The following is a 54,663-nucleotide window of genomic DNA, read 5'->3' on the forward strand; positions in this document are numbered from 1 at the left end:
AGCACAGTGCCCGACAAATTAGGATAAAGCCATGAAGTGTTTCATACTTTCAGATTCTCCTCGCACAGAAAGTCTGGAAGTTATGCAAAAATCACTCACGCAAGCCTTATCCCAATTTGTAGTAAACCACATTTCTCTCTGGCGAACAATGCGGGAAACGCTGGTTTAGCTGGTTACGTTGATTATTGAAACAGGAATAGTTAATTTGAATAATCATTATTCAAAATCATGCAATGATGTACAGCCCATATCCCCAAATTAATACCGAACTTTCCCCAATTCTTCCGCCACGACATTCATAGAATACCCCTGCCCATAAAACGCCTGCGAAGTACGGGAATTTGAACGATCCGCCCACCCGCCTAACAGCATTGCGATTTCATGACGGACATCCGCCGCTCGTAATGCATCACGGAAGTTATGACGGAAACTATGGAAGGAAGTCCGATCTGCATCAGCACCAATGGATTTCAAGAACCGGGCAAACCATTTTGAGAATTGATCGGATCGGTATCCGGTAGTCCCAACGGGTATATCCGGGAATAGTTTTGATCGTGGTTTCTTCTCGAATGTCTTCAAATACCGCATGAAACCGAGTTCCATCAATTGAGGATGGATGGGTACCACACGTTCAGACGACTTTGTTTTAAGAACCTTGTCGTCAATTCCACGATCTGTTTCACGGGTAATGTTGAAACACCAGACTTTATCCTTCATCACAATGTCTTCCACATTCAACTGGCAAATTTCATTGAGGCGAAGACCATTATAAAGTCCGATATGAGGAACCCAGAATTCGACACCGGATTTATCCGATAACGCCGTAAAGATTTTTACCAACTGATGTTCTGAAAAAGGTAACCGTTTATCTTGTGCATGAACGGGGTCAGCGACTTTCAATCCGATAGCGGGATTATGGTCCAACAATTCTTCTTCGACTGCCCAATTCAGTATGGCAGATAGCTTGTTGACGTATTTGTTGATGGTCAGTGGTGCCATCGGTGTCATTTTTTTCTCACGGGCAATCGCAGATATTTCCACCAACGTTTTCTTCGGAAAACGTTTCTTCGCATTGGCAGGAAGGTGTCGAACGACATCCATGAACCGACGACAATCTTCCCGATCAATATCAGCGATAGGTCTATCGGCACCAAACAATTCCATCAGCACGTTGTAAACCGATTGGTACGTCATCACCGTCTTCTTGGAACGAGACCGTGCTGGATCATCCATATAACGACGATACAGGTCATCCAGCGTGATGGATGGTTTCGTGGGTGAATGTTTTTCCAGAACCTCTTCAACAACCGTTTTAATTAACGTTCGGAGACCGTCTCGGCCGGATGATGGTGGAGCTTTGATTTGCGGGTCTACTGTATCACTTTTCTGTATCACCCTGTATCGCTCAGAAGTGTCATTTAAAACCACACCACGGGCTTCTACGATGATTTGCTCAACATCCCTGCTGACGGTTCGATAACGTCGCACAGCGGTCTGATAATCGCTTGTTTCCAATGATTTTATGAGTTCCGACTTACCGATACGGTCACGCAAATTCATCGGCACCCACCGACGATACCGCCATATGTTTCCGCGACGTTGAAGACCGACCAGTTTACCCATAGCGAACCTCAAAGGGAGTTCGCCTGTATCGGTTTACTGTATCACTGTGTCGATTCTGCCCGAAAACGATCAGAAAATCGGCACCAAGAATCGCCCATCCCCCATCAATGGAACGGTCTGAAAATTGCAGAAAAGTGGGATAAAAACAAAACGGACATTCCACGTCACCGTGCGAATGTCCGTCTGTAATGGTGGAGCTAAGCGGGAACATGAATGCAAGGCGTACAGTGGCTTTGCGAACATCTGATGCAATCACGCCAGCGACGTTTCCAGCACCGTTCACACGCCAATTCTGACGATCTGACGGATATGTCATCGGGGTAAAAACAAAACAGCCACAGCACGTCACCGTGTCTATGGCTGATTGTATAATGGTGGAGCCTAGCGGGATCGAACCGCTGACCTCAACACTGCCAGTGTTGCGCTCTCCCAGCTGAGCTAAGGCCCCTTTGTGTGGGGCGAAATGTAGCCGATTTTTTTATCTGTGCAAGATAAAAATGCAGCTGGGAGGCAAAAAAATAGCTTAGAGGTTCGGGTCGGCGACGTCTTCGCCTATATGTTCCATGATTTCTGACATGTCGGTGTCATCCGGGCCGCCCAGGTCGTCGGCATCTTCAAGGAAGTCATCGTCATCGTCATCAAGGTCGATATCGTCGTCGAGGTCGTCAAAATCGTCGAGATCGTCCATTACGTCTTTGGGCGCTTTTTTAGGCGGTGTTTTGTCATACTGACGGGTTTTGGCGAGTAATGTGGCTTCGTCATTGACGGGAGTGCCACATTTTGGACAATTGGCGTCCGGTTTGCGCATGTCATAGAAATGCGCACCGCACTTGGAACATTCGTGTTTCTGTCCCCATTCTGGTTTCATGTTCGGCCCTCCCTTCGAACTTTCAAAGGCGACCACCATTGGCGCCGGATACCGGGGCATCATTTGATGCGCCCCTTTAGGTTATCGAACAAAGCCGAATTTAATTTCGGCTTAAAATTACTGTAAATCGATTTTTTTTAAATGTCTTCTCAAGAGTGAGGGTCAAGTCGCTTTTTTACATTTCTTCTTTCATTGACTTATGGAACGTGCTGTACGAAAGTGCCTGCACATTTAATAGACGTGAAGGCGAGTGCTCGTGAAACCTGTTTTGTCCCCTAAAAGCGGCCCTTTAAGTGGTCAAATCCGTGTCCCCGGTGATAAGTCCATTTCCCACCGTGCATTGATGTTTGGGGCGATGGCGCTGGGCACCACACGCGTGACTGGTTTATTAGAAGGCGAGGACGTGCTGTGCACGGCGGCAGCTATGCGCTCACTCGGTGCTGAGGTCGAGCGTGAAGAAGACGGCACATGGGTTGTTACCGGGCGCGGCGTTGGCGGATTTAGTGAGCCAACGGGTGTTCTGGATATGGGCAACTCCGGCACGGCCGCACGCTTGCTGATGGGCGTACTGGCAACACAATCCTTCACGACCTTTATGACCGGCGATGCCTCTCTGTGTTCGCGCCCGATGGAACGGGTGATGAAACCGTTGCGCCCGATCGGGGTGAATTTCGTGTCACGCAGCAAGGGGCGTATGCCAGTTGCGATTCAGGGGACGGATGAGCCAATGCCGATCACCTATGAATTGCCGGTTGCCTCTGCACAGGTGAAATCCGCTGTTATGCTGGCGGGGTTGAACGCACCGGGGAAAACCATTGTGATTGAACCGAACCCGAGCCGTGATCATACAGAAAAAATGCTGACCCATTTCGGCGCGGACGTGGTTGTGGAAGAAAATGAAACAGGCGGTCGTGTGATCACCCTGACAGGGCAACCGGAATTGATGGCCCGTGATGTGGTCGTGCCGACGGACCCAAGCTCAGCCGCATTTCCTGTGGTGGCGGCTTTGATTACACCGGGATCCAACATTACGGTTGAGGCTGTGGGCATGAACCCGCTGCGCACTGGTTTGTTTACGACGCTGAAGGAAATGGGCGGCAAAATTACCGAGCTGAACAAACGTGTTGAAGCCGGTGAGGAAGTGGCGGACCTGCAAGTCGAATATTCAGAGCTGACGGGTGTCCGTGTTCCGGCGTCCCGTGCGCCCAGCATGATTGATGAATATCCGGTGCTGGCTGTGGCGGCGAGCTTTGCCAATGGCACCACCCATATGGAAGGGTTGGAAGAACTGCGCGTCAAAGAAAGCGATCGCCTTGCCGTGGTTGTGGAAAGCTTGAAAGCGTGCGGCGTTGATGTGATTGAAGGGGAAGACTTTATGACCGTTAACGGGAACGGCCAGCCGGCATTGGGCGGCGGCGAGATTAAATCCCGCTTGGACCACCGCATTGCCATGTCTTTTATCGTCTTTGGCATGGCGTCTGAACAGCCGGTGACCATTGATGACGGCAGCCCGATCGACACCAGCTTCCCCGGGTTTATTGACCTGATGAACGGTTTGGGCGCGTCCATTCGCTAACCAGATAACAAGACCTTGAAAGATAGATGAGTATGACAATTGTAGTCGCCATAGACGGTCCCGCGGCCGCAGGTAAAGGCACATTGGCGCGTCGAGTCGCAGCTGATTTGAACTTGGCCTATTTGGATACAGGTCTTTTGTACCGCGCAACCGGTTTTGCCGTTGTGTCCCAAGGGGGGGATCCGAGTGATGAAAATCTGGCCTTGAGTGCGGCGCAAAAATTAACGCCTGCCGATCTGGAAAATGAAAAGTTGCGTTATGACGAGGCCGCGCAGGCAGCTTCAAAAGTCGCTGTAATTCAGGCGGTTAGGGATGAGTTGTTGGACTTTCAGCGACGTTTTGCCGAACAGCCGCCAGTTGGTAAAAAAGGTGCTGTGCTGGATGGTCGTGACATCGGTACGGTGGTCTGTCCGGATGCGGATGTGAAACTGTTTGTGACGGCGTCAACGGAAGTTCGGGCGCAAAGACGACTAAAAGAGTTGCAAGATCGTGGTCTTGAAGCTATATACGCGCAGGTTTTGCAAGATATGAAAGACCGTGATGCGCGCGATAGCCAACGGGCCGCCGCGCCATTAAGGGCAGCTGATGATGCCGTCATTTTGGATACGTCCGATCTGGATATTGAAGAAGTGATTGCACAGGCTAAATCGATCATTACTCAAAAGACCTAAAAAAACGTCTGCATTTGATTTTCATCGTTCCTGTTGTTTGGGGACGGCGAAGGTCTTTTTGCATTTTACATGAAGAATGTCGGGTGTTAGTCACCGCGCACACGGCAAGGTTCTTCGACGCAATTGCTGGTGACAGACCAACGGAACCAACCGTTCGGCATGTAATATTATAAACGTAGGACTTATTATTATGACCCAAGCAGCTGAAACAGCTCCTGTAGTAGAAGATTTTGAAGCCCTCTTTAACGAAACATTCGGTGAAGAAGCTTCTTTTGAAGGCCAAGTACTGACTGGTACAATCATCGGTGTTGAAAACGATTTCGCGATGGTTGACGTTGGTTTGAAATCTGAAGGCCGCATCCCCCTTAAAGAATTCGGTTTCGGCGAAGAAGCGCAAAAACTGTCTGCTGGTGACACAGTTGACGTTTTCGTTGAACGCTACGAAAACAAAGACGGCACAGTTGTACTGTCCCGTGAGAAAGCGAAACGTGAAGAAGCGTGGAAAAACCTCGAGAAGCAATTCGAAGCTCAAGAGCGTGTTAACGGCGTTATCTTCGGTCGCGTTAAAGGCGGCTTCACAGTTGACCTTAACGGCGCTGTTGCGTTCTTGCCGGGCTCTCAGGTTGATATCCGTCCGGTGCGCGACGTCACACCGTTGATGGGCAACGCTCAACCGTTCCAAATCCTGAAAATGGACCGCCAGCGTGGCAACATCGTTGTTTCACGTCGTGCTGTTCTTGAAGAAGCACGCGCTGAAGCTCGCGGCGATCTGATCAAAGGTCTGGAAGAAGGTCAAATCCTTGACGGTGTTGTTAAAAACATCACGGATTACGGTGCATTTATCGATCTTGGCGGCATCGACGGCCTGCTGCACGTTACAGACATCGCATGGCGTCGTATCGCGCATCCGTCTGAAGCTCTGCAAATCGGCGAGACTGTTAAAGTACAGGTTATCCGCTTCAACTCTGACACACAACGTATCTCCCTGGGCATGAAGCAGCTTGAAGCTGATCCTTGGGAAGGTGTTGACGGCAAATATCCGGTTGACGGCAAGTTCTCCGGTCGCGTTACAAACATCACTGATTACGGTGCATTCGTTGAGCTGGAGCCGGGCGTTGAAGGTCTGGTACACGTTTCTGAAATGTCTTGGACGAAGAAGAACGTACACCCGGGCAAAATCGTTTCTACTTCTCAAGAAGTTGAAGTTATGGTTCTCGACGTTGATCCGGTTAAGCGTCGTATCTCCTTGGGTCTCAAGCAGTGCTTGGCTAACCCGTGGGATGCGTTCTTGGCTGAACATCCGCAGGGTTCTGAAGTTGAAGGCGAAATCAAGAACATCACCGAATTCGGTCTGTTCATTGGCCTGAACGGCGAAATCGACGGTATGGTTCACATGTCTGATCTGGCATGGGAAGGCACACCGGAAGAAGCGCTGGCTTCCTTCAACAAAGGTGACGTTGTTAAAGCACGCGTTCTTGACGTTGACGTTGAGAAAGAGCGTATCTCCCTCGGTATCAAACAACTGAGCGAAGATCCGTTTGAGTCTGCTGCTGGCGACATCAAGAAAAACCAAGTCGTAACTTGTACAATTACAGCTGTTGAAGAAAACGGTCTGGAAGTTGAAGTTGAAGGTGGTTTGACTGGTTACATCCGTCGCGGCGATCTGGCTCGTGACCGTGGTGACCAACGTACAGACCGCTTCAACGAAGGCGACAAAGTTGATGCCAAAGTGACACAATTCGACAAGAAAAACCGTAAGGTTTCCCTGTCTGTGAAAGCTCTGGAAGTTGAAGAAGAGAAGAAAGCTATGGCTGAATACGGCTCTTCCGACTCCGGTGCTTCTTTGGGTGACATCCTTGGTGCCGCTCTGGAAAAGAAAAAAGACTAATCTTTAGTCCGACTTCTTTTTCATGAAGTTTGTAAAAACCCCTTCCACGCACTTGCGGGAAGGGGTTTTTCTTTTATAGTTATAAAGGACCTATTTTTTTGAGAAAGCACCTGACATGAGTTTTGCCGCTGACCATCTTCTTGATCGCCTTCGATTGAAACGCCGCTTGCGCCTTTGGCAAGGGATCGGCATCGTGGCGATTGTCGCGGCCTTATTTGGGCTGGCAGCCCGGTTCGAGTTGATGGGCGCGCAGGACCATATTGCGCGCATCTGGATCGAGGGGATCATTCAGGATGATGCCGAACGTGACATGGTGCTGCGCGACCTGGCAGAGGATGACAGCGTGCGGGCGGTCGTCGTGCGGATCAATTCACCGGGCGGGACCGTCGTGGGCGGGGAAGCGCTTTATCGACAGCTGCGTATGCTTTCAGAACGCAAACCCGTTGTGGCTGTGATGGGAGAGGTTGCGGCCTCGGCTGGGTATATGACCGCCATTGCAGCTGATTATGTGGTGGCCCGTGAAGGCACGATCACAGGGTCTATCGGTGTTTTAATGCAGTCTGCAAATTTTACTAAACTTATGGATAAGATTGGTGTCGAACCGGTTGTAATTAAAAGCTCGCCTTTAAAGGCGGTGCCGAATCCTATGGAAGCGGTGACGCCTGAAGCGAAAAAAGCAACCCAGGCCGTGATTATGGATATGTATGACATGTTTGTAGGGATGGTGGCTGAACGTCGAGAAATGACGCTAGAACAGACACTTAAGATTGCGGATGGTCGAGTTTACACCGGGCGCCAAGCGAAGGAAAATGGTTTAGTCGATGCGACGGGAAGCGAAGAGATTGCCTACAAATGGCTGGAGACGGAAAAAGAAATTCCACCGGGACTTGATGTTTTTGATGTGGAATATGGAGAAGAGGATTTTTGGATGACTGCCAAAAGCACACTTCTCAGTGGTATTTTTGATAAAACATTGATTTCAGAAGGACTTAGACTTGACGGGTTGGTTTCCATCTGGCAACCTAATCTACAGTAGCGGCATTATGTCGGGTCTATTTCAACCCTCTTTATGTAGTAAAAGGAGCAGGTGCCCATGACCAAGTCGGAATTGATTGCACGTTTGGCAGAAGCAAACCCCCACCTCTTCCAGCGTGATGTGGAGCGTATTGTCTCCACAATCTTTGACGAAATCACGCAAGCGCTCGCCGATGGTGATCGTGTGGAACTCCGTGGTTTCGGTGCGTTTTCCGTCAAAACACGTGGTTCTCGTACGGGCCGTAACCCGCGCACAGGTGAGTCTGTGGATGTGGGGGAAAAGGCAGTCCCGTACTTTAAAACAGGTAAAAAGTTGCGTGAGCGCCTGAACGGCTAAGACCCGCCTGTCTGATTTAAACGAAAAGGGTGAACAAGGCAGGATGACGCCTGACTGTTCAGCCTTTTGTTCTGCTTGCTAAGGAGCGATTGACTGTGAGATTTTTATTCTGGCTTCTGTTTCTGCCTTTTGCTCTGGTTGTTGTCATTTTTGCGGTTTCCAACCGGGCGCCGGTCGGTGTTGATTTCTGGCCCTTACCTTTCAAGCAGGAAACTCCGCTCTATCTTTTGAGTTTGGGCACGTTAGCCTTTGGCTTCTTTTTTGGTGCGTTGCTGACATGGTTGTCGGTTGCCAAATGGCGTGTGATCGCCATGAGCCGTAAAAAAGATACAGAATATGCCGAAGCGGAAATCGAACGCCTGCATCAGAAGCTTAGTGAAACAGAAGCCCGTCTTGCCCCGGTGCAAGAGACGTTGCCCGCCCTGAAAGGGGACGCCGCTTAGGCTGTCGGCGCGGCTGTGTCTTCCTCCAGCATCATGTGGAGAATCTCTGTGTCGGTTTCGCGCATGCCGATACGTCCCAAGCGCCCGACATTTTCGATGGTTTTCTCAATCTCTGCTGCGATAATACCTTCCCCTGCCTGAAAGTGCTGACCTTTCCGGGCCATATGGAAACCGAGGATACCAGCCTCGACGGAGGCCGCGATCTTGGATGCGCAGGCAGGTTTTGCCCCATCACAGATAATGCCGGAGACAGAGCCGAGCGTATTTGCAATGGTGTGATTGATGACCTCTGGTGTTTCCCCGTGCAGATAGGCGATGCCGGCAGCGGCACCTGTACCAGCACTGACGGCCCCGCAAAAGGCAGAGAGCCAGCCAATGCCGGTTTTAATGTGGACCGCAACAAGGTTTGCCACAATGAGGGCACGTAGAAGCTGGTCGCGATCGGCCTTGAGTTCAAAAGCATATTCAATGACGGGCAGGGAGGTTGCGATCCCTTGATTGCCGCTGCCGGTGACGATGATGACGGGCAATTCACATCCGCCCATGCGGGCATCAGACCCGGCGGCGGCCATGGCTTTGGCGCGGTTTTTGACGTCATGGCCCCATGTGTCAAGCAAGACGCTGCCAATATTTGCCCCCCAATCTCCTTGCAGGCCTGCATTGGCAATGCGGGTGTTATAGTTGATCTGCTTTTCGACGAGGGGACGAACCTCTTCGAGGTCCACTTCATCGGCAAAGGCAATGATTTCGCGGATCTGTAGGGTCGTGCGATCCACGGGATGTGCATTCGCCACAAGACTGTTGTTTTGGGCATTGAAGATCAAGTGATCGTCTTTTCTAATTTCAACGATGTTGGTATGAAATTGAGAAATTCGTACCTGTGCGGTGTTGCTTTGGCAGGAGAGCGTTACGATCAGGTCAAAGGTGTAGTCGCTGTCGAGGGGCTGAACATCGATGGGCACCTGTGCAAGGTAGCTTTGTATATCGCCGCGTTGCTGGTGGGTGACGGCCGAAATGACTTCCAGTTGACGCTCCGCTTTGCCTGCGATGACACCAGCGGCAATGCAAGCACGTATCCCTTTTAATTCGCCCGTGTTGGGAACGACGACACTCTTGGTGTTTTTGATGATGTTGCCACTGACTTGTATATGGGCGCGATCGGGAATTTCGCCCAGAACATCGCGCGCTTTGGCCGCGGCATAGGCAATCGCGATCGGCTCTGTACAGCCAGTGGCCGGGACGAGTTCTTGTTTTAAAATTTCTAGGTAGTTTTGAAAAATGAGTGAGGGGGCTTGCATGGCTGATCTCGCTTTTGAATATAGATATAGACTATCCCAAAGCTGTTGGAAAAAGGGTTTAAATAATCCCCTTGAAGTAAATAAGTTTAGGCATAAAATTCAATTTAATATGATATAATAAAAATATTTTTTAAATTTCTTTCCTTGCACGTGAGAAGGTGATCTTGCCCTACAACAAGATTTATTGCGGAAACATGTAAAAGTGATTCAGGGCGCAAGGGGGATGTTTGATTGATTTGCGCAAGATGTAATCTTTTGCAGCCGATATGCCGATGGAGCCGTTGAACGCCGAAACATGGGGGCGCCATGTTTCGGCTTTTCTTTATTCAGCGGCTTGCGGGCGCTCTTGAGTGGCGATGACGATATTGCCCTTGCCAATAAATTCCAGTTTATCAAAGCTGATGGCTTTTGACATGACGATCCCGCGCCCATGGGGGTCGAAAATACGTTCGGGGGAGATCTCAAGATATTCGCGCCAGTCAAACCCGCTTCCTTCATCTTGAATCTGGATTTGAGTGCGTTCTGGCTTTTTGTCGATTTCAACACGTACTTTGCGACTTTTCAGGGCGGGGTCAGACTGGCGTTCCTGTACCAATTGATGAAAATAGCCCCGAACCAGTCCATCGGTTTTCTCTGAATAGGAAATGGATAGGTTGCCGTGTTCAACAGCGTTTAAGAGTAGCTCTGTCACGCCCAATAAGGCGCGCTGGGCATCGGGAAACATGAGAGAGAGGCTCTCTGCCAGTTGACGGGCTTCACTGTGGGTGTGGAAGGTGAATTCGGATTTGTTGAGGTAACTGAGCATCCCTTCCAGCAGTTTTTGTTTTTCCATGCCTGCGCGATAGACCTGATAGGTGCCAACTGCGTTGGAGACAAGGGCTTGCAAGATGGTAGGGGTGGTTGGTTTGGTCAGATACCAAAATGCGCCCACGGCCATCCCTTCCAGAATTTGGGCGGGTTTGGAGAGATTGGTGTTGAAGATGATCGGCACCTTCGACAAGAGCGATTTATCCTGAAGCTCTTTTGCAAGATCGATACTATCGCCGTCAGGGAGGTTGCGATCAAGGATCAGCGCATCAAAGTTCGTCGGTTCTTTTTCGAACAGTTCTTGCGCTTCTTGGATCGTAGAGCATTTGACGACCTGATGACCCACAGCCTCCAGTGTGTTTTCAATCAAATCTGACATAATTTCTTCATCTTCAAGGACAAAAATATTTGCCATGGTCTAGTCTACATCTTTAAATTGTTGTTGGATACGTTCGATAAGGGGGCGAATGTCGCAAAAAGCCTGAATGAGATCAGGATTAAAATGTTTCCCACTTTCACTAAGCATGTAGGGGAAGGCGTCTTCTGTTGACCAAGCTTCTTTGTATGGCCGTTTGGTGGTTAGGGCATCAAAGACATCGGCAATGGCAACAACCTGAACTTCCAGCGGGATGTCATTGCCTTTGAGGCCGAGGGGATAGCCTGTGCCATCCCATTTTTCGTGGTGATAATAGGCAATTTGGGCGGCGAGTTTAAAAATCGGTGCTTGGCTTTTGGAGAGGATTTCATAGCCGATCAGGCAATGTTTTTGCATGGTTTCCCATTCCTGAGCGTCAAGTTTGCCGGGTTTCTTCAGGATACTGTCGGGTATGCCGATTTTACCCGTATCATGCATCGGGGCAGCCATTTCGATCAGGGCGCAGGTATTTTCATCTAACCCGATATGTTGGCCTAAGGTTTTGGCATAACGGGCCATACGCCAGATATGGATGCCGGTATCGGTATCATTGTAATGTCCGGCTTCGCTTAACATGCGGATAGCGTCGTGGTAGCTGGTTTCCAGTGCTTTTTTGCGCACGAGATTAAGGTGGGTTTTTACACGGTACTTGAGGATTTCGGGCACGATGGGTTTGATCATGTAATCAATAGCACCCACATGAAACCCTTCGGCCTGCGCGCTGATTGCCGAGCGGCTGGTCACAAAAATAACCGAGGTGTTTTCCAGAATGTTACTTTCATTTAACTGTCGGCAGATTTCATACCCGTCCATGTCGGGCAATTGGATATCAAGCAAGATGAGCTGAGGGTTGAAACGCTTCACAGCGGTGATTGCCTCTTCACCGTTTTTTGCAAATTTTAAAGTATAGTCTTTGCCAATGATCTGGCGGATTAAGGCAAGGTTTTGAACTTCATCATCGACGACTAGAATGGTTTCAGTGCTCATTTTTTGCTCTCAGGGCTGGCAGTTGACAAAAGTTCTGCGGCTTTGGCAAAGTCGAAGTCACGCAGGGCATCTGCGATTTGAGGATAGAGCGGGTTGGATGGATCACTTTCTTGCAGAAGCTGAAGCAGACTCTCGCTGGCATCCAGGTCTTGATCTTCCAGCTTGGCCTGTAGGTCTTGCGGGGTTGTTGCTGTATGTTTTTGCACCGCTTCGGCTGATGACGCCGACACCTCGGCCGCGGGGAGGGTGTCGAGGTAGGTGGCAATTTCGTCCAGAACCTGTTGGTGGATCTGGTTGAGTTCGTCAGCAAAGTCACGGATCAAGCTGCCTTCATGTATTTTGCCTTCGACGGTATTTAAAAAATCGGCGTAGTTATTAAGGCCAAGGGCGGCGGTGGCCCCTTTCATCTTGTGGAGTTGGCGCTGGGCATCCTCTGGCCCCAATTCCAGCAGGGGGGGGATGGCCTCCCCATAGTCACTTAGGAATTTTTGGAAGTATTGTGCGAGTTTTTCTTCGCTGCCCCATAATTGTAAGGCCAGAGAGAGGGTTAGATACTGATAGGGCGTGGCGCTGGCGGTTTGTTCATCGGCCGTGCGGGGCGGCGCGAGAGGGGGAGCCCCCGTTTTTTCAAGGATGGTGTCGAGCATCAATTGAATATCAAAGGGTTTGGAGACAAAGCCATCCATACCAGCTTCAAAGGCTGCATCTTTCTGCGCCTGAAAAGCCCCGGCGGTTAATGCGATGATGGGGGTGTGCTGTGTGTCTTCCATTTCCCGAATTTTTCGGGTGGCTTCATACCCATCCATTCTGGGCATTTGAATATCCATCAGAATGAGATCGAATAAGGAAGGGGTTTCCATCATGTGGCGGGTTGCTTCTTCGCCATCGATCGCAAGAACCACGGTTGCGCCTTGATCTTTTAAAATCCGCTCGGCCACATCCCGGTTAAATTCGTTATCATCAACCACCAGAATCGTGAGGCCCAAGAGGCATTTCTCATTTGTCGTTGGTTGTTTTTGCTGCTTTTTATGCCCTGGATTTTTTAGGGTGATGACCTGATCATACAGTGATGACGTAGTCACCGGCTTTTCCATCACCGCATCAATATACGCCGCATTTTCCTGTTTCAGGACATTGTCCTTTGAATAGGCGGTAACCATAATGATAATGGGTAAGTTGTGATCTGACAGGCTTTCTTTGATTAATCGAGAGGTTTCCAGCCCGTCCATGACCGGCATGTCCCAATCAAGCAATAAGATGTCAGGCGCTTTGTGATGTTTGCTGACGTTCAGTGTATAGTTTAGGGCATCTTGCCCGTTGGAGAATGTTTTGGGTTTCCAGTTCAGGCTCTTGACGGTGTTTTCCAGTGCGTCCTGTGCGATTTTAAGGTCGTCAGCAATGACAACATCAAGGTTGGTGACTTCCGGTGACGAGGTTTTCGCCGACCTGTCGACAGTTAAGGTGAGGGTAAAGCTGAACTGGCTGCCTTGTCCCAGCTCACTCTGTGATTTCAGCTCGCTTCCCATCATTTTAAGCAGCTTGGACGTAATCGTTAAACCAAGACCTGTGCCGCCATATTTTCGGGTTGTGTTGCCTTCTGCCTGCACAAAAGCTTGCTCAATATTCTTAAGGGCATCCCGGGACATGCCGATGCCGGTATCGGACACTTCAAACCATAACGTTATCTCGCGCTCTGTTTCTTCCAGCGTTTTAATGGCAAGCTTGACGTATCCTTGTTCGGTAAACTTGATTGCGTTGCCAAGAAGGTTGATCAGAATCTGTTTGAGGCGGAGAGGATCCCCGATGAGTGAGGTGAAAACACTGCTCTGAGGGTGAATGATCAGATCAATATTTTTATGTGCTGAACTGATGGACATAATGGTGGCAATACTGTCGATGAGCTCTTGCAGGGTAAAGGGGTGTTGGGAGAGTTCCAGTTTGCCGGCTTCGATTTTGGAGAAATCCAGAATATCGTTCAGAATATCTTGAAGAGACTGCCCGGCGTTGAGTATTTTACCGGAAAGTTCGCGCACTTCCTCGGGCATGTCCGGTTTGTGCAGGAGCTGGGCCAGACCGAGGACCGCATTCATGGGGGTTCGGATTTCATGGCTCATATTGGCCAGAAACTCTCCCTTGAGACGGGTCATCTTTTCAGCTTCGTTTTTCGCAGCCTCCAGAGCTTTATCAATGGTTACTTGTGCGGTGACATCATCGACCACGCCAGTAAACATTGGTTTTCCTGTATCCTTATCTTCCCCATAAAGAGACTGACTACGCAAGATGCGCCGACCATAGCTTGGATGGTTGATCTCAAACTGTTGGGCAAAGCCGGACTTATTTCTGGCGCATTCTTCAAGGGCTTTTTGAAGGGCCTGCTTGTCATGGGGGACCATATTTGAATGAAGCGTGCGATAGCTCACTTTTTGGGGTTCGTTGCCATGTCCGAGAAGATGGGCGGCTCGCTTATCCATGACGAGGATTTCGTCTTCAATGTCAAATTCCCACACTCCGATATTGGCTGCGGAAAGGGCAAGGTCTAAACGGTCTGTGGTGTCTTGTAGTTCTTGTGTGCGTTGTTCTACGCTGATTTCCAGGGTTTCGTGATATTCCTTGAGAGCCTTTTCATTGGCGACACGAACGGAAATATCTTTGATGTTGCCAAGGATGAAGGTCTCGCCATTTTGGGTGAGTTCTGTAAGGTTGATTTCGATGGGAAATTCTTCACCATTAGAACGTTGTGCGATCAGCTGTCTGGGGTAAGAGATTAAGCGGGATTGGCGATCATTCACGTAATTTTTTAGATGCTGATCGTGGTTGGCATGATCGGAAGGGGGCATGAGAATATGCACATTCTGACCAATGGCTTCATCGGCTTTTAGCTCGAAAATGCGCTCGGCGGCGGGGTTAAACTCGCGGATACAGCCTGATTGGTCGATGATCACCATGGCTTCCGACGTATTGTTATAAATTTTTTGCAGACGTTTCTTTTGGGACATAAGGTCTATTTCCGCCATGACCTTTTTTGTGCGGAAATGGGCAAGCAGTGCCGAAGCCGCAAGGGTAAAAAGGAGAAACAGGATCATGTCAATTTTGGATAATTTTGACATGACATAGCTGAAAATACTTGGCGTAGGGCTGTTGGCCACAATGATCAGTTCGAGTCTACTGTCCGGGTGGGAAGCTATGTTGGCACTGGTCAATTTGGTGAATGTATAATCTGTGCCATGGGTAAAAAACTGTAAGAAGCGTGGTTCGCCGTCAGCGAGTGTTCCTTCATCCGCGTCTTTCTCCGCATAGAATTTGCCGCCTGTGTTTTCTCTCAAGATCTTCCAGGTGTTGGGCATCTCATGGGAAACCCGTAACGGATGGGAGCGCAATTGAAAGGCAAAGGCGCGATTATCCTGCGGGTCAAAGAGCCAGTCGCCCTTTTCATTTAAAAGCCAGAGATTGAGTGAATTTTGTAGGCTGGCGTTGCGGACGTGTTTGATCAGGTTTTCCGCGAGATAGTTTAAAATTAAGACATATTGGACGTTGCCGTAAGGATCGAATATGGGGCGTGACAGGCGGATAACCGGCTTATGTGGCACTTCTACCGCGTCGTTTTCGACGTTTAAATCCAGTGGGGAGATAGAGGTGAGGCCCGGTTCAATCTTGAGGGCTTCTTGAAAATAATACCGACGGCTTTTGTTTTGCAATTGGGCAGTCGGAACCAAAACAGCGTTGGGAGCCTTGTAGTTAACCCGTAAAACCTCGATACCGCTGGCGTCGAGGAGACGGACTTGATCATAACGTCGTGAGGTCAGGGCAAGGGTTTTAAAAAGCGCTCCCAATGCGGCGTGGTTTTGCGCTGTTGGGGCGTTGGTGTAGCTTCTTAAGACGTCAGAGGTGTGGAGGAAATCAAGGTCAAATTCCAGTAGACGCAGTTCATTTTTCAGATTGCCGGATACGTTTTGAAGGACTGTATTGTGTAGGGTTTGGTTTCTGTTGTGAAGGGAATTGAGTTCCCAAAAAGCACTGAGGATAGCCGCAACGATGAGCGTTGCTATAATCACAAGCATCGTTGAGATGAACGTTGTCAGTTTTGTTTTAACCACAAGCATGCTCCCGCCAAAAAGATGGTTGGAAGAGGCAGGCCAAAATCGCCGTTCTCTCCCCCTCTATCCGCTTTGTTCTTTCAGAGCGCCTACTGTTGTTTTTTTTGCTGATATGTTAACTTTTAATCTCTAATTTTCAATCCGTAATTGAAAATATTTTTATGATGAATATTAATTTATCACCATTTTTTTAGTAGATTGAACGCACATCTTTGAAACAAAACGATAAAATTACCACACCTTAAAGTCCGCAATTTGTCAGCCTTTTATATTTAAGGTATTTGTGCCTATTGTGCAAGCTGTGGTTCAATTTGCTGGGAGTAATTTACGGATAGATTAAGTCTACGGCGGCCGGTTTCGAAAGAACGGAGCTATGATCAGCAAAGATCTGACACAAAAAGACAAAGGCAGGACTGGATGCCAAGTATATCAAAATCGGTATAGAAAGGGAAAAACACCCTTCAAAAGCAAAAAGCCCAAGGCATTAACCTCGGGCTTTTTCATAATGGCGGACAGGGAGGGATTCGAACCCTCGATGAGCGATTAACCCATACCCGCGTTCCAGGCGAGCGCCTTCAGCCACTCGGCCACCTGTCCACAATATATGTATAAATTTGCACGCTGTTCTGTACAAACCTGCTGGAACGAGGCCGAAAACTAGCGAAGTCCTTTGGGGCGTGCAACTGTTTTTTTTAGCTTTTTTGATTTTCTTTTTGAATAATTGTCTCAGCTCAAGACTTTTGGGTGTATTTTTGGTATCATTAGGGCTGAAACAAAGTCCTGTTTTGGGTCGTACACTGGCAAGCAGGGAGAAGAACGATGACCATTGACGTACAAGGTGTCATTCAGGCTCTGTCCAGAGCTGTCGAGGTTTCACCGATGAATAGCGACGCCCCTCTTCATCCGGTCATTACCATTTCGCGGGATCTGGGGACTGGCGGGGATGCGATTGCGCAATTGCTGGCGGAACGGCTGGGGCTGGACATTTATGATGAAGAAATTATGGATGCGATCTCCAACCGCTATGAGGTCAATAAAAGTGTCCTGAAAAATCTGCATGAAAAATTAAGTTCGGCAAGTGATTCCTGGCTTTATGCCATGGTGACGGGGAAAAATGTCTCGCGCGAAGACTATGCTCATGCGCTGGTGACTGTAATCCGCGCAATTTACCATAAGGGCGGGATCATTATGGGACGTGGTGCTCATGTGGTCTTGGATGGGCGTGATGTGCTGCGGATCCGGCTGACCGGTTCGCCAGAGGCATGCGCCAAACGGGTTGCCCATCGCGAGCGGTTGAGTTTGACGGAAGCTAAAAAACGTTGCGCGGCTGTTAATAAAGAGCGTGGGCATTTTGTCTGGAGCATGTTCAAGTCCCGCCTGAACGATCCGACAAACTTTGATCTCACGATCAATACGGATCATTTTGCGCACTTTGAACAGATTGTTGAAACCATCATCCGGGCCATGGAAATGATGGGGTACAGCAAACGGCGGACCGGTACCACGAACCGCTAGAACAATTCTTAAGAAAAATGACTCTGTTGTGTCTCGCCCCTTTACATTAAGGGGCGGGCATGGCAAAGCTCTAGCTCATTTTTCTCCATCAGGAATTGGATCTCCTTTAATATGATGATGTATGTGCTTATCGCAATCGGTTTTGTCCTGTTGTTAGGCGGGGCGGAATATCTGGTCAAAGGGTCGGTTGGTCTGGCCCGCCGTATCGGGGTTTCCCCGCTTGTGATCGGGATGACGGTTGTGGCGCTTGGGACGTCGGCACCTGAATTTGTGGTGAGTTTGGACGCGGCCATGGCGGGTGTTGCAGGTATTGCGACCGGTAACATTATCGGCTCCAACATCGCCAATATTCTGTTGATCCTTGGGGTGACGGCTATGATTAAGCCGATCCATAGCGATCCGGGGTCTGTGTTCCGTGATGGGATTATCCTTGTGGTCTGTAGCGCGGTCTTTACTGGACTGGCGTTGAGCGGATCATTAGACATGATGTCGGGTCTTATCCTGACAGCCATGTTTATTGGTTTTCTGGTTTATTCTTATTGGCGCGAAGCCCATGGTGCGGACCCTGAAGTGGCAGAAATGCACGCCCATGAAGCCGAAGAAGTTGAAGCGCCGGACAATCCATGGGTTTTGCTGGCGATGACCCTTGGCGGGATCGCAGCGGTGGTCTTTGGTGCGGAGCTGCTGGTTGATGGCGGCACGCAGATTGCCCGTCAGTATGGTGTTTCAGAAGAAGTGATTGGCCTGACCATGATTGCGGTCGGCACCAGTCTGCCGGAATTGGCGGCGTCTGGTATGGCGGCCTTGCGTGGTCATACGGATGTGGCGTTGGGGAACGTGATCGGGTCCAACCTGTTTAATATCCTTGGTGTCTTGGGGATCGTTTCCATGATCCAGCCTTTGCCTGTTGCACAGCAACTGATCGAGTTTGATCTGTGGGTGATGATGGGGGCAACTGTTCTGTTGGTGCCGTTTATGGTGACCAGATGGAAGTTGTCGCGTCTTGAAGGCTTTATCTTTGCGGCTAGCTATGGTGTCTATATCGCGGTTCAGGCCTATGGTGTGGACAGTCTTTTGGAAAAAATCGGGGCCTAACGATGAGGGTGGCATTGGTCACAGGCGCAGCGCAACGTATCGGAGCGCATATCGCAAGTACCCTTGCTGAGGCAGGCTGGGCCGTTGCCATCCATTATCATGGCTCAAGTGAAAAGGCAGAAGCCTTGGCGGATCAACTCCGCGCAAAAGGTGGTGTGGCCGAAATTTTCTCCGCCGACTTTTCAAATGAAGACGATGTGCAGCACCTGTTGCCCGCCGTTCAGGCGCGTCTGGGGCTGGTGAGCTGCCTTATTAATAATGCCTCTGTTTTTGAAAATGATACGGCGCTGACTGCCAGTAAGGCGAGCTGGGATTTACATATGGGTGTAAATTTGCGCGCGCCTTTCGTGTTGTGTCAGCATTTTGCGCGCCAGAAAGAAGGGGTGCGGGGCAATATCATTAATATTGTTGATCAGAGGGTCTGGAACCTGACGCCGCACTTTACCAGCTACACGCTTTCCAAGGCCGCGCTGTGGACGTTGACGCAAACGCTGGCGCTTGCTTTATCGCCTCATATTCGTGTGAATGCCATCGGGCCAGGCCCGACTTTAAAGAATGTGCGCCAAACTGAGGCGGACTTTCAGGCCCAGTACGAAGCTATACCTTTAAAAAAACCGACCGACCTTATGGATATTTCCAACGCAGTGTTGTATATCCTTAGCGCACAAGCCATGACGGGACAAATGATCACCCTTGATGGCGGAGAACATCTGGGCTGGGCCCAGGGGGATAATCATACCCCACCACGAGAATAGGACAAGCCGATGACCGCGTATCAAGCCGACAACGTTCAACCGCTTCGTATTGCAGATGCGAAAGCTTCCGTACGGCATGTCTTTATTCGGGATCTCGTCCTTTTGTGTTCTATCGGCGTTTATGAATATGAACATGAAGCGCCGCAGCGTATCCGGGTTAATCTGGACCTGACGGTGTCGGAAAGTCACCACAACGATAATATCGATAATGTGGTCTGTTACGAACAAATCTCCAACAAGGTGCGGGACATCGTCAGTGGCGATCATACCAACCTGTGTGAGACCCTTGCGGAGAAGATTGCCGCAAGCTGTCTGGAGGATATCCGCGTCCAATGTGCCCGCATTCGGGTGGAAAAACTGGACGTGTTTGAAGACATCGCAAGTGTCGGTGTCGAGATTGAACGCTTTAACGCCGCCGTCTAAGTTTTTGTGATTCAGCACGCTTTTGCGGCTGGGCTCAACTTGCCTGAAATGGAATCGAATTTTTGCGAATCGTGGGGAATCCTAGAGGGGACTCCCTGCAAAGTTTTGCACATTCTGTAAAGAGGAAAAATTCGTTTCATTTTCGTGACTCTTCTATGAAACAGATAGGTTGTGTAAAAGTTTCCCTTAAAAATAACGTTTAATTTCAATGGGTTATTTTGGTGCACAAAAAATAGGCACTTCATAGGAAGTGGCGGTTTTGCTGGTCTAATTCGACATACCCCAGAACAACCCACAAACTTATCCACAGGCTTGGTGGATTAAAAAATGGACCCGCAGAAGTCCTAGGATTCCCACCCGTGAGTCAGCAGATTTGCGTTTTAATAAAAAAAATCATATCAAAGTAAAAAATATTTTTGAGTAGATCTTGAGGTTATCAATGGCGCGAGAAAAAGAACTTTGGGTTTTTGGCTACGGGTCATTGATGTGGTCACCGGGGTTTGAGTACGAACAGGTCTGTCTGGCGACCTTGGCGGGCTATCATCGTGACCTCTGTGTTTTATCTTATGTTTTTCGGGGCACACCAGAGGTGCCGGGGATCGTCATGGGCCTGCGCCCCGGTGGTCACTGTCAGGGGCGTGCCTTTAAAATCTCCGCAAAGGATGAAGCAGATGTGATGGCCTATCTGCAGGAGCGCGAGATGATCAACAATGTGTATGATCCCTGTTGGCTGGAGATCACTCTGGAAGATGGACGCCGGTGTCCGGCCTATACCTTTGTGGCACGTAGGGATCATGATCAGTATGTCGGAGATGAGCCTCAGCACGAAAAGGTGCGGTTGGTCTTGCAAGGTTTCGGACAAGGCGGCAGTGCGCTGGAATATCTGGACAATACCTGCACCCATTTGCGCGACTTATCGATCCGTGACGAGGCTTTGGAAACCATTTTGCAGGTTGCCCAACAGCAAAAAGCACAAAAAGGCGAAGAAATACGCTAAATAGGGGTTTTTTCGAATTGACAGCCTGTCGGACTATCCGGATACTCGTCCGCTTTCCTAAATGGAAAATTTTGTTTATTTAAACGTGTGGTAAAGGATAACCCATGACCCAATCTGTCATGAAAACCTATGCCCCGGCTGATGTCGTTTTCGATAAAGGCGAGGGGGTATTCCTATTCGCTGAGGACGGCAAGCGCTTTCTCGATTTCGGCGCCGGTGTGGCGGTGACCTGTTTAGGTCATGCCCATCCTCATTTGGTTGCGGCCCTGACCGAGCAAGCCCAAAAACTGTGGCATTGTTCTAATCTCTATAAAATCAAGGGACAGGAACGATTTGCACGACGATTGGCGGAAAACACGTTTGCTGATGTGGCGTTTTCCTGCAACTCCGGTGCAGAAGCGAATGAATGTGCGATCAAGGTCGCGCGTAAGCATTTTGCCGCAAAAGGCAGTGATCGTTATCGTATCCTGACATTTGCAGGCGCATTCCATGGCCGGACTATGGCGACCCTGTCGGCGGGCAAACAAGCCAAACATTGTGACGGCTTTGGCCCCATGCTGGACGGGTTTGATCAGGTCGCCTTCAACGATCTGGACGCTGCGAAAGCGGCGATTACCGATAAGACGGCGGCTATTCTGGTCGAGCCTGTGCAGGGCGAAGGCGGGATGCGTCCGGCGGATGTGGCCTTCCTTCAAGGTTTGCGCGCGCTTTGTGACGAGCATGGCCTGTTGTTGATGTTTGACGAAGTGCAAACTGGTGTGGGCCGGACAGGTAAGCTGTTTGCTCATGAATGGGCGGGCGTGACGCCGGATGTGATGGCGATTGCCAAAGGCATCGGCGGGGGCTTCCCGGTGGGGGCGTGCCTTGCGACAAACGAGGCGGCAAGCGGTATGGCACCGGGCAGTCACGGGTCGACCTATGGCGGCAACCCTCTGGCGATGGCGGCAGCCAATGCGGTGTTGGATGTGGTGTTGGAAGACGGCTTCCTCGATCACGTCAGCAAAATGGGCGCGCTGTTTAAGGCGCGCTTGCAAGACGTGGTGGACGCGCACCCGACTGTTGTGACGGGCGTGCGGGGTCGTGGTTTGATGCTGGCGCTGGAATGTAAGGTCACCAATACGGATTTGGTTGCCAAATGTTTTGCCAACGGTTTGCTGGCGGTTCCTGCCGGTGACAACGTCATGCGCCTGTTGCCGCCCTTGGTGGTACAGGAAGAACATATTGAAGCTGCGATCGCTATTTTGATGCGGTCATGCGCAGAACTTTCGGAAAAATAAATTATGAAACCGAAGCATTTTTTAGACCTTCACCTGCTTGATGGTGATGAACTCCGGCACATTCTGGATCTGGCGAACGGTTATAAGCGCGGCCTGAATGTGGCGGGTGGTGACAAACCGCTGGACGGCAAATGTCTGGCGATGATTTTTGAAAAACCCTCGACCCGTACGCGCGTGTCCTTTGAAGTGGGCATGGTACAACTAGGGGGCCATCCGCTGGTCCTGATGGGGGAAAATTCCCAGCTAGGGCGCGGGGAAACCATTGCAGATACTGCACGCGTCCTGTCGCGTATGGTTGATGGCGTCATGCTGCGTACCGATGCCCATGAAAAGCTGACGGAAATGGCGGAATATTGCACCATTCCCGTGATCAACGCCTTGACCGATGACAGCCACCCCTGTCAGTTGATGGCGGACATTATGACCATTGAAGAACATCGCGGCCCGATTGCGGGTAAAGTGGTGACATGGGTTGGTGACGGTAACAATATGGCGAACAGCTATATCCATGCGGCAACCCGTTTCGGTTTCGAATTGCGTTTGTCTTGTCCGGATGAGTTGATGGTGAAGGACAGCATTCTGGATTGGGCCGCGAACGAAGGGGGCAATATCTCCATCGTGAAAGACCCCAAACTGGCGGCGAGTGGTGCCGATGTGGTTGTGACGGATACGTGGGTATCTATGGGCGATAGCGATTATGATCGCCGGATGGAATTGTTGACCCCTTATCAGGTCAATGAAGGCTTGATGGCGCAATGTGCCAATGATGCCTTGTTCCTGCATTGCCTGCCTGCCCACCGGGGGGAAGAAGTCACCGATGCGGTGCTGGATGGTCCAAATTCCGTCGTCTGGGATGAGGCGGAAAACCGATTACATGCACAAAAAGGCATTATGGTCTGGTCAATGATGTGATCCGACCCTATATAGAGAAAAATTTTGAATGATTTGAGCCTCTGTCCGATATGGATAGAGGCTCAACGCTGTTAAATGGATAGTATGAAAATGAGCAAGCAGCTTTTAGATGACCGTATTCTGCCGTTTCAGGTAGATGAATTGGATATTCGCGGTCGTGTGATCCGTTTGGGCAAATCGGTTGAAACCATTCTCGAAGCCCATAAATATCCCAAACCGATTGCGGACATTCTGGCAGAAGCCATGGGCTTGACCGTTGCCTTGGCCTCTGGTCTTAAATATGACGGGGTCTTTTCCCTACAGGCCATCTCGGAAGGGGAAGGCGCAGGCCCGATCAAGGCGTTGGTGAGTGATATTACCTCGGACGGTGGCTTGCGCGGCTATGCCGGATTTGATGCGGATAAACTGGCAGCATTGGGCGACAACCCTGCGGTGACAATCGAAACGTTGTTAGGGACAGGGCGTCTGGCCTTTACGGTCGATCAAGGTAAGCACATGCAGCCCTATCAAGGCATTACGGCGCTTGAAAAAGGCACCCTGAGCGATTGTGCACATGCCTATTTCCAAAGTTCTGAACAATTGGATAGCGACTTTAAAATTGCCTATGGCGACAGCGGCATTTGTGTGGTCATGATCCAACGTTTACCGGATGAGGCAAATGATGAAGACGCGGCGAAGGAAAAATGGAACCACGCCACCATCATGCTGAAAAGCCTGACGGATCAAGAGATGCTGGACCCGACCTTGGGGATGGCGGACCTGCCGTATCGTTTGTTCCATGACGAAGGTGTTCGTGTTTACGAGACACGGACCGTCCATCAGGAATGTCGCTGTTCGGAAGAACGTCTGGAGACGACTCTAAAAAGCATGCCGACACCGGAATTGAACGACATGATTGAAGAAGGCGGGACCACTGTGACCTGTCATTTCTGTTCGACCGATTACACCTTCGATGCGGCGCGTCTGACGGCCTTGCGCGATGAAAAAGAAGCGGAAAAAGCGGTCAAACATTGACATCTGATCTCATCTAAGCCTGTATCATAGAAACAGATTATTATTTCTATGGAGGTTTAGATGAGACGTTTTTTTGCGGGGTTACTTGTTGTCGTGGGGCTGTCTGCCTGTGCGCAAACAAACCCGCCCGTACAGGTTTTACCGGAAATTACTTTTGTCCATCTGCCCCAGATCACACTGGATGTGGCGGCAATTGATGTGATCAACCAGTCCAAGCCCTCTGCGGAAGGTCGTGACGTTTCCCACCAGTATCCGACATCGCCCAGTAAAGCGATTAACAATTGGGCACGGGACCGCTTGGTCGCCGGTGGCACAAGTGGTGTGGCGCAGGTTGTGATTTTGGAAGCGACAGCCTTGGAGCAAAAGCTGCCGAAAGCAACCGGCGTCAAAGGTATCTTCACCAACGATCAGTCGGAAAAATATATCACCACCGCCAATGTCCGTATCGAAGTCATGGACAGTAATGGTACGGTCAAGGCCTATTCAGCGGCAGAAACCAATCGCACTATCACCCTTGCCGAAGACCTCAGTCTGTTAGATCGGGAAAAAGCATGGTTTGATATGGTGGAAAAGATGATGGCGGATTTCAACGAAGCGATGGATAGCAGCGTTAAAACCCACCTTCCGGTCCTGAAATAAAGCTTAGCCGCGCCAGAAGGTCGGGACAAAGAGGACCAGCACGGTAAACAGTTCCAACCTGCCCAGCAGCATGCCAAAGGCCATTAACCATTTGGCGCTGTCGGGCAGGGTCTGGAAGTTACCGCTTGGCCCCGTGATATCGCCAAGGGCCGGGCCGACGTTGGCAATGGCGGTTGCGGCACTGGAGATGGCGGTGACATAATCCAGCCCCATCATGCCCAAGGCCATGGCCAGCAAGGCAAAACATACCCCAAAGATAAAGAAGAAACTCAGGACGGAGGTTAAAACCTCTTCCGGGATCGGGCGGCGGTTATAGTAGGGGATAAAGACGCCATGTGGTTCCAGCAGGCGTCTGATCTGAGTATGAGCCGCGGCATAGAGCACCTGAAAGCGAAAGATCTTGATCCCACAGGTGGTGGAGCCGGAACAGCCGCCGATAAACATGATAAAGAAGAAAATCGGCCAGGCAAAATGCCCCCAGAGCTGATAATCCGTGGTCGCAAAACCTGTCCCGGTGATGATTGAAACCACGTTGAAGGACCCAAAGCGCAGGGCTTGGATCGGGTCTAGCCCTTTTTGTACCCATAAAAAGCCGCTGGTCAGCATAATCAACATGATGATGATGGCCAAAAACCACTGAACCTGCGTATCACGCAACAGGGCGGTGAAGTTACCGCGCAAACAGCGCAAATAAAGCATAAACGGCAAAGATCCGGCGATCATCCCCAGCGTAATGATGCCGTCAACCGCACCGCTGTCAAAATGTCCGACAGACCCGTCAGAGGTGGAGAAACCGCCCGTGGCAATGGTGGTCATGGCATGGGTGATGGCTTCAAAAGGGGTCATATCCGCAAGCCAAAGCGCCAAGGCCCAGATCAGGGTCAGCCCGACATAGATGGCTGAGATACTGGCAGAGATTTGTGCGGCTTTGGGCAGGGCTTTATCGGTTGTTTCAAACGCTTCGACCTTAAAGAGCTGCATGCCCCCAACGTGCAACATCGGCATGATGGCAACGGCCATCACAATGATCCCGATCCCGCCAAGCCATTGCAATAACGCACGCCAAAGCAATAGACCGGGGGGGGCGTAGTCTAACCCCGTAATGACGGTTGAGCCGGTGGTGGTAATGCCGGACATAGCCTCAAAAAAAGCATCGGTATAGGACATGTCCAGTTCACTAAAGGCAAAGGGCAGGGCCGCGAAAATCGTCATGACCACCCAGCTGAACGTCGCCATAATAAAGCCCTGACGGATGGAGAAAGGTGTTTTCTCCTGACTGCGCCCCGCAAAGATCAGCGCAAGCGCGACAAAGATGGTCACGCCGGATGACATCATAAAGACTTGCCAATCCGAATTGCCTTGGGCCAGATCCACGCTCATGGGGATCAACATACCGAGTGCCAGTGTCATCAACAGCAAGCCGATGATGAAATAAATGGGCCGCAGATTAAGCTTCATCTTACCTTTAGGGGTCTTGTTAATTGAATCTGTGGGATTCTTGGCGCAAATGCGCGGGAAAGTCTATGATTAATTATCGGTGGCCCGTTCTGGCGAAGCTGATCGACCTATAGAAAATCCTTTTATTTACGAAGTGAAGGTGTATTAATTTAGGGACGTTATATAATTTTTACCTAATTTTTGGCTCCCCCCTTCCCATGAAATATATTCAGACACTTTATCAAGACACGATGCCGGGGCTACTGGCGGCGGGTATGATCGCGATTACTTCGGTTTTTCTCTCCAGTCATTATGGTGGCCCGACCATGGTCTTCGCGCTTTTGCTCGGTATTGCGCTTAACTTTTTATCCGATCATGACCGCTGTAAAAAAGGCATTGATCTGGCCTCCAAAAAAATCCTGCGCATTGGGGTTGCGTTGCTGGGCTTTCGCATTTCCTTTGAAGCGGTGGTTGATCTGGGGATCGGGCCGGTGATTTTGGTGGTGGTCGGTGTCGTGGCGACCATCGCCTTGGGATTGATTTTAACGCGTGATTCCCAATCGGATTCTGCGTTTGGCTGTTTGACGGGCGGGGCGGTTGCGATTTGTGGCGCGTCTGCGGCAATGGCCTTATCTTCTGTCTTGCCCCAGAACGAAGATAATGAGCGCAACACCATTTTTACCGTGATCACGGTGACGGCGCTGAGTACCATTGCGATGGTGATCTATCCCATGATCGCGGCCCTTGCGGGCTTGAACGAACAACAGACCGGCATCTTTTTAGGGGCGACCATTCATGATGTCGCCCAAGTGGTCGGGGCAGGCTATAGCGTATCCGATCCGGCAGGCGATACCGCGACCATCGTCAAGCTGTTGCGGGTTGCCATGTTGCTGCCAGTGGTCATGACCGTGATGCTGGTTGTGCGCACGCGCATGAAAAAGTCGCAAAGTGGCGAGGCGAAACTGCCTTTCCCTTGGTTTGTGCTGGGGTTTGTGGCGCTGGTGGCGCTCAACAGTATGGTTGCCGTCCCTGTTGAAATTTCCGGCTTTTTTACCGATGTGTCGCGCTGGTGCATTGTTGGCGCGGTGGCAGCCCTTGGCATGAAGACGTCTTTTGCCGCTTTGTTAAAAGTCGGCTACTTCCCCGTTGCGGTCTTGGTAGCGGAAACAGTCTTTCTGGCTGTTTTATCGCTGGCGGCGATTTTCGTCTTCGGGATGTGAGGATAAGCTGGGGAAGTCTATTCCAGACTTTCCCCCGCATAAACACCCCAGAATTCGGCTTTGCGTAACCAACCGAGATAGCCGTCAGCCTCGATCTTGCACCATGTGGTGCCGTTTGGACATTCCAGCAGGCTGGCGATCACGCCTTCTTCCAGCTTGGCGGAAGGGCGGGCACCGGTATCGGGTTCGGACCGCAGAGTGCGCACATCACCGGTGACAATGATGCTGCGTTTGCCCGATAGCATGCCTTGATGGACCCAGCCTTGGGTGCCCTGCCAATCGCGAATCTTTCGCCACGTATCATATTCGGCGACGATTTCGACGGGGAGGTTACGTTTTTTGTAGACCCATTCAACAGGGTAGCGCACACCCGGTCCGGCGCGTAAATTCACTTCGCCGGAACGCAAAGTGACAAATCGCGGCAATGGTAGGCCGGAGCCACTGCGGGCTTGTGCGACTGCTGAAGATACGGCAAGCGTAATCAGCGAAATCAACAGCAGGGAGGCGATGAGAGTTTTCTTGGTCATGGGGGAAATCGGCTATTTCTAAAAAAAACATGAAAAATTGTAAGTTCACTGTACCAATGAAATAGTTGACGTATTATAAACATCGTTAAATATTTTTGCCGGAGGCTCCTAAAAAAAGGGGCAAATTAGAAAAATCCCAAGGGGAAGTAGAGAATGGTCCAGAAAAAACCTGTTGTTGTTGTAACACGCAAACTGCCCGATGCAGTAGAAACACGCATGATGGAGCTGTTTGACGCTCGCCTGAACATGGATGACACACCCATGAGCAAGGCGGAGCTGGTCGAAGCGGTTAAGGAGGCGGACATTCTCGTCCCGACTTTGACGGACCGAATTGACGCAGGCGTGCTGGCACAGGCCGGACCGAATCTGCGTTTGATTGCCAACTTCGGCACAGGGGTAGACCATATTGACCTGAAATCCGCGCGTCAACGCGGCATTACCGTCACCAATACGCCGGGCGTTTTGACGGAAGATACGGCGGATATGACAATGGCCTTGATCCTGTCTGTCCCGCGCCGTCTGGTCGAAGGGGTGCATTTGATTGAAGGCGATGAGTGGGATGGTTGGTCCCCGACCTCCATGCTGGGGCACCGCATCAACGGCAAACGTCTGGGCATCGTCGGCATGGGGCGCATCGGTCAGGCCGTTGCAAAACGTGCAGCGGCGTTCGGTATGTCGATCCATTACCACAATCAAACCCGTTTACACCCGGATACGGAAAACGAATTACAGGCGACCTACTGGGAAAGTCTCGATCAGATGATGGCCCGTATGGACGTGATCTCTGTCAACTGCCCGCACACACCGGCGACTTACCACTTGTTGTCTGCACGCCGCTTGAAGCTGCTGCAAAAACACGCCTATATCATCAACACCGCCCGTGGTGAAGTCGTTGATGAACCTGCCTTGATCCGCATGCTGGAAAAAGGCGATCTGGCGGGCGCGGGTCTCGACGTGTTTGAAAATGAACCGGCGATCAACCCGAAACTGCGCAAAATGAAAAATGTGGTGCTGTTGCCGCACATGGGTTCTGCAACCATCGAAGGCCGTATGGACATGGGCGAAAAGGTTATCATCAACATGAAAACCTTTATCGACGGGCACACCCCACCGGATCGCGTAATCGACGCTTTCTACTAAGACGCAAAACAAAAGCCCCTGATGAAAATCGGGGGCTTTTTTGTGTCTGTGGACCATGGGGAGGGGTTAAATCCCTGCGCCTGCCTCGATGATGCCGGTTAGGTATTCGACTTTCTTCAGCAGCTCGTGCAGGTGGGGGTCGCCGTAACCGTGGGCTTCGAGTTCGCGCACGCTGTTGATCAGGTAGTCGCGGTTGAGGCCGGTTTTGCCGGACGCTTGCATAATAACATTGGCGGCATTTTCCAGACCGATATCACCGGCATAGAGTGCGTGATCAGGATCAGCAACGAAGCTGTAAGCGTCGATTTGGGTGCCGCAATCTAAAAAGACGGGCAGGGTTTCGGCGCGGTAGGCATAACCGCACAATTCCCGTTCGGTCAGGTAAGCGATGACATTGGCTTTTTGATCGTCGGCAATTTTAAAGGCGACACCATGACAGACCGCGTCGGCTTTTGGGTCCAGGCCTAACACAAGGCCGGGGTTTTCCGGTGTGCCGCGATAGTAATGGGAATAGACGCAGAAAGAGCGCAAGTACCCTTTAAGGGTGGCGGGCTGTGCATCCAGATAGGGAAAACCGGGGTTCCACATGAGTGACCCATATCCAAAGACCCAAAATGCATTTTCCATGTGTAAAACCCTTTCCTGCTTTGGTCTTAACGGCCCTGTGGGCAAAGATCAAGGGAAGAAAAAATGGTTTCATTTGATACGAAATGTGATAATTTACACTTCTTCAATTTTAATTCTCAAATTATTTGCTATCTTCCATAAGTTTCAATTTTTTGATCAAGAAAGTTTTTTGCATATGAATACCTGCCTGTGGACCCCCAGCCCTGAGCGCGTTGCCTCATCCAATATCACGGACTTCATCAAAAAGGTGAACGAAGAATTTGGTCTGTCGCTTGGGAATTACGATGATTTGTTCGAGTTTTCCGTGGCTGAAACAGAGAAGTTCTGGTCTTTCCTCAAGGATTATGCCGGGCTGAAAGCACAGACTTGGGGGGATCGCGTCCTTGTGGATGGCGACAAAATGCCGGGGGCGCAGTTCTTCCCCGATGCCCGCCTGAACTTTGCTGAAAACCTTCTGTCTAAAAAGGACGACAGCGAAGCGCTGGTGTTCTGGGGCGAAGATAAAGTCAAACGCTCCCTGTCGTGGAAGAGTTTGCATGAAGAAGTCTCGGTCTTTGCCCAAGCCTTGCGCGCCCAAGGGATCACAAAAGGCGATCGCGTTTGCGCTTTCATGCCGAACATGCCGGAAACCATCATGGCGATGTTGGCGGTGACGTCGATCGGGGCCATCTGGTCTTCCACATCCCCTGACTTTGGCGCCAACGGTGTCCTGGATCGTTTCGGGCAGATTGAACCGAAAATCCTGATCGCGGTTGAAGGCTATCATTACAACGGTAAATCCCACGATTGTCTGGAAAAAGTACAGGCTGTGGTTGATCAAATCCCGTCTTTGGAAAAAACGATCATTGTACCGTACACGCGGGAAAATCCCGATATCACAGGCATTAAAAACGCGGTTCTGCTGGACGATTATGTGGCAGGGTTTGAACCTGACGAGATCGAGTATGAATATGTAGAATTTAACCACCCGCTTTACATCATGTTTTCTTCCGGCACGACGGGTAAGCCCAAGTGTATCGTGCATGGCACAGGCGGAACCTTGATGAAGCAGGTCAGTGAACACCTGTTGAACTGCAACAATGGCGATGGGTCACGCGTCTTTTACTTTACGACATGCGGCTGGATGATGTGGAACTGGCTGGTTGCGGGCTTGGCCTGTAAATCGACCTTGATGCTGTATGATGGCTCCCCGTTCTATCCGTCCGGCAACATTTTGTTTGATTATGCGGATGCAGAAAAAATCACCATGTTCGGCACGTCAGCGAAATATATCGATGCGCTGAATAAAGCAGACCTGAAACCGCGCGAAACACATGACCTGTCCAGCGTGCAGTCCATGACCTCTACCGGATCGCCGTTGGTGGCAGAATCCTTTGATTACGTGTATCGCGATATTAAACAAGACATTCATCTGGCTTCTATCTCTGGCGGGACTGACATTTTGGGCTGTTTTGTGTTGGGGAACCCGACAGGGCCGGTCTATCGTGGCGAAATCCAGTGTCGTGCCTTAGGGATGGCGGTTGAAACCTTTGATGACAACGGCAAGCCGGTGCGGGGTGATAAAGGCGAGCTGGTCTGTACAAAACCGTTTCCATCCATGCCGGTGATGTTCTGGGACGATCCGGATCACGCGCGCTACCGTGCTGCTTATTTTGAAGAATATGACAACATCTGGTGCCACGGTGACTTTATCAGTATTGATAAAGAGACAGGCGGCATTGTGATTTATGGACGATCCGATGCAACTCTTAACCCCGGTGGGGTGCGCATTGGGACCGCAGAAATCTATCGTCAGGTGGAAGCCTTGCCGCAGATCCAAGAAAGCATCGTGATCGGGCAGGACTGGCAAGATGACGTCCGTGTGATCCTGTTTGTCGTCATGAAAGACAGTAACGTGCTGGATGAGGCCTTGATTAAAGAGATCAAGACGAAAATCCGTACAGGTTGCACGCCGCGCCATGTGCCGGCAAAGGTGATTGCCGTGAGCGATATCCCGCGCACGAAATCCGGTAAAATTACAGAACTGGCCGTGCGTGACGTGGTGCATGGGCGTGCGGTTAAAAACAAAACCGCGCTGGCAAACCCGGAAGCCTTGGACTTGTATGTGAATATTGCGGAGTTGCAGCAAGACTAGCTTCTAGTTGAAACTACGTAGATACGAATGAGCCCGTTGACTGGTGCAAAGGTATATTCTCCCCCAAATGGGTGATATTTTTGTTCAGGTCGCGGGCTCTTTTCTTGTATATTCAAAGTTGGGAAAAAAAGCGGGGGAGGCCGTTCGGTTGTGTGACGATGGGAAGTGATCTGGTTGACAAGTCCGGACTGAAATCGGCGAATAAAAACGATATTTTCATTGTTTCGGGGAACGCGAAGCATCTGAAAGATATTAGCCAGGCTCTCATTTCATTTTATGTGGTCCATGCTTTCCAGGACGCCGGGAAGTTGAGCGAAGCGCTTCATCATTCCCACCCCGCAGCGATTATTCTGGACGAAGAATTATCCCCGCATGGTGGTTTAACCGTTTTGCAACAGTTGCGCCGCACCGAAAGTTTTAGCCTTATCCCCGTGGTCTTTACAGCGCATCAAGGTAATCTTGAACAAATTGGCGCGTCGAACGCCTTGCCACTGGTGCGCACGCTGGTGAAACCCTATCGGTTCAGCGCGTTGTTGAAAGCGATTTCCGATCAGGTGAACGCCCATGTCGAGGCACAGTGGAAGATGATGAAGGAGCCACAGCGCGCGGCTTTGGAAAATACCTTGTCCTCTTTCAATTCGGTTGCTGATTTGATTGCGGAAGGTAAAGAGCTCCCTTACGCCGATATTCAGCAGAGTTGCGAACCCTTGGTCGCGGCTGTGCAGAGCGGGAACTTTAAAGCGCTTTTGCAAGGGGTGCGCGGGCATGACAACTATTCATATGTTCATTCACTAAGGGTGGCGACGTTCCTGTCGTTGTTCGGGGACCATCTTGGGGTCAAAGGGAATGACATGAGCATCCTTGCCACAGGGGGCGTGCTGCATGATGTGGGGAAAATGATGATCCCCCATCAGGTGCTTAATAAACCGGGCAAGCTGGAGCCGGACGAGCTGGTGGTCATGCGCTCTCATGTGACCCAGACCATCGATTTTCTGGAAAATACGCCGGGTTTGCCGCGCGGTGTCACCATTATCGCCGGACAGCATCATGAAAAACTGGACGGCACCGGCTACCCTTATGGCTTAAAAGGGAAAGAGCTAAACGAATTGGCCCGTATGGCGGCGATTATCGATGTGTTTAGCGCGCTGACCGATCGACGGTGTTATAAAGACCCCATGTCGCCTGTGCAGGCGATGGAGATCATGGAAAAGATGGGGCCGGGGCATCTGGATCAGCATTTCTTACTGTCGTTTAAAGAACTTTTGCTGGATGCGACCAGCGAATCGGATATTCATTGATCCATCATTTTGATTGGCAGTTTTAAAAGCTGTGATATTCTGTATCATCCTTTTGAAAGGGGATGAAAAATGAGCTGCGTAAAAACAATCCTGTCGGCTGTGATCGTTTGTTCCACGGGTCTTTCTGTACCTCTTCAGGCGCAGGCGGACGAGAAAGTGGAGGCTTATAAAAATGATTATCCCGGCTGTGTGGAAGTGGTGAAAAACCAGTTGGCCCTGTTTGACGAGGCCACCCGCGTTGGTGTGATGCCTTATCTTATGCAGGCCTGTATGTCCGGTCGTCAGATTGGGGAGAAGCGGACCAAAGAGATGTACAACATCCCAACGGATAAAAAGCCTCAAAAAACCAAAAACTTTAAAATCGAGGTAAAACCCCCTTCCTTGATGAAGCAAGACCCGTTTGAGGTTCAGTACTAGGATCGCCGCCATGTCGTTTTTTGAAAATATATTTGTGTCTTTGGCAGAAATGATCGAACGCTATGAGCATCAGGACTTTCTGGAATCCGTGACAGGCGTGTGTGCGCTGGTGGCAACCGCTAATTCCCGTGTGGAGTTGGCCCAGCGGGTGCGCTTTGATCAGGTGATTAAGCTTTTAAGCCGCCTGCATTGTTTTGAGAAGGATCAGGTCACCGACCGGTTTGATAAAGATATTGCGGCGTTGAAGAAAGATCGCGCCGTCACCCAAAAGGCCATTTTGCGCAAAGTCAAAGAGACGATCGAAAGCAAAGAAGATAAAGAACTGATTCTAAAGGTTTGCTGGGCGATGGGGCGGGCGGATGGCGAGATCGATCGTAAAGAGCAGGAAATGGTTGAAGTCATCGCCAAAGAATTGGGACTGAATTTGCGCGAAACCTTTGAAAGCTATTGAGCGTGCTCAAAGGGCGTTCCGGTGGGGAAGCGGGGAAAAACAATCGTTGCTCCGCGCGGTGACTCCTGCTATAGGAAGGCCACTTTTTCCATAGAGCAGGATGATTGCCATGGCACGTCGTCGCCAGATATATGAAGGCAAGGCAAAGGTTCTTTTTGAAGGACCGGAACCGGGGACTATTGTTCAGTATTTTAAGGATGATGCGACTGCGTTCAACGCAGAGAAAAAAGGCACCATCACCGGTAAAGGGGTTCTGAACAACCGTATTACTGAATATGTGTTCACGAAACTGGCTGATCTGGGGATTCCGACCCACTTCATCCGCCGTTTGAACATGCGCGAACAGCTGTGCCGTCAGGTGGAGATCGTGCCGCTTGAAGTCGTCGTACGCAATATTGCGACCGGCTCTTTGACTAAGCGACTGGGCGTGCAGGAAGGTCTGCGTTTGCCGCGTGCGCTTGTTGAGTTCTATTATAAAGACGATGCGCTGGGTGACCCGCTGGTCTCTGAAGAACATATCACCGCTTTTGGGTGGGCAAGCCCGATGGAACTGGAAGAGATGACCGGCATGGCGCTGCGCATCAACGACTTCCTGTCCGGTCTGTTTGCCGCCATCGGTATTCAATTGGTCGATTTCAAACTGGAATTTGGTCGTATCTTTGATGAAGACGGGATGCGTCTTGTGCTGGCTGATGAATTTAGCCCGGACAACTGCCGTCTGTGGGATGCGGAAACCGGCGAGAAGATGGACAAAGACCGATTCCGTCAAGACCTCGGCGGTGTGGGCGAAGCCTATCAGGAAGTCGCGCGCCGTCTCGGCATCACGCCGGAAGGTGACGGGCCGGGTGACCACAAAGGCTCAGAAACCGTACAGTAATTTTATAGAGAAAGGCCCTTTCGCGGGCCTTTTTTGCGCTTGAACTTAAAGTGAAGGAAGCGAACAGTGAAAGCTAAAGTCCACGTGACCCTTAAAAACGGCGTACTCGACCCCCAAGGTAAAGCGGTTGAGCATGCACTTGGTACCCTTGGTTTTGCCGGTGTTGGTGAAGTCCGTATCGGTAAATATATCGAACTGGAACTGACCGACGAAGCAGAAAAAACCAAAGAAAACATCGAAAATATGTGTAAGCAGTTGCTGGCCAACACAGTGATCGAAAACTTTGACGTCGAAATCGTCGAGTAAGCCTTAGGTACTAATTTTTAGATAGGGGTCTTTCAATGAAAGCCGCTGTAATCGTTTTTCCGGGTTCAAACTGTGACCGCGATATGATGGTTGGGATTGAACATTCTTTGGGCCGTAAGCCCGAAATGGTCTGGCACAAAGAAACGGAATTGCCGGATGTCGATTTTATCGCCATTCCGGGTGGGTTCTCCTATGGGGACTATTTGCGCTGTGGGGCGATGTCTGCACATTCCCCGATTATGCAGGAAGTGATCAAGAAAGCGAACGAAGGTGTGCGCGTTCTTGGCGTTTGTAACGGCTTCCAGATTTTGACGGAAGCAGGCTTGCTGCCGGGCGTGTTGATGCGCAATGCCAAGCTGAAGTTCATTTGTAAAGATGCGCATTTGAAAGTCGAAAATGCGCAAACAGATTTCACCGCCAATTACACACAGGGCCAAGCCATCCGCATTCCGGTGGCGCACCACGATGGCAACTATTTTGCCGCTGATGACGTGCTGAAGGGTCTGGAAGACAACAATCAGGTTGCTTTCCGTTACTGTGATGAAGCAGGCAATGTGACAGAGGAAGCCAACATTAATGGCTCTCGCAACAACATTGCAGGTGTCTTCAACGAAAACAAAAACGTATTGGGCATGATGCCGCACCCGGAACGCCTGTGCGATCCGCAACTGGGCGGGACAGATGGCAAGCCCCTGTTTGACGCACTTGTGGAGGCGCTGTCATGAGTGAGATTACAATGGACGTCGTTAAGGAACATGGCCTTAGCGAAGACGAATGGAAACTCTGTCTTGAGATCATGGGCCGTGAGCCGAACCTGAACGAACTGGGCATTTTCTCAGTCATGTGGTCGGAGCATTGTTCCTATAAATCCTCCAAAAAATGGTTGAAGACCCTGCCGACGGAAGCTCCATGGGTGATCTGTGGTCCGGGGGAAAACGCGGGTATCATCGATATCGGCGACAATCAGGCGATCATCTTTAAGATGGAAAGCCACAACCACCCGTCTTACATTGAACCTTATCAAGGGGCTGCGACAGGTGTGGGCGGTATCTTGCGTGATGTCTTCACCATGGGCGCCCGTCCGATCTGTAACCTGAACGCGTTGCGTTTCGGGGAAGTTGATCACGAAAAGACACGTCACCTTGTGTCTGGCGTTGTCTCCGGTATTTCCGGTTATGGCAACTGCGTGGGCGTGCCGACCGTGGCGGGGGAATGTGAGTTCCACAAGTCTTACAACGGCAACAACCTCGTCAACGCCATGGCGGTGGGCTTGGCTGACTCCGATAAAATCTTCTATTCTGCGGCGGCAGGTGTGGGCAACCCGGTTGTGTACTTCGGCTCCAAAACAGGGCGTGACGGTATCCACGGTGCGACTATGGCCTCTGCGGAATTTACCGAAGATAGCGAAGAAAAACGTCCTACAGTTCAGGTTGGTGATCCGTTCACAGAAAAACTGTTGATCGAAGCGACCCTTGAGCTGATGGAAACAGGTTCTATCGTTGCGATTCAGGATATGGGCGCGGCGGGTCTGACGTCTTCATCTTTCGAGATGGCGTCGAAAGGCGGCGTTGGCGTTGAGCTGGAACTGGATCAAGTGCCGATGCGCGAAGAAGGCATGACGCCTTACGAGCTGATGCTGTCTGAATCCCAAGAACGTATGCTGGTGATCCTGAAGCCGGGTATGGAAGATATCGCCAAAGCGGTGATGGACAAATGGGACCTTGAATTTGCAGTGATCGGTAAGCTGACCGACACAGGCAACATGGTCTTGAAATGGCACGGCGAAGTTGTTGGCGATCTGCCGATTGACCCGCTGGCGCTGGCGTCCCCTGAATATGATCGCCCTTGGGTGAAAACAGAACGTCCGGCAGAAGTGGTTGCCAATGAGGTGGAAAGCAATATTGGTCGCATCGATGCGCTGAAAACATTGATTGCCCATCCGAACTTTGCGTCCAAGCGCTGGATTTGGGAACAGTATGACCATATGGTCATGAACGACACCGTCGGTCGCCCGGGTGGCGATAGCGCGGTGATCCGTGTTCATGAGACCAACAAAGGGATTGCGGTGACATCTGATTGTACGCCGCGTTACTGCTACCAAGACCCGCATGAAGGCGGCAAACAGATCGTTGCGGAAACTTACCGGAACATCACTGCCGTTGGGGCGCAGCCGTTGGCGGTCACCGATAACCTGAACTTTGGTAACCCGGAACGCCCGGAAATCATGGGTCAGATCGTCGGTTGTATCGAAGGGATCGGCGAAGCTTGCCGTGCGTTGGATTATCCGATCGTGTCCGGTAACGTATCTTTGTATAACGAAACCAATGGTCAGGGCATCTTGCCGACACCGACTTTGGGAGCCGTTGGCTTGATCAAAGATATCGACAAATGCGCGACCGTAGCCTTCAAAGAGGAAGGTAAAGCGGTTGTTGTCCTTGGCGAGACAAAAGGCTGGCTGGGTGCATCACGTTATCTGGAAATCATCTGCGGGCGTGAAGAAGGCGCCCCGCCGATGGTCGATCTGGCAGCAGAACTTAAAACCGGTAACTTCGTGCGGGCAGAAATTCTGGGTGGGGTTGATACCTGCCACGATATTTCTGACGGCGGGATTGCGGTTGCGGTTGCCGAGATGGCAATGGCAGGCAACATCGGTTGTTCAATCGATATTCCGGCGAACGTCGATCAAGCGTATGCGTGGTTGTTTGGGGAAGATCAGGGCCGCTACATCGTGACGGTTGATGCCGATAAAGCAGACGCATTTGTCATCAAAGCGGGCGAAGCTGGTGTGACGGCAAACATCATCGGTAAAACCGGCGGCACAGAGGTTGTGCTGGGCGGTGAAGCGGTTGCGGTTGCTGAGCTTAAGAACCTGCATGAAAACTGGATGCCGACTTATATGGCAGCTGGCGAGTAATCACCGCAGTGACTGAATGAGAAAGGCTCCCTGTTTTGTTACAGGGGGCCTTTTTTGCTTTTGGCGTGGGAGTAGCTGACGCCAAAGTAGTTGATAAACAGTCGCTCGAGGTGGCCTTCCTCTATGGTTTGCGTAAAGGCGTTGGACCAAAGTTTGCGTTCATCCTCTGAGACATCCAGCGAGGTGGCAAAGTACATGGTGCCCAACAGCTCCCCAAATCCGCGCTCTAGATTAAGCGGGCTTTGTAGGGCACCGTTTAACCGGTAGGCAACGAGATCCCAGACCAGCCAGGCATCTATACGACCATGTTCCAGTAGCTTTAGGATTTGTTCGGAAGAACTGATGCTGTTCAACTGGGCCAGCGGGATCTGGTGACGGGCACCGATCTGTTCTGAAAAGGTGCCGCGTTTAACACCAATCCTTTTTTGACGAGCCTCCTGGAGGCTGGAAATCGCGGGGCTGGTCTGCTTTATGGTGAAATATGAGATCCTTAGAGGGAAGAGAGGGTGAAGCCAATGATAGTGGGGCTCACGTTCTTTGGTTCGGGTCAGCGGGGCGATGGCACCGCCGGTGGTTTGTTGAATAATTTTTTGTGCCCGCTTCCATGGCATGCGTTTGATTTCTATCTCACGATCAATTTTTTGCGCTGCAATCAGGAAGAGATCGGAAAAAAAGTTCTGTTGGCTGCCATTTTTTTCTAAGGTAAAGATATGTTCATCGGACAGATAAAGTGTTTGGATCTGTTCAGCCGAAAGACTCTTTGTGAAACAAAGGCTTATGCTAAAGAAGATGAAAAGAAATTTCATGAAGTCCATCTCACGGGAGGGCGGGAAATGCGCTGTTTTATATATTATAAAATTAATAAAATGTCAAAATTGATAACTTATAATTGATTTTCGCAAGCAAGTACTATGTAAGTAATGTTTTAAAGATTGACTATAAAAGCCGTTCGGGAAATATTCTTGCCCATTATTTGTTTTAGGGGGCTCTTATGGCTAAAGGTAAAGTCGTTTTATCCAATAAATTTACACAAATGAAAAAAGAAGCACCAATTGGTTTCTCTTGGACTGTGTTGTTCTTCGGTTTCTTTCCGCCGGTTTTCCGCGGGGACTGGAAGTGGTTCATTGTTATGCTGTTGTTGCATATGGTAACTTTTGGCGTTTCAGGTCTGGTTCTGTCTTTCTTCTACAACAAACTGCATATCAAAGATTTGTTGAAAGACGGTTATCGTGTGGTGGGCGCAAGCTATACGGATGATTTGTCAATCATCGCGGGTGATCTGGATATGCCGTTGTCCGTCATTACACAGAGTGAAGGGCCGGGTGTGGTTGAAAACGCCGCGTAAATCCTTCGCATAAATACAAAAAAGGCTCCCTTCCTTCAGGAAGTGGAGCCTTTTTTCTTGTTTCTCGGCAGAAACAAGGGGAGACTTTTTAGCGGCCGTTGCGGACTGCGTTTTCGATTTCACAACGGTTGATGCCAATGTCGGAAAGCTGTGCGTTAGACAGCATGCCCAACTGGTGAGCAGCTTTGCGCGCAGCAAGTTCACGAATGATTGCGTCGATCATAACTTTAAAAAAGTTCTTCGGTGCGTTGAAGCCAGAACCGGTGTTGTGACCGGCGGGCACGTTATTCATAGTTACAGCGGCCATGGTGATGATCCTTAATCTCTAATACCTAATTTCCCTGAGCATTTGCTCGTGGCGGGGCTTATACGCCCGGCCTACAAGGAAAAGGAGTGCTGTTTTCCCACATCAGATATGCAAGAAACGCATGAAATTATTGCACTGCAAAAAGGGTTAGGGTGTGAAACTTTATTTCAATATTTTTAAATTAGAATTTGTTTAGTTTCAAAATGGCGAAAACATGTACGGGAGAGGTGTTCCTCTCTCTACATATAACTTGCGTACTCAATGTGCATTTGTGTGCCTAAAAATGAGAATCTTGGCACTTTTTTGGGCAGCGCCTGCGGTGAAAAATATGGCCCCCGGCAAAGAATGGGAGGCCTTAACCGGAGTTAAAAGATCGCACTTTCTCCTTGGCGAGGAGTGTCTTGAACGCTAGAGTTTGGGGAACTGGGGAGAGGCAGGTATGCACATTGTCGCGATTATTGTTTTTTTGGTGGTTTTATTCGGGCCGACGATCTGGTTGAAGTCGGTGATACGGGCACATCAGGAGGATCGTTCGGATTTTCCGGGGACGGGTGGGGAATTTGCCCGTCATATTTTGGATCAACTGAGCTTGCAACACGTGCGGGTGGAGGCGACGTCGCGCGGGGATCATTATGACCCTATGGACAAGGCTGTGCGTCTGACCCCAGCTCATTACGATGGGTGTTCTCTCAGTGCCGTCGTGGTTGCTGCCCATGAAGTCGGGCATGCCCTACAGGATCGTGATGGCTACAAACCCTTTGTCCAACGCTTGGGGCTGGTGCGGTTTGAATTTTGGCTGGTGCGGATCACGCAGGTGTTGGCGCTATTGCCACTCGTCGGGGCGTTTGGCAGCGGGATCCCGCATCTGGTGGTGATCAGTTTTCTTTTATTCATGGGAGCTGCGTTGTTAACCTTTGGGGTCCGTCTGATCAATCTGAATGTGGAGTATGATGCGAGTTTTAAACGGGCGTTACCGATTCTTGAAAGCGGATATATCCCGCCGCAGGACCTGCCGGCAGCCAAGAGTCTCCTGCAGGCTGCTGCCTTGACCTATTTATCGGGAGCCTTGATCACATTCCTGCGATTGCTGTTTTTGCGAAGATGAAATCGAAAAGGAGTATGATTTCAATCTCCTCACGATTTGTTAACTAGTTTGCGCCACCATACTCCTGTGAAGAAGTCAAAAAGTCGCAAAAAAAAGTCTTTGCGACTCGTGATAAGCACTAGCATATCGGCGCATGACTTCTTATAAAGGTTAATCGGTTTTTCGAATCTTTCGTTCGAGGGGCTACTTGGTGAGTTTAGGGCTTGGCCTATTTTTTTGACAAGAGTTGAGGCACAATGTTTTCAAAACTGTTCGGCGTTCTGTCCGCTGACATGGCAATCGATTTAGGTACGGCAAACACCCTTGTGTATGTCAAAGGTAAAGGGATCGTTCTGAATGAACCGTCCGTGGTTGCCATTGCCGACAATATGGGTAAAAAGCAGGTTTTAGCGGTCGGTGAAGAAGCTAAATTAATGCTGGGCCGTACACCGGGTAACATTCAGGCCATTCGTCCGTTGCGTGATGGTGTAATCGCCGATTTCGAAATTGCTGAAGAAATGATCAAGCACTTTATTCGTAAAGTGCATAACCGACGCTCTTTTGCAGCGCCGCTGGTTGTGATTTGCGTTCCGTCTGGGTCTACAGCGGTTGAGCGCCGCGCCATCCAGAACTCTGCTGAAAATGCAGGGGCGCGTAAAGTGATGTTAATTGAAGAGCCTATGGCAGCCGCCATCGGTGCAGGCTTGCCTGTGACAGAACCGACTGGCTCCATGGTTGTGGACATCGGTGGGGGGACCACAGAAGTGGCCGTCTTGTCTTTGGGCGGTATTGTTTATGCCCGTTCTGTCCGTGTCGGGGGCGATAAAATGGATGAAGCGATTATCGCTTACATCCGTCGTACCCATAACCTTCTTGTCGGGGAAGGCACAGCGGAACGTATTAAGAAGGAAATCGGTTCTGCTTGTCCGCCGGAAGATGGCGAAGGTCGCACAATGGAAATCAAGGGGCGTGACCTGATGAACGGCGTGCCGAAAGAACTGGTGATTTCTGAACGTGAAATCGCAGAGAGTTTGACAGAGCCGGTCGGGGCGATTATTGAAGCCTGTAAAGTTGCTTTGGAAAATACAGCACCGGAACTGGCTGCCGATATCGTGGATAAAGGGATCGTGCTGACAGGTGGGGCAGGGATGCTGCGCAATCTTGACTTTGTGCTGAGACACTCTACTGGCTTGCCGGTCTCCATTGCAGATGACCCACTGTCCTGTGTGGCTTTGGGTACAGGACGTTCACTTGAAGAAATGAAAAAACTCAAGCACGTCTTATCGTCAATGTACTAGAATATAGAGCGCCCTGTTTAACAGGGCGTTTTCACCTTTTCGAACTAAGGGAAAAGCTGTGGGCAAACAAGGACCAGGTTCATCAACGCGCGTAGACGCCATACGCCATTACTTGCAACGATTTGCATATGTGGGTTTGGTTGGCGCCGCATTTGGGTTGATGATGCTGGGAAAAGCCGAAACAGTGATCGTGGAAGAGGTCCGTGCGCGGATCAACGATGCCTTTGCCCCCATCCTTGAAGCCATTGCAGAACCTGCGGAAACCGTGCGCAGCTATCTGGACGAAGGTCGTCAGTTCCTGTCTATCCACGAAGAAAATATGCGCTTGACGCAAGAAAATGAACGTTTGTTGAAATGGCAGACGGTGGCGCGCAAGGTAGAGGCTGAAAATGTGATCCTGCGGGATCTGTTGAACTTTCAGGTCGGTCCTGAAGCCTCTTACATCGCTGCGCGTGTGATTTCTGATGACGGCGGCACCTTCTCTGAAAGTGCGTTGGTGTATGCCGGAAAGCGTGAAGGGGTCAACAACGGTCAGGCGGTCGTAACCGGCGAAGGTCTGGTTGGTCGTGTGGCGGGGGTGGCCCATCGTTCCGCCCGTGTGTTGTTGCTTACGGATTTGAACAGTCGTATTCCTGTGATGATTGAAAGTTCGCGCGCGCGCGGGATTTTGGCGGGCCGCAACGAAGAAAAGCCGATTTTGACGAAACTGCCACCGGGAACGATTGTGTCACCGGGGGATCGCATTGTGACCTCTGGTCATGGCGGGGCGTTCCCGGAAGGGATTCCGGTCGGATTGATTACAGCGGTGAATGATGCATTGGTGGAAATCACGCCCTTTGTAGATTCTCAACGTTTGGAAATTGTCCGTATTGTGGATTACGGGTTGGATGGCATTTTAGACCGTCACCGTTTGAGAACGGACCTCCCGAAAGATGACTTGCCGGTTGCGGTTGTGCCGGAAGAAAAAACGGTAGAGCCTATGCATACGGTGGTTCCCAAGCCCGGCACAGAAAGGAGACCGTCTGAACCATGAAACCGGCGTTTTGGCAGCGGCTAGACCTTTGGGCGCGCAATATTTCACCGGTGGGGTTGACGGTTTTACTTATCCTCCTCAGTGTCATTCCAACACACATACCGGGTTATGCGTCTATTGTGCCGCAATTGGCGTTGATGGGGGTTTTTCATTGGACGGTTTTTCGACCTGACCTGTTCCCCATTCTGGCTGTTTTTTTGATCGGTATTTTACAAGACAGCTTGTCGGGCGCACCGATGGGGCTAAATACACTGGTGTATCTGACGGTGTTCGGGGTTGTACTTGGGCAACGTCGGTTCTTTCTCGGTAAAAGCTTTTTTGTTGAATGGCTGGGCTTTAGCATTATTTGCGCAGGGGCTGCCCTGCAGGCGTGGCTCTTGTTGTCGGCTTATTATGTGCATGTGCTGGCACCGGCGCCGGTCTTGTTTCAGTATTTGATGAGCATCGCTTTTTATCCCCTGTTGGCCTGGATCATGGGCCGCTGGCAGACTTCTATCTTAAGGTAACGCTGTTTATGCATCGCAGTTCAGACAGATCAAAACTTTTCAGCCGCCGCGCCGCCGTTTTGGGCGGGGGGAAGCTGGTTCTGTTGTCGGCGCTTGCGGGGCGGATGTATTATCTGCAGGTGGTTGAAGCCCCGCGCTTTAAAACAATGGCGGAAGAAAACCGGATTTCCATCCGTCTGTTGCCACCGCCGCGCGGCAATATCGTAGATCGTTTTGGCGAAGAATTGGCGGTCAACGAAACGAACTACCGCGTGCTGATCACCGCCGAAGATACCAACGGCAAGCCCAAGGAAACATTGGACACATTGGGGCAGGTCATTGAGATCAGCGAAAAAGAAAAGAAGAAGATCCTAAAAGAGATCAAGCGCAAACGCAGTTTCGTTCCCGTGACCGTGCGGGAAAACCTGACGTGGGAAGAAGTTGCGCAGATTGAAGTCAACACGCCTGACCTTCCCGGTAGCGAGATTGACGAGGGCCAGACCCGCCATTACCCCAAAGGCCATTATTCCGCGCATGTGCTGGGCTATGTGGCCGCGGTCAGTGAGCGCGATGCGAAAGATGATCCTTTGCTGGAACTGCCGGGCTTTCGGATCGGCAAATCCGGTATTGAAAAACTGCATGATCTGAAATTACGCGGCACCGGCGGCACCTCGCAGGTGGAAGTCAATGCCTTGGGCCGCGTTATTCAGGAAGTTGAGCGCCAAGATGGCGAACCGGGCGCAGAGGTGATGCTGACGCTGGATGCGGGCCTGCAACAGATGGTATCTGAACGTTTGGGCGAAGAGGCCGCGGCTGCGGTGATTATGGATGTGCACACGGGTGATATTCTGTCTATGGTGTCCAGTCCGACCTATGACCCCAATGCGTTTAACCGGGGATTATCGCAAAAAGAATGGCAGGACCTGATCAACAACCCACGTGGCCCACTGACCAACAAGGCGATAGCTGGACAATATGCGCCTGGTTCCACCTTTAAAATGGTCGTTGCGCTGGCTGCTTTGGAAAAAGGGGTGGTTACACCCACGCAGGAAATCTATTGCGGCGGGCATATGGATTTGGGCAACGCGCGCTTTCACTGCTGGAAACGTGGTGGCCACGGCCCTATGAATATGGTCGAAGCCCATATGCATTCGTGTGATATCTATTTTTACGAGATTGCAAAACGTACCGGTATCAACCGTATCCATGATATGGCGAGACGTCTGGGGATCGGGGATGTAACAGGGTTGGACCTGCCCGGCGAACGCACAGGGTTGATGCCGTCGCGCGACTGGAAGCTTGCGACATTGGGTGCCCCATGGCAGGGCGGCGAAACCTTGATTACAGGGATTGGTCAGGGCTATGTCTTGACAACTCCTTTGCAATTGGCGGTCATGACGTCCCGACTGGTGAGTAATAAAAAAGTTGTCCCGCACCTAACGCGTAAAATCACTACAGCGGATGGGGTGGTGATCCCCGTGCGCACAGAGTTTGAATCTTTGGGTCTATCGCCAGCACATTTAAAATTGGTGCAGGATGGGATGAATGCGGTGACAAACGTGGTCGGCGGTACGGCCTATCGCTCGCGTATTAAAGAAAAAGAATTTGCTATGGCGGGAAAAACCGGCACGGCACAGGTGCGCCGGATTACGAAGGCGGAACGCGATTCACGGGTGCGGAAAAACTCCGAATTGCCTTGGGAATTACGCGATCACGCTTTGTTTGTCGGTTTTGCACCGTATCATAACCCGCGCTATGCGGCGTCTGTCGTGGTGGAACATGGTGGGTCGGGCTCGAAAGTGGCTGCCCCGATCGTGCGTGACCTGTTGTTAGAGGCCCAGCGTCGTGAATCCGCACGAGGGGAACCCATCGTTGCGCCTGCTGCGACCAAGAAAAACGGTAAGGAGGCCTAGAGCCGATGATGCGTTATCGTCTGGGGCAGGATAAGCTGACCATGGGTCGCAAGATCCTTGAACTCAATTGGGGCTTTGTCCTTCTGTTGATCATCACCGCCAGCGTCGGCTTTGCCATGCTGTATTCAGCCGCACCGGGGGACCCGAATGTCCCGGGATCGGTGGGCAGTTGGGACCCTTGGGCGAAACGTCAGTTGATCCGTTTTGCCGGGGGGATGGTCATTATGTTTGTGGTGGCCCTGACCGATATACGTATTTGGCTACGTTATTCCTATATCCTTTATTTTATCGCCCTTGGCTTGTTGGTGGGCGTAGAAGTTAAAGGCTCCATCGGGATGGGGGCGCAGCGCTGGATTAGCCTAGGGTTCTTCCAGCTCCAACCTTCGGAATTGATGAAGATTACACTGGTCCTTGCGTTGGCACGCTATTTCCATGGGCGCTCCCTTGAAGAGATTCAGAGTATCCCGTTCCTGTTTGTGCCGTTGTTTATGGTCGCGGCCCCCTCGGTCTTGATCCTGCGTCAGCCGGACTTGGGGACGACTTTGATGTTGATCTTGGGCAGCGGCGTGATCTTTTTCCTCGCCGGGGTGCGGTTGTGGAAGTTTACCCTTGTTGGGGTCTCGGCCTTGGCGGCGATTCCGGTTGCGTGGCAGTTTTTACACACCTATCAAAAGAAACGCGTCCTTACCTTCCTCAATCCTGAAAATGATCCTTTGGGTGCGGGCTATCATATCATGCAGTCCAAGATCGCCTTCGGGTCGGGCGGGATGACGGGGAAAGGGTTTGGGCAAGGGTCCCAAAGTCACCTGAACTTTTTACCTGAAAAGCAGACGGACTTTATCTTCACCATGCTGGCGGAAGAACATGGTCTGGTCGGGGGGCTGATGGTGATGGGGCTTTATCTGTTGCTGCTGATTTATGGCTATGCGATTGCCATGCGTGCGCGGAGCCAATACGGGCGTCTGGTCGCCCTTGGGGTGACGACAACGTTCTTCCTGTATATCTTCATCAATATCGGGATGGTGATGGGGCTGTTGCCTGTGGTTGGCGTGCCGTTGCCGCTGATCTCTTACGGGGGAACCGTGATGATTTCGGTTCTGTTTAGTTTTGGACTGTTGCTCAGTGTGTCCGTCCACCGTGATCTGACGATCGGCCGTAAAGGGGAGCCCGACGATTTTTAAGGTCGGTCTCTAGGCTTCAGGCAGAGTTACGCTGAAGGTAGACCCTTTCCCTTCGATGGATTTGAGGGCGATTTTACCATCCATCTTTTCAATGAGGGCCTTGGCGATGCTGAGGCCCAACCCTGTGCCACCCTTGGCGCGTTGGTCGGAACTATCGGCCTGAATAAATTTGTCGAAAACTTTTTTCTGAAGCGATTTGGGGATACCGCGACCGGTATCAAGGATGGAGATAACGACCTGCCCGTCTTTGCAATCGGTTGTGAGCGTCACCGTTCCGCCTTCGTTGGAAAATTTGATCGCATTAGACAGCAGGTTGGAGATGACCTGCATTAACCTGTCTGAATCAGCGAGAACGTAAAGCGAGGATGGGGGGACCTGAGGGGCCAGCGTTAGCGTGACCTTGTACTGGCTGGCGTAGGCCTGATGATTCTTGAGCGCAAGGCTGAGAAGTTCCTCAACGGCAACAGAGGTGATGTTAAAGTCCATGCGGGCGGATTGGAGTTTCTCCATATCCAAGATGTCGTTGACGAGCAAAATCAGCCGATTTGAATTGTTATTTGCAATTTCCACAAGGTTTTTTACTGGCGGCGGCAAGTCTTTGGACATGGTGTTTGACAGCAGCCCCAACGCGCCATGAATGGCGGTCAATGGGGTGCGCAGTTCATGGCTGACAATGGAGGTGAATTCTGATTTGGCTTGTTCAAGCTGTTTCATCTCGGTGATGTCGGTATGGGCGCCGACCAAGCGGATAGGTTGGCCTTGCTCATTGCGCAGGGCTTCCGCACGCGAAAGGATAAAGATATAATGTCCGTCCTTATGGCGCAGACGCTGGACCATTTCAAAGCGCGGTGTCTCCCCCCGAAAATGCCGTTCTAGCTCGTCCATTGCTTTTTCGCGGTCTTCGTCACAGATCAGGTCGGCCCAGCTTTCAAAACTGTTGCTGATCTCCTCATCGGTATAGCCCAGTTGGGCTTTCCATTGCGGGGAAAACCAGACTTGGTCCGTCTGTAAATCCCAATCCCAGATGCCATCCGATGTGGCGCGAAAAGCCATGGACATTAGCTCTTCTTTACTGCGCAGACTTTCGTGGTGTTGCTTTTCAACGGTGATGTCCTGAATAATCCCAAAGAGGCCCACGACCTTGTCATGGTCGTCTTTTTCACAGACGGCGCGCACAGACACATAGCAGGTTGCGTTGTCATCACGCAGCAGGCGGGCATCGGTTTGAATGTCCGTCCCGTTACGAATGGCATTTTCGACCTGTGTCCAGACCACAGCTCTGTCAGCACCGACAAAAGCGCCAATGAAATCATCAAGGCTAATGTCGGCGGTATTGGGTTTGCGTCCGTAGATGTTGTAGACCTCGTTGGACCATTTAAGGAGGCCGGTTTGCGTATTCAGGTGCCAGTGACCGACGTGGGCCGTGTTTTCCGCCATTTCCAGCAGGCGAATATCGTTTTCAGTGCGAAGTGCTTTTCGTTTTGCTTTGGTGATGTCGCGCCCGATGGCATAGAATAGGGTGTGATCATCTTCCGAGATATGGGCGCGCCATTGTACCCAGATGTAGTGGCCTTGTTTGTGACGGACCCGATTTTCAAAATCGATCACTTTCAGGCCATGTTCCAATTTGTTGAGGGCAAGGTGGGTGGCATCTCGATCTTCGGGGTGAACCAAGTCCATGAACGGAGCTTCAAGCAGAAAGGCCTCATCAAAGCCCAAGGTGTCAATCCATGCCGGGTTGACGTTGCGAAACACCCCGTCGGTGCCTGCAATGCACATTAAATCAAGGGCATATTTAAACAATGCTTCTGGGTCGTTGAGTCGGGTCACATTTAATACTCGGCGTGGCTGAATTGTCACAGGCAGATAATGCAGGATAACCCAATGTAAAGAAAAAACCAATTCACTGGTTTGATTTATATAAACCCTCGGCTACACTGCTGGCAACAATGATGGATGAGGTTTAGCCTATAATGTTTGCTCGTACGCTCAAAAATACAGTCTTTGGTGCTTTTATTTGTATCCCGCTTTTTGCAGCAGGCTGCACGACCGCAAATGAACCGGACTATCCTCCTCTTGAACCGGGACAGTCGGCCTTTTCGAATTATCTGGTGGGGCAGTATGCCGTGCGCCATGGAAAGATGGATACGGGCGCGGATTTCCTTTTAAAGGTTCAGGATGCCACCGACCTGCCGGACGTTATGGTGTCGAGTCTTAATCGCCAATTGTTCACCATACTGGCGGGGGAAGGGCGTCTGGACGAAGCTGCGCGGTTAGCCGAGCACATGGACCAGAATGACATGATGGGCAATCTGGTCTTGGTTGTGCGCGATATCGCCAACGATCAGGCACAGGCGGCTTTAAAACATGCAGACGCTATTTCCAATCAGGGGATTGGTTTGTTTATCAAGCCGTTGGTGTATGCGTGGACAGTTGCGGCGACCCAAGGGGCGGATGCGGCGCTTGCTTCTTTAAAACCCATGTCCAAACAACAGGGGCTAGAATCCCTTTATCACCTGCACAGCGGCCTTTTGCATTTGTATGCGGGGCGGGAAGACAAAGCGGAAGATCATTTTAAACAGGCAGCAAGCGGTGCCAATGGCATGTCCCTGCGTCTAGCGGAACTTTATGGCACGTTGTTGGTCAAGCAAGGACGTGCGGAAGAAGCCCATAAAGTTTACGAAACCTATTTTGCCGATCATCCCGACTCGCTTTATATTCAGGCAATGTTGGATGATCTGGAAAGTGGTGCTTTGGCACAACGTCCGGCGTTCGGGCTTAAGGATGGTGTGGCGGAAAGCCTTTTCGGGCTGGCGTCGTCCTTGCGTTCCCCGAGCACGCGTCAGGTCGGTTTGATCATGGGGCAGTTGGCGTTACATATCAAACCGGATTTTCCGTTAGCACAAATTCTGGTCGCTGAAATTCTGGAAAGTAATCAGCGTTTTGGTGACGCCAATAAAGTCTATGCCGGCATTGCGCCAGAGAATCCGTTTTCCTGGTCGGCCCGTTTGCGCATGGCTCTCAACCTTGATGATATGGGGCGTACGGACGAGGCGGTTGATGTTCTTAAGAAAATGGAAAAACAACATCCTGACCGTTTGGAAGTGATGATCACGCTGGGCGATATCCTGCGCCACCGGGAACGGTTTGCGGAATCGGAAAAAGCATATGGCAAAGCCTTGAAACTGATCGGGGATAATATCCAGCCGCATCATTGGAATTTGCTGTATTCCCGCGCAATTACGCTGGAGCGTCTCCAGCGTTGGGAGGAAGCGGAGCCGCTGTTCCTGAAAGCGTTGGAGCTGGAACCTAATCAGCCGTTTGTGTTGAACTATCTCGGTTATTCGTGGATTGAAAAGGGACGACATCTGGCGCGCGCTCAAAAGATGATTGAAGATGCCGTGCGTCAGCGACCGCGCGATGGGTATATTGTCGATAGTCTGGGCTGGGTTCTCTATCGATTGGGGGACTATGAGAAAGCGGTTCCTCATCTGGAACGCGCCGTTGAATTGCAACCGTCAGATCCCGTTATCAACGATCACTTGGGGGATGCCTACTGGAAAGTCGGGCGTAACCGCGAAGCCCGTTTCCAATGGAAGCGCGCAAAAAGCCTTGATCCGACAGATGAGGTTTTGGAAGTTCTTGAAGAAAAATTAGAAAGTGGGTTGATTGAAAACTAATGGGCGTCATTTGTGAGGCGTATGCCAAGGTCAATTTATATCTTCATGTCACCGGTCAGCGGGAAAATGGCTATCACGAACTCGATAGTCTGATCTGTTTTGCCCAGACAGGCGATTATCTCACTTTCTCTCAGGCTGATGATATTACCTTGCAGGTAACAGGCCCGATGGCACGTTTTCTGGAAGGGGATGAGCAGGATAATCTGGTCTTGCGCGCGGCCCATGGCCTAAAGCAGTTATGCGGGTATGCTGGCGGTGCGTCTATTGTGTTGGAAAAGCACCTGCCTGTTGCGGCGGGGATTGGCGGTGGTTCCGGTGATGCGGCGGCTACTTTAAAAGGCCTGTGCGCGCTCTGGAACGTGTTTCCGGACCCGATGGGCTTGCAGAAATTGGCTTTGTCTTTGGGCGCGGATGTGCCGATCTGTTTAAAACAGCATGCAGCCCATGTAGGCGGCATCGGTGAAGTGATTACACCGCTGGCTCCTTTGCCCGAAAGCTGGATGCTGTTGGTAAACCCGATGGTGGCTGTTCCGACTCCCGAAGTTTTTAAACGCCGCAACGGTTCTTTCCATGCTCCGTTCCCTATGATCGGGGAATATAGTTTCTCGGACTTTATTTCCGAGCTGAAAAAACGCACAAACGACCTGATGGCACCGGCATTAAGTATCGCGCCATCGATTCATCAGGTTCTGACAGAATTGAGACAACAGGACGGCGCGTCTTTGGTGCGCATGTCGGGCAGCGGGGCGACCTGTTTTGCGATTTTTGCGCGAGAAGAAGACGCCATAAACGCAGAAAAGGCATTAATATCAAAGTTTTCTGGCTGGTGGACGGCTGTCGGAAAAATTATTTAATTTTTTTAAAATTAGCTCTTGCGCTTTGGAAAGTTTCCTCGTATGTTCCGCTCCACCACATTGATGGGGCATGGCCAAGCGGTAAGGCAACGGTTTTTGGTATCGTCATTCCCAGGTTCGAATCCTGGTGCCCCAGCCACTTTGAAAGTCATTTACTTTCAATGACTTACGAATAGAAGAACCTAATTGTGTACCAATCGTGTGTACCAGTTAGGTTTTTCTTTTTTTATGGCTAGAATCAACCAGAATCTCCTCAGGTTAGATGGCAGGTATTATTACCGTCAGCGTGTGCCTCTCGATTTAGTCTCGACCTTAAATCGCAAACAAATTAAAAAAGCATTGGGAACGGCTTGTCCAAGGCAAGCTAAGGTCTTGGCTGTAAAAATCAGGGGGGCTGTCGATAAGCTTTTTGACAGCGTAAGAATTGTGTCTAACGATAATGACAAAATAAATGAACTTCTGACGGATGAACAAAAGAAGCTCTTTGAGAACAAAGACTGGAAAAGCCTTCAGCATGAACTCATGAAAGATATCATGGGTGCTCAAGGAACCCTGATTAAAGCCAAAGATAAAAATAGCCAATTAGAGAAAGAAATCTTCGAGTTTGAGAAAAAGGAACTAGAAGGAAAAAAAGACCGTGCAGAACAAGTTGTTCAGAATCTCTCTCAGACGCTTGTAAACATGTCTTCTCAGTCACAGTCACCCCAAACATCACAAATGGCCTCAGAACCCATTAAAAAGGAACCTACGAAGCCATTCTCTCATTATGTGGATGTCTTTTATGAAGAACAAAGGCTTGATGGGGCTTCTCAGGAAAAGCTGAGACATTACAAAGCGGCCTTTAAAATGTTCATTTTCTTGGTGGGTGACAAAGCTATTGATGAATATACCCGCCAGGAGTTTCTGACTTACAAAAAGAATGCGAAAAATATCTCAGCTAATTTTGCCAGAAGCGATAAACGAATTCAAAAATGCACGATTGAACAGGCATTAAAGTTTCCAGGGGATAAATACACCCAAACAACGCTGAAGAAGCACTTCAATTATGTCACCACAGTTTTCAGAGCAGCGGCACGGGAAGTTCCAACTGTAAACCTCAGCATTTATGAAGATATCCGTATGGCAGGACGGGAATCTGATAAACGTGCAGTATGGACAACTGAGGAATTACAGGAATTATTCTCCACCCCTATCTGGACAGGCAGAAAAGGTCGTATTCATCGCCATACGTACCATAAAGGCAATAAATTCTTTAAAGACGAATATTTCTGGATGCCCTTGATTGCCATTCATACAGGAATGCGGGTTGAAGAAATCTGTAAGCTTCGTGTTGAGGACATCAAAGAAGAAGATGGCGTTCCCTATATTGATGTGACTTGGGGTGAAAGGCGTTTGAAAACATTATCTTCAATTCGTCAGGTTCCCATTCATCCAGACTTATACAAATACGGTTTCCAAGAGCTGATTGATGCAGCAAAACGGGAAAAAGAAGACAGGATTTTCTTTAAGCTAAATAAAGGCACACAAGGGAAATACAGTGAATATTATTCCAAGGATTTCGGGGCTTATTGTGAGAAAGTTGGAATCTATCAGAAGTGGCGCGATTTCCACGCTTTCAGACATACATTTGCCAGTTATTTATATGATTCAACCCGTGAAATTCTTCAGATTTCCGCGATTTGTGGGCATAGTGCCAAAGAGATTGATGATATTGGAAATTTAAAGGGTAAGGGCTTCAATGTTCAGACAACGGATTACATTCACATTGATTTGAAATCCAAATATGAAGCCATTAAGAAGCTTAGTTTCCCAGGGCTGGATTTAAGTCATTTGGATAAGGGTGGGGACCGTTAATAGCGAAATGCCAAACTTTAAAAAATAATTATTGAATAAATATGGGAGAACAACCATAATGCATATGAGAAAGCCATTGGCTTGGCTTGCATCAAGTAAAAAGGATTACATGAACTTTCCTGAGGATGTTCAAGACGAGATGGGTTTCGCACTTGATACTGTTCAATGTGGCAAAACACCAGCGATAGCAAAGCCTTTGAAAGGTGTTGGTGCAGGAGTATATGAACTTATAGACGATTTTAATACAGATACATATCGTGCTGTATATACTGTCCAGTTTGAGAATAAAGTTTATGTTCTTCATGCATTTCAAAAGAAGAGTAAATCAGGTATCAAAACACCTCAGAAGGATGTAGATTTAATCAAAGATAGATTGAAGGCGTTAAAAAGCCATCTTGAAGAGATGAAAAAAAAGAAGGATTGAGCGTTATGACTATAATCGAAATAGAAGAGGTTGAGGGTTCTGTTTACAATTCGTTGCATGATGAAAAAACAGCGCTAGATATGACTCTAAAGGCGGATTTGGTACATCAAATTCTTGCGTTTAAGGAAATGAATGACCTTAATCAAACTCAGCTTGGTGAACTTATTGATATGGACCAAGCTGATGTTAGCCGTATGTTACGTGGGAACTTTCGTAATATTGCTGTTTCAAAGATTTTAAATTGTTTAAGCAAGCTGAGTTATGATGTTGATATTCTTTTGAAACCCCACCCTGTAGCAAATGAGACGGGTGTTGTTAGAGTCCTTGAAACCGCTTGAGATTTATAAAGTACAAAAGAAAGGCTCCCTGATCTGTAGGGAGCCATATTTTTTTACCATGTATCAAAAGCTGGAACATCAAGCGGTAAGTCATTCCGCTTCATAGTAAACTCGCCTTCATCTTCATGAGGATGAAGAACGCCTGTATTGATATCTACTGAGAAATTCTCTGGAAAATCTGCTCCGTCCTCAATGCCATTGCATACTGCCAAAAGGCAATATTGAAGACGGCTTTCCATATTTGAGAAGATGTTATTCATATATTTGTGCAGCATATAAAATACAAATGGGCGTTTCTCAGGCTCAATTTTATCATATTGCCGTTTAAAAGCAGGGATAAGAATACCATCCATCTCATGTAAGCTTCGATAAATGGCATCAAAGCCAGAAACAAAGACATTTGGCATAAGTGCCCCATCTTCAAGGCAATGAGGCAGGAAGTTATTTTTATATCGGCTTTGATATCGCTTTCTGTATGTCTCAGTATGAATAATATAATCGAAGAAGGTGCAGTATGTTTGTGGCGTAGCCCCCAAAAAGTGATCCACACGAAATGTTAGTTTTTCTGGCTTATTCAAATCCATGGATAAGGAGAAAAGACATGGGAAAACTGAAACGACCAACGCCTGAGCAGATCATCACGAAGCTTCGAGAAGCCGAGGTTATCATTGCCCAAGGCAATACGATTGCTATCGCAGCTCGCAAAATCGGTGTGACTGAACAGACCTATTATCGTTGGCGCAACCAATATGGCGGCATGAAAACGTCTCAGGCCAAAAAGATGAAAGCTTTAGAACAGGAAAACGCCCGCTTGAAGAAAGCGGTTGCGGAACTAACGCTGGACAAGCTT

General features: G+C 50.1%; 52 protein-coding genes and 3 tRNA genes. 39 read left to right on the top strand and 16 right to left on the bottom strand.

Going from position 1 to position 54,663, the window contains the following annotated elements; genetic code table 11:
- Positions 1 to 258: 258 nt before the first annotated feature.
- From Q397_RS24355 to Q397_RS0115560, 4 genes are all read right to left on the bottom strand, one after another.
- The gene (locus tag Q397_RS24355) at positions 259 to 1,635 is read right to left on the bottom strand and encodes a site-specific integrase (protein WP_156950743.1); all 1,377 of its coding nucleotides are present in this window, start codon (positions 1,633 to 1,635) and stop codon (positions 259 to 261) included.
- On the bottom strand, positions 1,616 to 1,939 hold the full coding sequence (locus Q397_RS25025) for a hypothetical protein (protein WP_156950744.1): 324 nt from the start codon (positions 1,937 to 1,939) through the stop codon (positions 1,616 to 1,618). Before Q397_RS25025 ends, Q397_RS24355 begins: the two co-directional genes overlap by 20 nt.
- Before the next feature lie 56 nt (positions 1,940 to 1,995).
- Positions 1,996 to 2,071: transfer RNA gene (locus Q397_RS0115555), tRNA-Ala, on the bottom strand.
- A gap of 75 nt (positions 2,072 to 2,146) precedes the next feature.
- Positions 2,147 to 2,491 carry an FYDLN acid domain-containing protein gene (locus Q397_RS0115560; protein ID WP_028880212.1) on the bottom strand — a complete coding sequence of 115 codons (345 nt, stop codon included), beginning with the start codon at positions 2,489 to 2,491 and terminating at the stop codon, positions 2,147 to 2,149.
- 250 nt (positions 2,492 to 2,741) lie between these two features.
- Here Q397_RS0115560 and aroA point away from each other — a divergent pair, with 250 nt between their 5' ends.
- The 6 genes from aroA (at position 2,742) to Q397_RS22875 (ending at position 8,441) form a co-directional block, all read left to right on the top strand.
- The gene (aroA, locus tag Q397_RS0115565; protein WP_051610136.1) at positions 2,742 to 4,067 is read left to right on the top strand and encodes a 3-phosphoshikimate 1-carboxyvinyltransferase; all 1,326 of its coding nucleotides are present in this window, start codon (positions 2,742 to 2,744) and stop codon (positions 4,065 to 4,067) included.
- A 32-nt stretch (positions 4,068 to 4,099) separates the two neighbouring features.
- Positions 4,100 to 4,738, top strand: a complete 639-nt coding sequence (gene cmk / locus Q397_RS0115570) for a (d)CMP kinase (RefSeq protein WP_028880214.1) — start codon at positions 4,100 to 4,102, stop codon at positions 4,736 to 4,738.
- Between the two features lie 190 nt (positions 4,739 to 4,928).
- Positions 4,929 to 6,626, top strand: coding sequence for a 30S ribosomal protein S1 (rpsA, locus tag Q397_RS0115575; protein ID WP_028880215.1), 1,698 nt, complete (start codon positions 4,929 to 4,931; stop codon positions 6,624 to 6,626).
- A gap of 115 nt (positions 6,627 to 6,741) precedes the next feature.
- Entirely contained in the window at positions 6,742 to 7,662 is a 921-nt protein-coding gene (gene sppA, locus Q397_RS0115580; RefSeq protein WP_028880216.1) for a signal peptide peptidase SppA, read from the top strand.
- Between the two features lie 57 nt (positions 7,663 to 7,719).
- Entirely contained in the window at positions 7,720 to 7,998 is a 279-nt protein-coding gene (gene ihfB, locus Q397_RS0115585; RefSeq protein ID WP_028880217.1) for an integration host factor subunit beta, read from the top strand.
- 95 nt (positions 7,999 to 8,093) lie between these two features.
- A complete protein-coding gene (locus tag Q397_RS22875) occupies positions 8,094 to 8,441 on the top strand; it encodes a lipopolysaccharide assembly protein LapA domain-containing protein (RefSeq protein ID WP_051610137.1) in 348 nt (115 codons plus the stop codon).
- Here Q397_RS22875 and Q397_RS0115595 read toward each other — a convergent pair.
- The 5 genes from Q397_RS0115595 to Q397_RS0115620 all read right to left on the bottom strand — a co-directional run bounded on the left by Q397_RS0115595 (position 8,438) and on the right by Q397_RS0115620 (position 16,639).
- Positions 8,438 to 9,739, bottom strand: a complete 1,302-nt coding sequence (locus tag Q397_RS0115595; RefSeq protein WP_028880218.1) for an L-cysteine desulfidase family protein — start codon at positions 9,737 to 9,739, stop codon at positions 8,438 to 8,440. The two genes, Q397_RS22875 and Q397_RS0115595, sit on opposite strands and share 4 nt — an antisense overlap.
- A gap of 322 nt (positions 9,740 to 10,061) precedes the next feature.
- On the bottom strand, positions 10,062 to 10,961 hold the full coding sequence (locus Q397_RS0115605) for an ATP-binding response regulator (protein ID WP_028880219.1): 900 nt from the start codon (positions 10,959 to 10,961) through the stop codon (positions 10,062 to 10,064).
- A 3-nt stretch (positions 10,962 to 10,964) separates the two neighbouring features.
- On the bottom strand, positions 10,965 to 11,948 hold the full coding sequence (locus Q397_RS0115610; protein WP_028880220.1) for a response regulator: 984 nt from the start codon (positions 11,946 to 11,948) through the stop codon (positions 10,965 to 10,967).
- Entirely contained in the window at positions 11,945 to 16,042 is a 4,098-nt protein-coding gene (locus tag Q397_RS24360; RefSeq protein ID WP_205618841.1) for a response regulator, read from the bottom strand. Before Q397_RS24360 ends, Q397_RS0115610 begins: the two co-directional genes overlap by 4 nt.
- Positions 16,043 to 16,548: 506 nt before the next feature.
- Positions 16,549 to 16,639 (bottom strand) — tRNA-Ser (locus Q397_RS0115620).
- A gap of 222 nt (positions 16,640 to 16,861) precedes the next feature.
- On the opposite strand from Q397_RS0115620, the gene Q397_RS22885 reads away from it, so the two are divergent.
- The 9 genes from Q397_RS22885 (at position 16,862) to Q397_RS0115665 (ending at position 24,669) form a co-directional block, all read left to right on the top strand.
- Positions 16,862 to 17,557 carry a cytidylate kinase-like family protein gene (locus Q397_RS22885; protein WP_051610139.1) on the top strand — a complete coding sequence of 232 codons (696 nt, stop codon included), beginning with the start codon at positions 16,862 to 16,864 and terminating at the stop codon, positions 17,555 to 17,557.
- A gap of 123 nt (positions 17,558 to 17,680) precedes the next feature.
- Positions 17,681 to 18,652, top strand: a complete 972-nt coding sequence (locus Q397_RS22890; RefSeq protein WP_338056292.1) for a calcium/sodium antiporter — start codon at positions 17,681 to 17,683, stop codon at positions 18,650 to 18,652.
- A gap of 2 nt (positions 18,653 to 18,654) precedes the next feature.
- Positions 18,655 to 19,407: an SDR family oxidoreductase gene (locus tag Q397_RS0115635; protein ID WP_028880222.1), complete on the top strand. Its 753-nt coding sequence runs from the start codon at positions 18,655 to 18,657 to the stop codon at positions 19,405 to 19,407.
- Positions 19,408 to 19,416: 9 nt separating this feature from the next.
- The gene (gene folB, locus Q397_RS0115640) at positions 19,417 to 19,830 is read left to right on the top strand and encodes a dihydroneopterin aldolase (RefSeq protein WP_028880223.1); all 414 of its coding nucleotides are present in this window, start codon (positions 19,417 to 19,419) and stop codon (positions 19,828 to 19,830) included.
- 439 nt (positions 19,831 to 20,269) lie between these two features.
- On the top strand, positions 20,270 to 20,827 hold the full coding sequence (locus tag Q397_RS22895) for a gamma-glutamylcyclotransferase (protein ID WP_038014273.1): 558 nt from the start codon (positions 20,270 to 20,272) through the stop codon (positions 20,825 to 20,827).
- A 104-nt stretch (positions 20,828 to 20,931) separates the two neighbouring features.
- Positions 20,932 to 22,104, top strand: a complete 1,173-nt coding sequence (locus Q397_RS0115650; protein WP_028880224.1) for an aspartate aminotransferase family protein — start codon at positions 20,932 to 20,934, stop codon at positions 22,102 to 22,104.
- 3 nt (positions 22,105 to 22,107) lie between these two features.
- Entirely contained in the window at positions 22,108 to 23,016 is a 909-nt protein-coding gene (gene argF / locus Q397_RS0115655; RefSeq protein WP_028880225.1) for an ornithine carbamoyltransferase, read from the top strand.
- A 90-nt stretch (positions 23,017 to 23,106) separates the two neighbouring features.
- Positions 23,107 to 24,030, top strand: coding sequence for an Hsp33 family molecular chaperone HslO (hslO, locus tag Q397_RS22900; protein ID WP_051610141.1), 924 nt, complete (start codon positions 23,107 to 23,109; stop codon positions 24,028 to 24,030).
- Between the two features lie 60 nt (positions 24,031 to 24,090).
- Positions 24,091 to 24,669: a hypothetical protein gene (locus tag Q397_RS0115665; RefSeq protein ID WP_028880226.1), complete on the top strand. Its 579-nt coding sequence runs from the start codon at positions 24,091 to 24,093 to the stop codon at positions 24,667 to 24,669.
- Between the two features lie 3 nt (positions 24,670 to 24,672).
- Here Q397_RS0115665 and Q397_RS0115670 read toward each other — a convergent pair whose 3' ends face one another.
- On the bottom strand, positions 24,673 to 26,127 hold the full coding sequence (locus tag Q397_RS0115670; RefSeq protein WP_028880227.1) for a TrkH family potassium uptake protein: 1,455 nt from the start codon (positions 26,125 to 26,127) through the stop codon (positions 24,673 to 24,675).
- Positions 26,128 to 26,324: 197 nt separating this feature from the next.
- Between Q397_RS0115670 and Q397_RS0115675 the strand changes: the two genes are divergently transcribed.
- Positions 26,325 to 27,326 (top strand): YeiH family protein, encoded by a 1,002-nt coding sequence (locus Q397_RS0115675; protein WP_038014283.1) that lies wholly within the window; start codon positions 26,325 to 26,327, stop codon positions 27,324 to 27,326.
- 17 nt (positions 27,327 to 27,343) lie between these two features.
- Here Q397_RS0115675 and Q397_RS0115680 read toward each other — a convergent pair whose 3' ends face one another.
- On the bottom strand, positions 27,344 to 27,853 hold the full coding sequence (locus Q397_RS0115680; protein ID WP_028880229.1) for an SH3 domain-containing protein: 510 nt from the start codon (positions 27,851 to 27,853) through the stop codon (positions 27,344 to 27,346).
- 153 nt (positions 27,854 to 28,006) lie between these two features.
- On the opposite strand from Q397_RS0115680, the gene Q397_RS0115685 reads away from it, so the two are divergent.
- Positions 28,007 to 28,993 (top strand): 2-hydroxyacid dehydrogenase, encoded by a 987-nt coding sequence (locus tag Q397_RS0115685; RefSeq protein WP_028880230.1) that lies wholly within the window; start codon positions 28,007 to 28,009, stop codon positions 28,991 to 28,993.
- Between the two features lie 66 nt (positions 28,994 to 29,059).
- Here the strand turns inward: Q397_RS0115685 and Q397_RS0115690 are convergent, their stop codons facing one another.
- Positions 29,060 to 29,620, bottom strand: a complete 561-nt coding sequence (locus Q397_RS0115690) for a gamma-glutamylcyclotransferase (protein WP_028880231.1) — start codon at positions 29,618 to 29,620, stop codon at positions 29,060 to 29,062.
- Positions 29,621 to 29,795: 175 nt separating this feature from the next.
- Between Q397_RS0115690 and Q397_RS0115695 the strand changes: the two genes are divergently transcribed.
- From Q397_RS0115695 to purL, 8 genes are all read left to right on the top strand, one after another.
- A complete protein-coding gene (locus tag Q397_RS0115695; protein WP_028880232.1) occupies positions 29,796 to 31,754 on the top strand; it encodes an acetoacetate--CoA ligase in 1,959 nt (652 codons plus the stop codon).
- Positions 31,755 to 31,912: 158 nt separating this feature from the next.
- Positions 31,913 to 33,052 carry an HD domain-containing phosphohydrolase gene (locus tag Q397_RS22905; RefSeq protein ID WP_051610142.1) on the top strand — a complete coding sequence of 380 codons (1,140 nt, stop codon included), beginning with the start codon at positions 31,913 to 31,915 and terminating at the stop codon, positions 33,050 to 33,052.
- A gap of 69 nt (positions 33,053 to 33,121) precedes the next feature.
- Positions 33,122 to 33,469: a hypothetical protein gene (locus tag Q397_RS0115705; RefSeq protein WP_028880233.1), complete on the top strand. Its 348-nt coding sequence runs from the start codon at positions 33,122 to 33,124 to the stop codon at positions 33,467 to 33,469.
- A 10-nt stretch (positions 33,470 to 33,479) separates the two neighbouring features.
- Positions 33,480 to 33,920: a tellurite resistance TerB family protein gene (locus Q397_RS24365; RefSeq protein ID WP_028880234.1), complete on the top strand. Its 441-nt coding sequence runs from the start codon at positions 33,480 to 33,482 to the stop codon at positions 33,918 to 33,920.
- A 109-nt stretch (positions 33,921 to 34,029) separates the two neighbouring features.
- Entirely contained in the window at positions 34,030 to 34,797 is a 768-nt protein-coding gene (gene purC, locus Q397_RS0115715; RefSeq protein ID WP_028880235.1) for a phosphoribosylaminoimidazolesuccinocarboxamide synthase, read from the top strand.
- 66 nt (positions 34,798 to 34,863) lie between these two features.
- Positions 34,864 to 35,103 (top strand): phosphoribosylformylglycinamidine synthase subunit PurS, encoded by a 240-nt coding sequence (gene purS / locus Q397_RS0115720; RefSeq protein WP_028880236.1) that lies wholly within the window; start codon positions 34,864 to 34,866, stop codon positions 35,101 to 35,103.
- 35 nt (positions 35,104 to 35,138) lie between these two features.
- Entirely contained in the window at positions 35,139 to 35,828 is a 690-nt protein-coding gene (purQ, locus tag Q397_RS0115725) for a phosphoribosylformylglycinamidine synthase subunit PurQ (RefSeq protein WP_028880237.1), read from the top strand.
- Positions 35,825 to 38,017, top strand: a complete 2,193-nt coding sequence (purL, locus tag Q397_RS0115730) for a phosphoribosylformylglycinamidine synthase subunit PurL (protein ID WP_028880238.1) — start codon at positions 35,825 to 35,827, stop codon at positions 38,015 to 38,017. Before purQ ends, purL begins: the two co-directional genes overlap by 4 nt.
- 38 nt (positions 38,018 to 38,055) lie before the next feature.
- Here purL and Q397_RS24370 read toward each other — a convergent pair whose 3' ends face one another.
- On the bottom strand, positions 38,056 to 38,823 hold the full coding sequence (locus Q397_RS24370) for a substrate-binding periplasmic protein (protein WP_028880239.1): 768 nt from the start codon (positions 38,821 to 38,823) through the stop codon (positions 38,056 to 38,058).
- Between the two features lie 185 nt (positions 38,824 to 39,008).
- Between Q397_RS24370 and Q397_RS22920 the strand changes: the two genes are divergently transcribed.
- On the top strand, positions 39,009 to 39,362 hold the full coding sequence (locus Q397_RS22920; RefSeq protein WP_205618842.1) for a hypothetical protein: 354 nt from the start codon (positions 39,009 to 39,011) through the stop codon (positions 39,360 to 39,362).
- Between the two features lie 88 nt (positions 39,363 to 39,450).
- Here Q397_RS22920 and Q397_RS25285 read toward each other — a convergent pair whose 3' ends face one another.
- The gene (locus Q397_RS25285) at positions 39,451 to 39,669 is read right to left on the bottom strand and encodes a DUF1127 domain-containing protein (RefSeq protein WP_028880240.1); all 219 of its coding nucleotides are present in this window, start codon (positions 39,667 to 39,669) and stop codon (positions 39,451 to 39,453) included.
- A gap of 439 nt (positions 39,670 to 40,108) precedes the next feature.
- On the opposite strand from Q397_RS25285, the gene Q397_RS0115750 reads away from it, so the two are divergent.
- From Q397_RS0115750 to rodA, 6 genes are all read left to right on the top strand, one after another.
- Positions 40,109 to 40,774 carry a zinc metallopeptidase gene (locus Q397_RS0115750; RefSeq protein WP_028880241.1) on the top strand — a complete coding sequence of 222 codons (666 nt, stop codon included), beginning with the start codon at positions 40,109 to 40,111 and terminating at the stop codon, positions 40,772 to 40,774.
- Between the two features lie 236 nt (positions 40,775 to 41,010).
- The gene (locus Q397_RS0115755) at positions 41,011 to 42,051 is read left to right on the top strand and encodes a rod shape-determining protein (protein ID WP_028880242.1); all 1,041 of its coding nucleotides are present in this window, start codon (positions 41,011 to 41,013) and stop codon (positions 42,049 to 42,051) included.
- Between the two features lie 130 nt (positions 42,052 to 42,181).
- Positions 42,182 to 43,084 (top strand): rod shape-determining protein MreC, encoded by a 903-nt coding sequence (gene mreC, locus Q397_RS22925; RefSeq protein WP_240475089.1) that lies wholly within the window; start codon positions 42,182 to 42,184, stop codon positions 43,082 to 43,084.
- On the top strand, positions 43,081 to 43,590 hold the full coding sequence (mreD, locus tag Q397_RS0115765; RefSeq protein WP_028880243.1) for a rod shape-determining protein MreD: 510 nt from the start codon (positions 43,081 to 43,083) through the stop codon (positions 43,588 to 43,590). Before mreC ends, mreD begins: the two co-directional genes overlap by 4 nt.
- 8 nt (positions 43,591 to 43,598) lie before the next feature.
- On the top strand, positions 43,599 to 45,482 hold the full coding sequence (gene mrdA, locus Q397_RS0115770) for a penicillin-binding protein 2 (RefSeq protein ID WP_028880244.1): 1,884 nt from the start codon (positions 43,599 to 43,601) through the stop codon (positions 45,480 to 45,482).
- 8 nt (positions 45,483 to 45,490) lie between these two features.
- On the top strand, positions 45,491 to 46,663 hold the full coding sequence (gene rodA, locus Q397_RS0115775) for a rod shape-determining protein RodA (RefSeq protein ID WP_156950748.1): 1,173 nt from the start codon (positions 45,491 to 45,493) through the stop codon (positions 46,661 to 46,663).
- Between the two features lie 9 nt (positions 46,664 to 46,672).
- On the opposite strand, the gene Q397_RS24375 is transcribed toward rodA, so the two are convergent.
- Positions 46,673 to 48,493, bottom strand: a complete 1,821-nt coding sequence (locus tag Q397_RS24375; RefSeq protein ID WP_156950745.1) for a PAS domain-containing protein — start codon at positions 48,491 to 48,493, stop codon at positions 46,673 to 46,675.
- 143 nt (positions 48,494 to 48,636) lie between these two features.
- Here Q397_RS24375 and Q397_RS22935 point away from each other — a divergent pair, with 143 nt between their 5' ends.
- From Q397_RS22935 to Q397_RS0115810, 6 genes are all read left to right on the top strand, one after another.
- Positions 48,637 to 50,343, top strand: coding sequence for a tetratricopeptide repeat protein (locus tag Q397_RS22935; RefSeq protein ID WP_051610145.1), 1,707 nt, complete (start codon positions 48,637 to 48,639; stop codon positions 50,341 to 50,343).
- Complete coding sequence (locus Q397_RS0115790; RefSeq protein WP_038014288.1) at positions 50,343 to 51,197, top strand: 4-(cytidine 5'-diphospho)-2-C-methyl-D-erythritol kinase; 855 nt, start codon at positions 50,343 to 50,345, stop codon at positions 51,195 to 51,197. The genes Q397_RS22935 and Q397_RS0115790 overlap by 1 nt, the downstream gene beginning before the upstream one ends.
- Positions 51,198 to 51,261: 64 nt before the next feature.
- Positions 51,262 to 51,336 (top strand) — tRNA-Gln (locus Q397_RS0115795).
- A gap of 89 nt (positions 51,337 to 51,425) precedes the next feature.
- Positions 51,426 to 53,051, top strand: a complete 1,626-nt coding sequence (locus tag Q397_RS0115800; RefSeq protein WP_028880247.1) for a site-specific integrase — start codon at positions 51,426 to 51,428, stop codon at positions 53,049 to 53,051.
- 58 nt (positions 53,052 to 53,109) lie between these two features.
- On the top strand, positions 53,110 to 53,475 hold the full coding sequence (locus Q397_RS0115805) for a type II toxin-antitoxin system RelE/ParE family toxin (protein ID WP_028880248.1): 366 nt from the start codon (positions 53,110 to 53,112) through the stop codon (positions 53,473 to 53,475).
- A gap of 5 nt (positions 53,476 to 53,480) precedes the next feature.
- A complete protein-coding gene (locus Q397_RS0115810) occupies positions 53,481 to 53,813 on the top strand; it encodes a helix-turn-helix domain-containing protein (protein ID WP_051610147.1) in 333 nt (110 codons plus the stop codon).
- 53 nt (positions 53,814 to 53,866) lie between these two features.
- Here the strand turns inward: Q397_RS0115810 and Q397_RS0115815 are convergent, their stop codons facing one another.
- Entirely contained in the window at positions 53,867 to 54,397 is a 531-nt protein-coding gene (locus Q397_RS0115815; RefSeq protein ID WP_169738006.1) for a hypothetical protein, read from the bottom strand.
- Positions 54,398 to 54,414: 17 nt separating this feature from the next.
- Between Q397_RS0115815 and Q397_RS0115820 the strand changes: the two genes are divergently transcribed.
- Positions 54,415 to 54,663: transposase (locus Q397_RS0115820; RefSeq protein WP_028880251.1), on the top strand; the 249-nt coding region annotated here is incomplete at its 3' end.

Source organism: Terasakiella pusilla DSM 6293 (genome assembly GCF_000688235.1).
Classification (GTDB): domain Bacteria; phylum Pseudomonadota; class Alphaproteobacteria; order Rhodospirillales; family Terasakiellaceae; genus Terasakiella; species Terasakiella pusilla.

What these genes read in the sequence shown, in the direction of transcription:
- Q397_RS25025 (WP_156950744.1), bottom strand. Translation starts at nt 1,939, where the DNA reads ATGACATATCCGTCAGATCGTCAGAATTGGCGTGTGAACGGTGCTGGA.
- Q397_RS0115560 (WP_028880212.1), bottom strand. Translation starts at nt 2,491, where the DNA reads ATGAAACCAGAATGGGGACAGAAACACGAATGTTCCAAGTGCGGTGCG.
- cmk (WP_028880214.1), top strand. Translation starts at nt 4,100, where the DNA reads ATGACAATTGTAGTCGCCATAGACGGTCCCGCGGCCGCAGGTAAAGGC.
- rpsA (WP_028880215.1), top strand. Translation starts at nt 4,929, where the DNA reads ATGACCCAAGCAGCTGAAACAGCTCCTGTAGTAGAAGATTTTGAAGCC.
- sppA (WP_028880216.1), top strand. Translation starts at nt 6,742, where the DNA reads ATGAGTTTTGCCGCTGACCATCTTCTTGATCGCCTTCGATTGAAACGC.
- ihfB (WP_028880217.1), top strand. Translation starts at nt 7,720, where the DNA reads ATGACCAAGTCGGAATTGATTGCACGTTTGGCAGAAGCAAACCCCCAC.
- Q397_RS0115595 (WP_028880218.1), bottom strand. Translation starts at nt 9,739, where the DNA reads ATGCAAGCCCCCTCACTCATTTTTCAAAACTACCTAGAAATTTTAAAA.
- Q397_RS0115605 (WP_028880219.1), bottom strand. Translation starts at nt 10,961, where the DNA reads ATGGCAAATATTTTTGTCCTTGAAGATGAAGAAATTATGTCAGATTTG.
- Q397_RS0115610 (WP_028880220.1), bottom strand. Translation starts at nt 11,948, where the DNA reads ATGAGCACTGAAACCATTCTAGTCGTCGATGATGAAGTTCAAAACCTT.
- Q397_RS22885 (WP_051610139.1), top strand. Translation starts at nt 16,862, where the DNA reads ATGACCATTGACGTACAAGGTGTCATTCAGGCTCTGTCCAGAGCTGTC.
- Q397_RS0115635 (WP_028880222.1), top strand. Translation starts at nt 18,655, where the DNA reads ATGAGGGTGGCATTGGTCACAGGCGCAGCGCAACGTATCGGAGCGCAT.
- folB (WP_028880223.1), top strand. Translation starts at nt 19,417, where the DNA reads ATGACCGCGTATCAAGCCGACAACGTTCAACCGCTTCGTATTGCAGAT.
- Q397_RS22895 (WP_038014273.1), top strand. Translation starts at nt 20,270, where the DNA reads ATGGCGCGAGAAAAAGAACTTTGGGTTTTTGGCTACGGGTCATTGATG.
- Q397_RS0115650 (WP_028880224.1), top strand. Translation starts at nt 20,932, where the DNA reads ATGACCCAATCTGTCATGAAAACCTATGCCCCGGCTGATGTCGTTTTC.
- argF (WP_028880225.1), top strand. Translation starts at nt 22,108, where the DNA reads ATGAAACCGAAGCATTTTTTAGACCTTCACCTGCTTGATGGTGATGAA.
- hslO (WP_051610141.1), top strand. Translation starts at nt 23,107, where the DNA reads ATGAGCAAGCAGCTTTTAGATGACCGTATTCTGCCGTTTCAGGTAGAT.
- Q397_RS0115665 (WP_028880226.1), top strand. Translation starts at nt 24,091, where the DNA reads ATGAGACGTTTTTTTGCGGGGTTACTTGTTGTCGTGGGGCTGTCTGCC.
- Q397_RS0115670 (WP_028880227.1), bottom strand. Translation starts at nt 26,127, where the DNA reads ATGAAGCTTAATCTGCGGCCCATTTATTTCATCATCGGCTTGCTGTTG.
- Q397_RS0115675 (WP_038014283.1), top strand. Translation starts at nt 26,325, where the DNA reads ATGAAATATATTCAGACACTTTATCAAGACACGATGCCGGGGCTACTG.
- Q397_RS0115680 (WP_028880229.1), bottom strand. Translation starts at nt 27,853, where the DNA reads ATGACCAAGAAAACTCTCATCGCCTCCCTGCTGTTGATTTCGCTGATT.
- Q397_RS0115685 (WP_028880230.1), top strand. Translation starts at nt 28,007, where the DNA reads ATGGTCCAGAAAAAACCTGTTGTTGTTGTAACACGCAAACTGCCCGAT.
- Q397_RS0115690 (WP_028880231.1), bottom strand. Translation starts at nt 29,620, where the DNA reads ATGGAAAATGCATTTTGGGTCTTTGGATATGGGTCACTCATGTGGAAC.
- Q397_RS0115695 (WP_028880232.1), top strand. Translation starts at nt 29,796, where the DNA reads ATGAATACCTGCCTGTGGACCCCCAGCCCTGAGCGCGTTGCCTCATCC.
- Q397_RS22905 (WP_051610142.1), top strand. Translation starts at nt 31,913, where the DNA reads ATGGGAAGTGATCTGGTTGACAAGTCCGGACTGAAATCGGCGAATAAA.
- Q397_RS0115705 (WP_028880233.1), top strand. Translation starts at nt 33,122, where the DNA reads ATGAGCTGCGTAAAAACAATCCTGTCGGCTGTGATCGTTTGTTCCACG.
- Q397_RS24365 (WP_028880234.1), top strand. Translation starts at nt 33,480, where the DNA reads ATGTCGTTTTTTGAAAATATATTTGTGTCTTTGGCAGAAATGATCGAA.
- purC (WP_028880235.1), top strand. Translation starts at nt 34,030, where the DNA reads ATGGCACGTCGTCGCCAGATATATGAAGGCAAGGCAAAGGTTCTTTTT.
- purQ (WP_028880237.1), top strand. Translation starts at nt 35,139, where the DNA reads ATGAAAGCCGCTGTAATCGTTTTTCCGGGTTCAAACTGTGACCGCGAT.
- purL (WP_028880238.1), top strand. Translation starts at nt 35,825, where the DNA reads ATGAGTGAGATTACAATGGACGTCGTTAAGGAACATGGCCTTAGCGAA.
- Q397_RS24370 (WP_028880239.1), bottom strand. Translation starts at nt 38,823, where the DNA reads ATGAAATTTCTTTTCATCTTCTTTAGCATAAGCCTTTGTTTCACAAAG.
- Q397_RS22920 (WP_205618842.1), top strand. Translation starts at nt 39,009, where the DNA reads ATGGCTAAAGGTAAAGTCGTTTTATCCAATAAATTTACACAAATGAAA.
- Q397_RS25285 (WP_028880240.1), bottom strand. Translation starts at nt 39,669, where the DNA reads ATGGCCGCTGTAACTATGAATAACGTGCCCGCCGGTCACAACACCGGT.
- Q397_RS0115750 (WP_028880241.1), top strand. Translation starts at nt 40,109, where the DNA reads ATGCACATTGTCGCGATTATTGTTTTTTTGGTGGTTTTATTCGGGCCG.
- Q397_RS0115755 (WP_028880242.1), top strand. Translation starts at nt 41,011, where the DNA reads ATGTTTTCAAAACTGTTCGGCGTTCTGTCCGCTGACATGGCAATCGAT.
- mreD (WP_028880243.1), top strand. Translation starts at nt 43,081, where the DNA reads ATGAAACCGGCGTTTTGGCAGCGGCTAGACCTTTGGGCGCGCAATATT.
- mrdA (WP_028880244.1), top strand. Translation starts at nt 43,599, where the DNA reads ATGCATCGCAGTTCAGACAGATCAAAACTTTTCAGCCGCCGCGCCGCC.
- rodA (WP_156950748.1), top strand. Translation starts at nt 45,491, where the DNA reads ATGCGTTATCGTCTGGGGCAGGATAAGCTGACCATGGGTCGCAAGATC.
- Q397_RS22935 (WP_051610145.1), top strand. Translation starts at nt 48,637, where the DNA reads ATGTTTGCTCGTACGCTCAAAAATACAGTCTTTGGTGCTTTTATTTGT.
- Q397_RS0115790 (WP_038014288.1), top strand. Translation starts at nt 50,343, where the DNA reads ATGGGCGTCATTTGTGAGGCGTATGCCAAGGTCAATTTATATCTTCAT.
- Q397_RS0115800 (WP_028880247.1), top strand. Translation starts at nt 51,426, where the DNA reads ATGGCTAGAATCAACCAGAATCTCCTCAGGTTAGATGGCAGGTATTAT.
- Q397_RS0115805 (WP_028880248.1), top strand. Translation starts at nt 53,110, where the DNA reads ATGCATATGAGAAAGCCATTGGCTTGGCTTGCATCAAGTAAAAAGGAT.
- Q397_RS0115810 (WP_051610147.1), top strand. Translation starts at nt 53,481, where the DNA reads ATGACTATAATCGAAATAGAAGAGGTTGAGGGTTCTGTTTACAATTCG.
- Q397_RS0115815 (WP_169738006.1), bottom strand. Translation starts at nt 54,397, where the DNA reads ATGGATTTGAATAAGCCAGAAAAACTAACATTTCGTGTGGATCACTTT.